Source organism: Paenibacillus sp. UNC499MF, from assembly GCF_900107975.1.
Taxonomy (GTDB): Bacteria; Bacillota; Bacilli; order Paenibacillales; family NBRC-103111; genus Paenibacillus_F.
On the sequence record NZ_FNVF01000001.1, the window covers coordinates 129756 to 187426 of the forward strand.

General features: G+C 55.3%; 56 protein-coding genes (1 of these 56 only partly in view). 53 read left to right on the forward strand and 3 right to left on the reverse strand.

Annotated features, from left to right (window positions below; all coding sequences use genetic code 11):
- Positions 1 to 89 precede the first annotated feature (89 nt).
- Together C4S74_RS00545 and C4S74_RS00550 are read left to right on the forward strand one after the other, a co-directional pair.
- Positions 90 to 1721, forward strand: a complete 1632-nt coding sequence (locus tag C4S74_RS00545) for a hypothetical protein (RefSeq protein WP_103993430.1) — start codon at positions 90 to 92, stop codon at positions 1719 to 1721.
- A gap of 391 nt (positions 1722 to 2112) precedes the next feature.
- A complete protein-coding gene (locus C4S74_RS00550; RefSeq protein ID WP_103993431.1) occupies positions 2113 to 4203 on the forward strand; it encodes a methyl-accepting chemotaxis protein in 2091 nt (696 codons plus the stop codon).
- A gap of 186 nt (positions 4204 to 4389) precedes the next feature.
- Here the strand turns inward: C4S74_RS00550 and C4S74_RS00555 are convergent, their stop codons facing one another.
- Both C4S74_RS00555 and C4S74_RS00560 read right to left on the reverse strand, forming a co-directional pair.
- Entirely contained in the window at positions 4390 to 6156 is a 1767-nt protein-coding gene (locus C4S74_RS00555) for a sensor histidine kinase (RefSeq protein ID WP_219819042.1), read from the reverse strand.
- A 50-nt stretch (positions 6157 to 6206) separates the two neighbouring features.
- Positions 6207 to 7853 carry a response regulator gene (locus C4S74_RS00560; protein WP_181024277.1) on the reverse strand — a complete coding sequence of 549 codons (1647 nt, stop codon included), beginning with the start codon at positions 7851 to 7853 and terminating at the stop codon, positions 6207 to 6209.
- Between the two features lie 207 nt (positions 7854 to 8060).
- Between C4S74_RS00560 and C4S74_RS00565 the strand changes: the two genes are divergently transcribed.
- The 33 genes from C4S74_RS00565 (at position 8061) to C4S74_RS00725 (ending at position 40636) form a co-directional block, all read left to right on the forward strand.
- On the forward strand, positions 8061 to 9434 hold the full coding sequence (locus tag C4S74_RS00565) for an ABC transporter substrate-binding protein (RefSeq protein WP_258042339.1): 1374 nt from the start codon (positions 8061 to 8063) through the stop codon (positions 9432 to 9434).
- A gap of 75 nt (positions 9435 to 9509) precedes the next feature.
- Entirely contained in the window at positions 9510 to 10406 is an 897-nt protein-coding gene (locus C4S74_RS00570) for a carbohydrate ABC transporter permease (RefSeq protein ID WP_103993434.1), read from the forward strand.
- Between the two features lie 10 nt (positions 10407 to 10416).
- Positions 10417 to 11301, forward strand: coding sequence for a carbohydrate ABC transporter permease (locus tag C4S74_RS00575; protein ID WP_103993435.1), 885 nt, complete (start codon positions 10417 to 10419; stop codon positions 11299 to 11301).
- Between the two features lie 134 nt (positions 11302 to 11435).
- Positions 11436 to 12362 (forward strand): dihydrodipicolinate synthase family protein, encoded by a 927-nt coding sequence (locus C4S74_RS00580; protein ID WP_103993436.1) that lies wholly within the window; start codon positions 11436 to 11438, stop codon positions 12360 to 12362.
- Positions 12363 to 12432: 70 nt separating this feature from the next.
- Entirely contained in the window at positions 12433 to 13110 is a 678-nt protein-coding gene (locus tag C4S74_RS00585; RefSeq protein ID WP_374755387.1) for an N-acetylmannosamine-6-phosphate 2-epimerase, read from the forward strand.
- A 13-nt stretch (positions 13111 to 13123) separates the two neighbouring features.
- Positions 13124 to 14107, forward strand: coding sequence for an ROK family protein (locus C4S74_RS00590; RefSeq protein ID WP_103993438.1), 984 nt, complete (start codon positions 13124 to 13126; stop codon positions 14105 to 14107).
- Between the two features lie 386 nt (positions 14108 to 14493).
- Complete coding sequence (locus C4S74_RS00595) at positions 14494 to 17142, forward strand: exo-alpha-sialidase (protein ID WP_103993439.1); 2649 nt, start codon at positions 14494 to 14496, stop codon at positions 17140 to 17142.
- A 184-nt stretch (positions 17143 to 17326) separates the two neighbouring features.
- Complete coding sequence (locus C4S74_RS00600; protein WP_103993440.1) at positions 17327 to 19108, forward strand: sensor histidine kinase; 1782 nt, start codon at positions 17327 to 17329, stop codon at positions 19106 to 19108.
- Positions 19105 to 20964 carry a response regulator gene (locus C4S74_RS00605; protein WP_103993441.1) on the forward strand — a complete coding sequence of 620 codons (1860 nt, stop codon included), beginning with the start codon at positions 19105 to 19107 and terminating at the stop codon, positions 20962 to 20964. The genes C4S74_RS00600 and C4S74_RS00605 overlap by 4 nt, the downstream gene beginning before the upstream one ends.
- Before the next feature lie 200 nt (positions 20965 to 21164).
- Entirely contained in the window at positions 21165 to 22058 is an 894-nt protein-coding gene (locus C4S74_RS00610; RefSeq protein ID WP_181024278.1) for a carbohydrate ABC transporter permease, read from the forward strand.
- 16 nt (positions 22059 to 22074) lie between these two features.
- On the forward strand, positions 22075 to 22905 hold the full coding sequence (locus C4S74_RS00615) for a carbohydrate ABC transporter permease (protein ID WP_103993443.1): 831 nt from the start codon (positions 22075 to 22077) through the stop codon (positions 22903 to 22905).
- A 104-nt stretch (positions 22906 to 23009) separates the two neighbouring features.
- Positions 23010 to 24341, forward strand: a complete 1332-nt coding sequence (locus C4S74_RS00620) for a sugar ABC transporter substrate-binding protein (protein WP_181024279.1) — start codon at positions 23010 to 23012, stop codon at positions 24339 to 24341.
- 95 nt (positions 24342 to 24436) lie between these two features.
- The gene (locus C4S74_RS00625; protein ID WP_181024280.1) at positions 24437 to 24922 is read left to right on the forward strand and encodes a YhcH/YjgK/YiaL family protein; all 486 of its coding nucleotides are present in this window, start codon (positions 24437 to 24439) and stop codon (positions 24920 to 24922) included.
- Between the two features lie 171 nt (positions 24923 to 25093).
- A complete protein-coding gene (locus tag C4S74_RS00630; RefSeq protein WP_103993446.1) occupies positions 25094 to 25825 on the forward strand; it encodes a metallophosphoesterase in 732 nt (243 codons plus the stop codon).
- 109 nt (positions 25826 to 25934) lie between these two features.
- The gene (locus tag C4S74_RS00635) at positions 25935 to 26465 is read left to right on the forward strand and encodes an HXXEE domain-containing protein (protein ID WP_103993447.1); all 531 of its coding nucleotides are present in this window, start codon (positions 25935 to 25937) and stop codon (positions 26463 to 26465) included.
- A gap of 131 nt (positions 26466 to 26596) precedes the next feature.
- Entirely contained in the window at positions 26597 to 27337 is a 741-nt protein-coding gene (locus C4S74_RS00640; RefSeq protein WP_103993448.1) for a YdcF family protein, read from the forward strand.
- Between the two features lie 93 nt (positions 27338 to 27430).
- Positions 27431 to 27787 (forward strand): glyoxalase superfamily protein, encoded by a 357-nt coding sequence (locus C4S74_RS00645; protein ID WP_103993449.1) that lies wholly within the window; start codon positions 27431 to 27433, stop codon positions 27785 to 27787.
- Positions 27788 to 27894: 107 nt separating this feature from the next.
- On the forward strand, positions 27895 to 28974 hold the full coding sequence (locus tag C4S74_RS00650) for a DUF418 domain-containing protein (protein ID WP_103993450.1): 1080 nt from the start codon (positions 27895 to 27897) through the stop codon (positions 28972 to 28974).
- Between the two features lie 177 nt (positions 28975 to 29151).
- On the forward strand, positions 29152 to 29826 hold the full coding sequence (locus C4S74_RS00655; RefSeq protein WP_258042340.1) for a cysteine hydrolase family protein: 675 nt from the start codon (positions 29152 to 29154) through the stop codon (positions 29824 to 29826).
- A 320-nt stretch (positions 29827 to 30146) separates the two neighbouring features.
- Positions 30147 to 30728, forward strand: coding sequence for a DJ-1/PfpI family protein (locus C4S74_RS00660; RefSeq protein ID WP_103993451.1), 582 nt, complete (start codon positions 30147 to 30149; stop codon positions 30726 to 30728).
- 146 nt (positions 30729 to 30874) lie between these two features.
- Positions 30875 to 31594, forward strand: coding sequence for a copper amine oxidase N-terminal domain-containing protein (locus tag C4S74_RS00665; RefSeq protein ID WP_258042341.1), 720 nt, complete (start codon positions 30875 to 30877; stop codon positions 31592 to 31594).
- Between the two features lie 440 nt (positions 31595 to 32034).
- A complete protein-coding gene (locus tag C4S74_RS00670) occupies positions 32035 to 34251 on the forward strand; it encodes an NPCBM/NEW2 domain-containing protein (protein ID WP_103993453.1) in 2217 nt (738 codons plus the stop codon).
- A 199-nt stretch (positions 34252 to 34450) separates the two neighbouring features.
- Positions 34451 to 34627 carry a YHYH domain-containing protein gene (locus tag C4S74_RS00675; protein WP_231392012.1) on the forward strand — a complete coding sequence of 59 codons (177 nt, stop codon included), beginning with the start codon at positions 34451 to 34453 and terminating at the stop codon, positions 34625 to 34627.
- A gap of 113 nt (positions 34628 to 34740) precedes the next feature.
- Positions 34741 to 34992, forward strand: coding sequence for a hypothetical protein (locus tag C4S74_RS00680; protein WP_258042342.1), 252 nt, complete (start codon positions 34741 to 34743; stop codon positions 34990 to 34992).
- Positions 34993 to 35074: 82 nt separating this feature from the next.
- A complete protein-coding gene (locus C4S74_RS00685; RefSeq protein ID WP_103993455.1) occupies positions 35075 to 35500 on the forward strand; it encodes a transporter in 426 nt (141 codons plus the stop codon).
- A 166-nt stretch (positions 35501 to 35666) separates the two neighbouring features.
- On the forward strand, positions 35667 to 36668 hold the full coding sequence (locus C4S74_RS00690; protein WP_103993456.1) for a phosphotransferase enzyme family protein: 1002 nt from the start codon (positions 35667 to 35669) through the stop codon (positions 36666 to 36668).
- 68 nt (positions 36669 to 36736) lie between these two features.
- Entirely contained in the window at positions 36737 to 37246 is a 510-nt protein-coding gene (locus C4S74_RS00695) for a GNAT family N-acetyltransferase (RefSeq protein ID WP_103993457.1), read from the forward strand.
- Between the two features lie 11 nt (positions 37247 to 37257).
- Entirely contained in the window at positions 37258 to 37737 is a 480-nt protein-coding gene (locus tag C4S74_RS00700) for a GNAT family N-acetyltransferase (RefSeq protein ID WP_103993458.1), read from the forward strand.
- Between the two features lie 36 nt (positions 37738 to 37773).
- Positions 37774 to 38256 (forward strand): tetratricopeptide repeat protein, encoded by a 483-nt coding sequence (locus C4S74_RS00705; RefSeq protein WP_103993459.1) that lies wholly within the window; start codon positions 37774 to 37776, stop codon positions 38254 to 38256.
- Positions 38257 to 38306: 50 nt separating this feature from the next.
- The gene (locus C4S74_RS00710; protein ID WP_103993460.1) at positions 38307 to 38510 is read left to right on the forward strand and encodes a hypothetical protein; all 204 of its coding nucleotides are present in this window, start codon (positions 38307 to 38309) and stop codon (positions 38508 to 38510) included.
- Between the two features lie 156 nt (positions 38511 to 38666).
- Positions 38667 to 39188: a DinB family protein gene (locus C4S74_RS00715; protein ID WP_103993461.1), complete on the forward strand. Its 522-nt coding sequence runs from the start codon at positions 38667 to 38669 to the stop codon at positions 39186 to 39188.
- A gap of 266 nt (positions 39189 to 39454) precedes the next feature.
- Complete coding sequence (locus C4S74_RS00720; RefSeq protein ID WP_103993462.1) at positions 39455 to 40027, forward strand: histidine phosphatase family protein; 573 nt, start codon at positions 39455 to 39457, stop codon at positions 40025 to 40027.
- A 39-nt stretch (positions 40028 to 40066) separates the two neighbouring features.
- Positions 40067 to 40636: a GNAT family N-acetyltransferase gene (locus C4S74_RS00725; protein WP_103993463.1), complete on the forward strand. Its 570-nt coding sequence runs from the start codon at positions 40067 to 40069 to the stop codon at positions 40634 to 40636.
- Between the two features lie 256 nt (positions 40637 to 40892).
- Here the strand turns inward: C4S74_RS00725 and C4S74_RS00730 are convergent, their stop codons facing one another.
- The gene (locus tag C4S74_RS00730; protein ID WP_103993464.1) at positions 40893 to 41732 is read right to left on the reverse strand and encodes an AraC family transcriptional regulator; all 840 of its coding nucleotides are present in this window, start codon (positions 41730 to 41732) and stop codon (positions 40893 to 40895) included.
- Between the two features lie 228 nt (positions 41733 to 41960).
- Between C4S74_RS00730 and C4S74_RS00735 the strand changes: the two genes are divergently transcribed.
- From C4S74_RS00735 to C4S74_RS00820, 18 genes are all read left to right on the forward strand, one after another.
- Entirely contained in the window at positions 41961 to 43592 is a 1632-nt protein-coding gene (locus C4S74_RS00735) for an alkaline phosphatase (RefSeq protein WP_103993465.1), read from the forward strand.
- Positions 43593 to 43823: 231 nt separating this feature from the next.
- Complete coding sequence (locus tag C4S74_RS00740; RefSeq protein WP_103993466.1) at positions 43824 to 44153, forward strand: DUF962 domain-containing protein; 330 nt, start codon at positions 43824 to 43826, stop codon at positions 44151 to 44153.
- 78 nt (positions 44154 to 44231) lie between these two features.
- The gene (locus C4S74_RS00745; protein ID WP_103993467.1) at positions 44232 to 44648 is read left to right on the forward strand and encodes a GNAT family N-acetyltransferase; all 417 of its coding nucleotides are present in this window, start codon (positions 44232 to 44234) and stop codon (positions 44646 to 44648) included.
- Positions 44638 to 45162, forward strand: a complete 525-nt coding sequence (locus C4S74_RS00750) for a GrpB family protein (protein ID WP_103993468.1) — start codon at positions 44638 to 44640, stop codon at positions 45160 to 45162. Before C4S74_RS00745 ends, C4S74_RS00750 begins: the two co-directional genes overlap by 11 nt.
- 238 nt (positions 45163 to 45400) lie before the next feature.
- Complete coding sequence (locus C4S74_RS00755; RefSeq protein WP_103993469.1) at positions 45401 to 45997, forward strand: DUF1572 family protein; 597 nt, start codon at positions 45401 to 45403, stop codon at positions 45995 to 45997.
- 57 nt (positions 45998 to 46054) lie between these two features.
- On the forward strand, positions 46055 to 46831 hold the full coding sequence (locus tag C4S74_RS00760; protein WP_103993470.1) for a GNAT family N-acetyltransferase: 777 nt from the start codon (positions 46055 to 46057) through the stop codon (positions 46829 to 46831).
- Between the two features lie 45 nt (positions 46832 to 46876).
- Positions 46877 to 47563 carry a DUF1361 domain-containing protein gene (locus tag C4S74_RS00765; protein WP_103993471.1) on the forward strand — a complete coding sequence of 229 codons (687 nt, stop codon included), beginning with the start codon at positions 46877 to 46879 and terminating at the stop codon, positions 47561 to 47563.
- A gap of 48 nt (positions 47564 to 47611) precedes the next feature.
- A complete protein-coding gene (locus C4S74_RS00770; RefSeq protein WP_103993472.1) occupies positions 47612 to 48184 on the forward strand; it encodes a hypothetical protein in 573 nt (190 codons plus the stop codon).
- Between the two features lie 143 nt (positions 48185 to 48327).
- On the forward strand, positions 48328 to 48738 hold the full coding sequence (locus tag C4S74_RS00775) for a RidA family protein (protein ID WP_103993473.1): 411 nt from the start codon (positions 48328 to 48330) through the stop codon (positions 48736 to 48738).
- A 107-nt stretch (positions 48739 to 48845) separates the two neighbouring features.
- On the forward strand, positions 48846 to 49295 hold the full coding sequence (locus C4S74_RS00780; RefSeq protein WP_103993474.1) for a hypothetical protein: 450 nt from the start codon (positions 48846 to 48848) through the stop codon (positions 49293 to 49295).
- A gap of 194 nt (positions 49296 to 49489) precedes the next feature.
- Positions 49490 to 49984 (forward strand): GNAT family N-acetyltransferase, encoded by a 495-nt coding sequence (locus C4S74_RS00785; RefSeq protein WP_103993475.1) that lies wholly within the window; start codon positions 49490 to 49492, stop codon positions 49982 to 49984.
- A 72-nt stretch (positions 49985 to 50056) separates the two neighbouring features.
- Positions 50057 to 50746 carry a VOC family protein gene (locus tag C4S74_RS00790; RefSeq protein WP_103993476.1) on the forward strand — a complete coding sequence of 230 codons (690 nt, stop codon included), beginning with the start codon at positions 50057 to 50059 and terminating at the stop codon, positions 50744 to 50746.
- Between the two features lie 156 nt (positions 50747 to 50902).
- On the forward strand, positions 50903 to 51907 hold the full coding sequence (locus C4S74_RS00795; protein WP_103993477.1) for a zinc-dependent alcohol dehydrogenase family protein: 1005 nt from the start codon (positions 50903 to 50905) through the stop codon (positions 51905 to 51907).
- Positions 51908 to 52073: 166 nt separating this feature from the next.
- Positions 52074 to 53429 (forward strand): TrkH family potassium uptake protein, encoded by a 1356-nt coding sequence (locus tag C4S74_RS00800; protein ID WP_103993478.1) that lies wholly within the window; start codon positions 52074 to 52076, stop codon positions 53427 to 53429.
- Between the two features lie 248 nt (positions 53430 to 53677).
- Positions 53678 to 54628 carry an amidohydrolase family protein gene (locus C4S74_RS00805; protein ID WP_103993479.1) on the forward strand — a complete coding sequence of 317 codons (951 nt, stop codon included), beginning with the start codon at positions 53678 to 53680 and terminating at the stop codon, positions 54626 to 54628.
- A complete protein-coding gene (locus C4S74_RS00810) occupies positions 54625 to 55998 on the forward strand; it encodes an extracellular solute-binding protein (protein ID WP_258042344.1) in 1374 nt (457 codons plus the stop codon). Before C4S74_RS00805 ends, C4S74_RS00810 begins: the two co-directional genes overlap by 4 nt.
- Positions 55995 to 56864: a carbohydrate ABC transporter permease gene (locus C4S74_RS00815; RefSeq protein ID WP_103993480.1), complete on the forward strand. Its 870-nt coding sequence runs from the start codon at positions 55995 to 55997 to the stop codon at positions 56862 to 56864. Before C4S74_RS00810 ends, C4S74_RS00815 begins: the two co-directional genes overlap by 4 nt.
- Before the next feature lie 12 nt (positions 56865 to 56876).
- On the forward strand, positions 56877 to 57671 hold the 5' portion of the coding sequence (locus C4S74_RS00820) for a carbohydrate ABC transporter permease (RefSeq protein ID WP_103993481.1). It continues 111 nt past the right edge of the window; 795 of the gene's 906 nt are visible here — the first part of the coding sequence; it begins with the start codon at positions 56877 to 56879; the stop codon falls past the right edge of the window.

Sequence of the window (57671 nt, forward strand, 5' to 3'; positions counted from 1 at the left end):
GCCAAACCAAAAGCCAAACCAAAAGCCAAACCAAAAGCCAAACCAAAAGCCAAACCATAAAAGCACTTAAACCCATGGAGGTTCAAACGATGAGCAAAGCTGATCTTCCCGCCCTTTTAAATTACAGCGTATTGACGTCACCGAGTCCCCTGCAGGCGAGTACGCAGACGTTTTCCGCTTCCGGCAACATAACACTGGTTGTAACCCCTCCCCCCGGGAAGGAAGTTTATTGTCCGGAAATCGATTTATATATCCCCTCTGGGGCGTTAAGCCGAAAAGATATCTTTGATCCGGGAGTCAATACGGATAAGTGGCAGTACGCGGTCGGAAAGATCGTCGAAGGCAGTGAGGTGGGGCTGGCCGTCGACATATCCTACATCCCGCTCAAATTCACGGCCAAGTCGTCGCAGGATTACCTGATTAACTACCCGCTGATCCTGACGGTCGGCGTCGGCTCCGTCTCCGCCGCTCTGGGCGACATCCGCAACCTGCACATCCTGGAGACGTCCTCCTCGTTCTCCGGTGACTACCAGCAGCGCGATCTGCCTTTCGGCTTGACGATCGGGCTTCCGGAATTTTTCGTACGCAATTTTGTGGCGGGCGCTTACGACAGCTCCAAACCGGACATCGTGCCGGGCGGCAGCTTCGCAAACGGCCAGGCGTTCAAGCTGAGCTGGGAGGGCAACGCCAGCCAGTATCAGATTGTTACGACGGCAGGCACCGCTCCCCTCTACAGCGGAACCGATAATTCTTTCGCTGTGACGAAGGGCCTCAGCCAGACGACCACCTTCATTCTCATCGCAAGCCGGACCGATGGGGTTCGCGGCGAAACGCTGTATGTGTACGAAGCGGTGACCGTACATATTACGAACCCGGACGAAACTCCGAATACCGTGTCCGCAGCGGGGAACATTGCGACAGCCGCCGGATTGAACGGCAAGACACTGCAGGTGTCGGGCTCCGCTTCTTTGAACGGCGGCGCGGACGTAACCGGCCCGCTGAACGCGAAGGGTGAGCTGAACGTAACCGGCACCGCAACGATGTCCGGCGGGACGGTTACGGGCCCGCTTACGGTTCAGGGCTCCGCATCGCTGGGAAGTTCTTCCGTGCAAGGCGCACTTTCCGTCGGCGGTGCGTCAACCTTGTCCGACACTGCGATTAAAGGAGCTTTAAGCGCTGCGGGCAGCGTCGGAATGCTCGGGTACAACCAGCAGATCAGCACCGGTACGCATATGGCGGGAACGGACGGTTTTGTGATCGGCTATGTTTACCTCCCCTGGAAGCAGGCTTTATCCGTGGGCTGGATTTACGGGGGGACCGACGGATATATGGTACAGACCACCGGAGGGAATACGGGTGGTTTTACCGGCAACTGGACGAAGTACAATTATTCGAACCCGAACACGTTCATGTTTCCCGTACGGAGGGGAGCAAGCTACTGGATCGGCGAAAGCTTTTTCAAAGATAATGAGGTGAACCCGAATACGGCTTATTATTTTGTCCCTCTAGGAAGCGGGTCGAGCGGGGAAGAAGCGACGGTAAAAATCTCCGATGAAGTTCCCGAAGATATCGTGCTGCCGCACGACGGCCTGGAGAAAGCGAACGGAGCGGAACAGGCTGAACGGGCGAAACTCCTGACCCGGCTGCTGGAGGAAATTTTAGAGAAACCTATTGGGGAAGATAAGAAGAAAGCCTTGATCGATGTGCTGGGAACCCTGTAGCCGAACGGATCGTTAGCCCTCCTCCACTCTCGTAGAAGAAAAGAATTCCAATAAGCGGAGAAATCTAACGTAAGAAGAGAAGTCGAAGTGAAGATGGTTTTCCGAAAAGCACCCTGCATTTTCATAGCAGCTGACAAGCAAGAAACGACCGAATCTGCCCAGGAAGAAACAACAGAACCTCCCAGCAAGAAACAACAAAACCTACCTAAATAAAGAAACAGCCTCTTTGTGGAGAGGCTGTTTCTTTTGTCCTATATAAAATAGTTCCAGAGAAACAATTTTCTTTAAATATATGTCGAATTCAATAAAATTACTATCAACATTTTGTCTGTTTTTGTCGATAAAGTAGATATCTATTTTTGGCGTAGGCCGCTATACGAGGGGGAGCATGATGTTAAAAAGCAAGGCAGAACGGGCACGCGGTGTCCTCGGCAAAATCAACCTGAACGGGTTGTTCGCCAAAATCATGCTGATATCGGTTGCTTGCATGACCATTCCGATGTTAATCGCGCTATGGTTTGCGAGCAGCTCGTCAGCCGGTTCGCTCCAAGCTGAAGCAAGACAGTCCATGACGAACATCGTTTCGGAGAAGGTGAACCAGATGGATTTGGCTTTCACGAACTTATCGTTAAGTTCTTCGACGATCGCGAACAATCCTTTTCTGATCAACACATTCAAGGAAATTAAAAAAAACGGCAATCCGAAATCGGAAAACGCCGCCGCCGCATCCGCTTATTTGGGCAAGCTCATCACGGACGCGAACGGCTTGTATGAAAATATTTACGCCGCGTACAATAGTGCGATCGTGTCCGACGGTATCGGCGGGCAATCCGTGGGCATCGACATCGGGGTGGCCGAACTGGACAAGTCTCTGCTCGAAGGAATGAAGAAAGGCCCCGTCCTGTTCGGACCGGTCCAGTCTCCCGTAACCGGCGGTCCGATTATGGCGCTGCTGGCGCATATTCCCGACGGAAGTACGGATGCAATGCCTTCCATCGTAGGGACGGCGGTTGACTTGACGAAGCTCTCGGCGAATATCGTCCGATCTACGCAGGAAGGCAACGTCAAGACATTTATGATCAATGCGGCTGGAGTTCTCGTCGCTGCGGAAGACGGCAAAGAAGTGCTGAAATACGACATGACTAAGGCCGAAGGAGACGTTCCCGCCTTTTTCAAGGAAGTAAGCACGAATAAGAAGGGGATCGGGTACTTCACACTGAACGGCCAGCAGCAAATCGCTTCTTACGCCAAATCGGGCCTGCAGGATATGTATATCATTTCCTTCAAACCGGTCGAAGAGTATATGCACGATGTTACGTCTCTGCAAAAAGGTCTGGTCGTTGTCATTATCGGCAGTATTCTCGTATTTGCGGCCATTCTCGTACTGCTTTCGTACCGGATCACAACGCCGATTAAAGTCGCGACGGAGCATTTGAAAGTCATCGCGGGCGGCGACTTCTCCCATCCGGTTCCGCAGAAATTTATGAAAGCCAAGGATGAGACGGGCGTATTGATGCAGTCGATGCACACGATGCAGTCTTCAATCAGTGACACGATCCGTACGGTTGTGGAAGAGTCGGACAAGCTTGGCGGCTCCGTAACGGCGGTGAGCAGTCATTTGACGGATCTCAACAGCCAAATTCAGAACGTGTCCGGCACGACGCAGCAAATGGCCGCCGCCATGGAAGAAACGGCCGCTTCGACGGAAGAAATGAATCATTCGTCCGCCAGCATCCGCCAGTCCGTCGACCGGATTGCGGATCAGGCGAAGCAGGGTGAAGAGGCTTCGAAGGAAGTCAGCAAGCGGGCCGAAGATCTGCGCGAGACGGCGGTCGCCTCGTCGGAGCGGGCCGTTGTAATCGGCCGGCAGATGCGGGAGAAGCTGGAGAGCGCCATCGAGCAGTCCAGAGCCGTGGAGCAGATTCAGGTCCTGGCGAGCTCCATTCTGGAGATTACGGCCCAGACCAATCTCCTCGCCCTGAACGCCAACATCGAGGCGGCCAGAGCAGGGGAAGCGGGCCGGGGATTTGCCGTCGTAGCCGGTGAAATCCGCAAGCTGGCCGAGGTGTCCGGACATTCCGCGAACAAAATCCGCGAAGTGGTCCAAATCGTCACTTCCTCGGTGCAGAACTTGAAGGCGAATTCCGAAAGCATGCTTGCTTTTATCGATACGACGGTGATTAACGACTACAACGCGATGGTAGAAACGGGCCAGCAGTATTACCGGGACGCGGAGTTTTACGAAAATCTGCTGGGCAGCTTCAACGCGACCGCGCATGAACTGAGCCGGGCCATTCAGGACATGGCGCTCATGATCAACGAAATTTCGATCGCCAACAACGAATCCGCCGCCGGAACCGGGAATATCTCGGATCAAGCGAGTGTCGCGATGGACAGTTCGGATAAAGTGCTGGATATTGTGGAAGGCACGAGAGAGAGCGCCGAGCAGCTCAAGCAAACGATCGCCAATTTCAAAATATAACGGAGCCCCGAAAGCGGGCTTCCGATATACGCGCAAAAAAGCTTGCCGGTTCCGGCAGGCTTTTTTGTGCATGTTTACGTCGTGCGGAAGGAGTGCCGAGGGCCGCAGCGGCAACCGCCCGCAGCCCGGTAACCGCGCGCTTCCTTCCGGACATGTGCATACGCCCCGAAACGGGGCACCGCCCGCTCACTTCCCGGACGGAAGCCGGATGCTGACGACCGTGCCTTCGCCGGGGGCGCTGTCTACGGAGAGGCCGTACATTTCGCCGAAGTAGAACTGGATGCGGTCGTGCACGTTTTTGATCCCGATGTGCCGCTGGTCCAGCGTGTCTGAAGGCTGCTTCAGCCGTTCGCGCAGCTTCGCCAGCTCTCCGGCTTCCATGCCCGCACCGTCATCCCGCACGGTGATAATCATCTCGTGCCCGACGAACGAGGAGCCGATCTCCAGCAGCCCCGGGCCGGATGTGCGTTCCAGTCCGTGGACGACGGCATTTTCGATCAGCGGCTGGAGCGAGAAGTGCATCACTTCCACGGACTCGCTTCCCGGCGCGAGATTTTCCGTGTACCGGATTTTATCGCCGAACCGCATCTGCTGCACCCGGACGTAGAGCCGGATATGATCCAGCTCTTCCCGCAGGGAGACGGTCTCTTTACCCGTCTGGATATGAATGCGGAACAGCTTGCCGAGAAGGCCGACCATTTCTGAAATGTCCCGCTGGCCGTTAATAATGGCTTTCATCTGGACCGTTTCCAGGGCATTGGCGAGAAAATGGGGGTTGATCTGGCTTTTGAGCGCCCCGTACTGGGCGATTTTCTGCTGGGCTTTCGCCATGGAAGAGCGTTCGATATAATTTTGCAGTTCTTCCACCATTCTGTGAATTCCCTGGTACAGCACCCCGAATTCGTCCTGGCGGCTGCTGCTCAGATTCACATCGAAGCGGCCCATTCCGACAAGCTTGACCTGGCGGGTGAGCCGGATGATCGGCTTCGTGACCCGGTTGTACAGAAGAACCATGAACAGCAGGGCGGTTCCGAGCGAGGCGAAAGCCAGCCCGAGAATAAGATTGCCGAGGAAGCCGGCCGGCTTCGTCATTTCTTTTTCCCCGATGGATTGAATGACCTTCCACCCCGAATAAGGCGACGTCACGAAATTAATGTACGATTCCTTGCCCGCAATAGGCGCATAGAAGCTCCCCGTGCTTTCCTTCATCACCGTCCCGATCGTGCCCGCATCAAGCCTGGTGGAGCTTTCCGGGTCCATCCCGCTGTTGGCGGAGTAATAAACGATGCCTCCGTCGCTGTCGATGATGACGAAGTTGCGCATGCTCGTCTCCGAAAGCTTCAAAATCTCACGCAGGGAATCCAGGCGGATATCCACCAGCATGACGCCAAGCTGCTGCTTACTCCCGACTTTGTTGATGACCCGGGCGATCGAGATGACGGGCTCGTGCACATTCGTCCGGTGAAAAGGGGGATGCGTCCCGAACAGAACGACCCCGCCGTTATGCCGGACGGTCTCGATATACCACGGTTCCTTCGTGAAATCGTTGAGGGCATAATCGGCCCGGTTGAAATCGGCGGAGTAGAAAACACGGTTCCCCGCATAAATGCGGATGCTGTCCACGTTCTTGATCGTCATTTCGATCGAGCTGATAAACGTTTCGATCACGTTCCGGTATTGGATCTTCAAGTCCTCACCGTTGTTTTCCGTATGATAGGTGTAATTCTCCAAAGCGTTCTGAAGCTGGTTGTCGAGCTGGGCGTTGAGCGTCCCTTTCTCGATGCTCTGCAAATACTGGTCGATGTTAAAAGACAGATTGTTCAGGATCAGGCTGGAGCTGGCCTGGTACTCTGTTTTCACCGCTTTGAAAGAGAACCAGTAAATAAGGCCCGACATAATCAGAAGCGGCAGGGTGACGGTCAATATCACGAGCAGAAAAATCTGGTGATTCACGTGCCTCATCCGGGTAAATCTCACGTTTGGCTTCCATATCTTCACAGCACTCACAACCCTATTTTTTTTCGGTAATCCGTCGGTGTAAGCCCGGTGATCTTCTTGAAGGTTTTCACGAAGTGCTTGTAGCTTTTGTACCCGCACATCTGACAGACGTCCGTCACGAGATATTCGGGTTTGTGCAGGCAGTCCATCGCATGGGAAATGCGGATTTCGGACACGAACGTCATATAGTTTTTGTTTAATTTAAGCTTGAACAGCCGGCTGAGATAGGAAGGGTTGTAGAAAAAACGGTCCGCCACCATCTGCAGAGTCACGTCCTGGTCGAGATGCTGCCGGAGATAGGCTTCAATCCCTTTGAAAATAAGGCCGTCCCCAGGGCCGCTCGGCTGGGACGACTCCTTGTAGACGCCGCTCAGATGCAGCATCCAGCCGCCGAGCCAGTCGAGCAGGGCCGCCAGCGTCCGGAAATCGTCCACGCAGCTTAGCGTGAGCAGCTTGTCGCTGTAGACGCCCTCGACGGGAATGCCGTGCTTGTGGGCGAACCGCAGCGTGACCGAGACGAGGTCCTGCAGGAATCCGAGCAGGCTGCCGTATGCGGCTCCCGGCGTGCCCGCCAGCTTCTCTTCGGCCAGCCTTGCGAGAAGCGGCTTGATCTCCCCGGCGTCTCCCGTCTCCAGACAGCGCTCGATGTCCGCCTTGTCGGGGTCGCCGAGCCGGATCAGCGGATCTGCGGCGGTTTCAGCCGGAAGAGAGCCGGGAGAACCGGCCTCGAACAGCTGCCGCTCCGGCTGAAAGAAGCGCCCGTACAGCGCTCTCTCCGCCTGCCGGAGCGTAGCGCCCGCGCCGGAGAGGCCGGACGAGGCCGGGCCGGCGGCCGCGCAGAAGGCGGCCTGCTCACGGCCCGCCTGCCGGACGAGGGCGTGACGCGGGGCGAAATCCCGGTCCCGGCCGGCATCTCCCCGGGGAAGTGCCGGATCGTCCAGAATTGCAAGCGCATACATTTTGGCGTGATCAAAATACGTGAGCAGCCGGACATGATCCGACCCTGCATAGGAACGGGCAAGCTCTTCCGCCAATTGTTCCGCCCGGTTTCTTAAACGGCGCCGGGTCTGGTAGCTGTGGGGCTGGTCCGTAAACCATGTGATAACAATCGGCACGTACGTATGGGCGGTGCCCTCAAGCCCGCAGGAGGAAAGCTCCGCCTCACCGGGATCGCTTTCTTCCAGGAGAAGCTTTACCAGCTGGCTGCGCTTCAGCTTCATCGTTTCTCCGGCTTCCCGTTCAAGCAGGTTGTGCCGGCTCTGCGCCAGCTTCTGCTGTTTCAGCGTGTCCAGGCACTGCATCAGGGTAGACAGGCTTTCGTCGTACTCCAGAGGCTTAAGCAGGAACGCGTGCACGCCGCCGAGCCTTATGGCCCGCTGGGCGTAGGCGAAATCGTTGTACCCCGTTAAAATGATAAAAACGGTATCGGGCAGCATAGGGCGCAGCTCTTCGATCATCTGGAGCCCGTCCATTTCGGGCATGCGGATGTCCGTGATGACCATGTCGGGCTTCTCGCCGAGCGCCATCCGGAAGCCTTCCTTGCCGTTCTCCGCTTCCAGAATGGTTTCGAATCCGAGCTCCTGCCATGCAAAATAATGCTTCAGCCCCGTGCGGATCAAAGGCTCGTCTTCGACAATCATCAATTTGTACATGGATGTCCTCCGGAAGTTAATCATGCTGATAGTTAGATGTAAAACTAGTATACTAAACACCGGACATAGAGGACAGTTCCAAATCCGAACAGGTCAAAATACGCCCATGAAGGTAAAATCTAAGGGATTCTTTAGCCGCCGGATATGTTCTATGCTTAACGCAGGAAATGAAAGCGATTCATTTTTAACTACAGAGGGGGATAAGAAATGAGATCTTGGAAAAAAGGACTCATGACCGCAGCAAGCATTGCCCTTATAGGAACACAGCTGGCCGGTTGCGGCAGCGATCAGACACAGGGCGGCCAAAATGCAAGCGCTTCATCCGGCCAGGGGTCATCCAAGCCGGTGGAAATTACCTGGTGGAACTTTCCTAACTTCCAGCCGCTGGACGGCGAAGTGGGCAAATACGAGAAGCAAATCATCGCCGCATTTAACAAGAAGTATCCGGATATAAAAGTAAACCTGGAGATGATTACGTACGAAGGCGGCCCCCAGAAGCTTAACGTGGCGATTGCCTCCAATACCGCTCCCGACGTGATTTATGACGCTCCGGGGCGCATCATCGACTGGGGCAAGAAGAACCTGCTCGCTCCGCTCAACGATATGGTGTCCGAAGAAGTGAAGAAAGACATTTCTCCGGCGCTCTGGAAGCAGTCGAGTGTCGGAGACCAGATTTACATGTACCCGATCAATACCGCTCCTTTCATGATGGCGGTTAACAAAAGCGTGTTCGATAAAATCGGCGCGACGAATCTGCTTCCGCTGGACCGGCCGGACCGGACGTGGACGGTGGCCGAGTACGAGAAGGCGCTGCAGGCGGTTAAAGAGAAAGCGCCCGAAATCATCCCGTCCGGATTTTACGCGAAAAGCACGGCGGGCGATCAGGGAACGCGCGCCTATATCGCTAACATGGGCGTTTCCAGATTCCTCAGCGAGGACAACGGCAAAGCGGCCATCAACACCGACAATGCGGCTAAGGCGCTGGACTGGATCGTAAAAGGAAGCAAAGAGAAGCTTGTCGTTCCGGGTGCGGTTTCCCTTGCGGCGGCGGACGTGAACGATCTGTTCCTGCAGGGCAAGCTTGCGTTCACGATCAACTACTCCGCGGTGCTGAAAGCTCAGAACGAGCCGAACAAAAAGGTGGAGTTCGACGACGTGCTGCTTCCGTTCCCGACGCTGGACGGCTCCAAGCCTAAGCTTGAACCGTATCTCGGGGGAATGGCGATTTTCAACAACGGAGACAAAGACAAGATCGCGGCTTCGAAGAAGCTCATCGACTTTATCGCCAACGATCCGGAAATGGCCAAGAAGAATCTGATCCAGACCGGCGGTTTGTCCGCACGTACTTCGGTCACGGGATTGTATGACAATTCGGAATACAAATACGCCGAGCTGGCGCGCGAATTTATTACCGATCCGCCGACGATTGCCGACGGATTCGCCGAAATCCGCACGTTCTGGTTCCCTGAGCTGCAGCGTGCCCTGACGGGCCAGGCAACGGCCAAGGAAGCCCTAGACGCTTTTGCCGCCAAAGCGAACGAAGCCATTACGAAAGCGAAATCGCAAAGTCAAACCAAGTAAGCAGGCGAAGCGTGGGAGCGGGGTGCGCGTGTACTCCGCTCTTTTCACAACCAATAGAGAAAGCGGGGATAGGGGATGGAAGCAGCGGTTCGCAAGTCCAGAAGAACAGTGCGGCGCGATTGGCTGATGAGTTACCTGTTTTTACTGCCGGCGCTCGGATTTTTCCTGCTGTTTGTGGCATATCCGATGATTAAGGGCATCTATATCAGTTTCTTCGATTATTCACTGAGGCATTTCGAATTTACGGGGCTCGACAACTATATTTCTTTGCTCAAAAACGACACGTTCCTCAAGTCCATGAGAAATACACTGCTGCTGGTCGTCATTGCCGTGCCGATCGTAATCGTGTTTTCGATTTTTGTAGCGGTTAATATTTACAAAATGAAGGAATTTTCCCGGTCCTTCTTCCGGGGAGTCTTTTACCTGCCGGCCGTATCTTCGGTCGTCAGTATTACCGTCGTATGGGGCTGGATTTATCACCCGAACTACGGGATTTTGAACTATTTGACGGGTCTGGCCGGGGCCGAGCCGGTATTCTGGCTGGGAGATACCCGCACCGCCCTGCTTGCGATTATTGCCGTGCTGATCACGACATCGGTCGGACAGCCGATCATTTTATACGTCGCATCCCTGGGCAATATTCCGACTTCCTACATCGAAGCCGCCCAGATCGACCAAGCCACGCCGTGGCAGATTTTCCGCAAAATCATCTGGCCCATGTTGATGCCGACGAATTTGTACATCATCGTCATTACGACGATCAACACGTTCCAGTGCTTCGCCCTCATTCAGCTGCTTACCGCGGGAGGCCCGGTTTACAGCACGTCTACCGTTATGTACGGCGTTTATGAACAGGCGTTCGTGCTCGGCAACTTCGGGATCGCCTCGGCGATGGGAATTTTGCTGGCGATCGTAATCGGCATCATCTCGGTCATCCAGTTCAAATACTTCGGCAGCGATGTAGAGTACTAGGAGGGATACTATGAACGCTTCACTGGAATTGAGTCAAGGGGGGACTGCAAGTGCGGTCCGCAAAAAAAGCCGGTTGAAGGAGATCTCGCCCGTTAAAGTGCTCTCTCTCCTGCTGCTTCTGCTGGCTACCGTATTTTTTATCTTCCCGTTCTACTGGATCATCACCGGCGCCTTTAAAATCCAGACGGTCGCGACCGCGATTCCGCCGGAATGGTTTCCGCTGAAACCGACTTTGCAGAACTGGACGGATTTGTTCAAAAACCCCGTCTGGCGCTGGACGTTCAACAGCTTCCTGATCGCTTTCTGTGAAATGATCGCGGTCTGCATCGTTTCGTCGCTGGCCGGATACGTCCTTGCCAAAAAGGTGTTTCCGGGACGCAGGGCGATCTTCACGCTGTTCGTGGCCGCCATGGCGCTGCCGAAACAGGTCATTCTCGTTCCCTTGTTCACGATGCTGGCGGATTTCGGCTGGGTGAACACGTACTGGGGACTTATTCTTCCGGCAATCGGCTGGCCGTTCGGCGTCTTCCTCATGAAGCAGTTCGCGCAAACGATTCCGGGCGAGCTGATGGAAGCGGCGAAGATGGACGGCTGCTCGGAGATCCGCCTGTTCGCCACGATCATTTTGCCGCTGCTTAAACCGGCGCTCGGCGCTTTGGCTATCTTTACGTTTATCGCTTCGTGGAACGATTATTTCAGCCAGCTGATCATGACGCGCTCCACTTCGATGATGACCCTTCCGCTCGGGGTCGCGACGATGCAGGGCGAATACACGACGAACTACGGGGTCATGATGGCGGGAGCGGCTCTTGCATCCGTGCCGATGATCGCGATTTTCCTCCTGTTCCAAAAATCGTTTACCCAGGGCATTACGATGGGCGCGGTAAAAGGATAGTCCGGGACAACAGTTCTGCGGTGTGGCCGGCACTGCAAAAATCGTAGAGCGATAATAAAAAACGGCACTTGTTTACATGATTTAGGTGAAAACATCCACCATTTTTAGTCCATATAAACGGAGGTTGTTAACAGATGAGAACGGTCGATTTGGAACGTTTTAAAGGTATCACGATTGCGATGTATTCCTGCTATGACGAAAACGGGGAAGTATCCGCCGAAGCGGCCCGCAAGCTGGCCCGCCATTATGCGAACACGGGTGTGAACGGGCTTTACGTCGGAGGCAGCTCCGGCGAAGGCATGCTGCAATCCGTGGAAGAGCGCAAAAAGACGCTGGAAGCGGTTATTGCCGAGGTGGGGAATGAACTCACCATTATCGCTCATGTCGGAGCGCCGTCCACACGTGACAGCGTAGAGCTTGCCAAGCATGCGGAAGAAGCGGGCGCTCATGCCGTATCCGCCGTGCCCGCCATCTATTACCGTCTTTCGGAGGCGAGCGTGGAGCATCACTGGCAGTCGATCGTAGACAGCTCGTCGCTGCCGTTTATCATCTATCATATCCCGCAGACGACAGGCTTCCATCTGTCCAAGCCGCTTTTGAGCAAGCTGATCAAGCAGGACAAAATTATCGGGGTGAAAATTTCCGCCGAAAGCACGTTCGAGCTTCAGCAGTTCAAGGCGGCGGGCGGAGACGACATTCTCGTGCTGAACGGCCCGGACGAGCAGTATTTGGCGGGGCGCAGCATCGGAGCGGACGGCGGAATCGGCGGAACGTACGGCGTGATGCCAGAGCTTTTCCTCGAAATCGAAAGATGCTTTAAGGAAGGGAAGCTGGCCGAAGCGCAGAAATGGCAGTTTACCGTCAACGAGCTGATCTCCGAGCTGCTGACATTCCCGTCTCTGTACGGGGCCTGCAAAGCGATCCTGAAGCTGCGCGGATTCGACACCGGCGAGCCGAGACTGCCGCTGCTGCCCGTTCGTGAAACCGATATGGGGCGCATCCGTGCGCTGAATGATAAAATATTGGACCGCATCGCCCAGGCGGAGGCGTCCCGGCCGTAATAAGCAGGTATTAGAAGCACGGATTCCCACTACACTTGAAGACTGACATAGAGGAGCGAACGCGATGAATATGCACGATATTTTTCCTTCCAGAGGTCTGATCGTATCCTGCCAAGCCTTGGAGGACGAACCGCTGCACGGCGGGGATACGATGGCCAAAATGGCCCGGGCTGCGGTACGTTCGGGTGCGATCGGCATCCGGACCAACGGCGCCTATGATATTGCGGCGATCAAAAAGACCGTGGACGTGCCCGTAATCGGCCTGATTAAGCGGGACATCCCGGGCTCGGACGTATTTATCACGCCGACGATGGAGGAAGTGAAGGCCATCGTGGAGGCGGGGGCCGACATCGTGGCGCTGGACGTGACCGGCCGGGAAGACCGGCTGGAGCGGGTAAAGCCTCTCATTGAGTATATTCATTCGACGGGCAGACTCGTGATGGCGGATATCTCCACGCTGGAGGAAGGGCTCGCGGCCGAAAGCCTGGGCGTTGATTTCATCGGAACGACGCTTTCGGGGTATACCCCTTACAGCCCTCAGCAGGAGGAGCCGGATTTCGGTCTGCTGCGCGGCCTATGCGAGCGTGCGAAGGTGCCCGTCATTGCCGAGGGGCGGATCTGGACCCCGGAAGATGCGGCCAGGGCGCTGGAAACCGGAGCTTCCTACGTAGTGGTAGGCAGCGCGATCACCCGTCCGCAGCTCATTACAGCCCGTTACGTGGACGCGCTGAACAGGCGTCTGGGTTAAGGGGGCTGAAACGGTGACAATCACGAACGCGGCAAGCGCCGCAGGCGGCGACATTGCCATCGGCGTCGATATCGGAGGCACGAAGATCAACGCGGGGCTCGTTACGCGGGAAGGCGATGTGCTTCACACGGTCAGCCTGGGCACGATGGCCGGGACGGCCCGCACGGAAGACCGCGTCTTGCAGGCGGTCGAAACCCTCATGGCCGAGGCCGGCGTAGTGTGTGCCGGCGGGGCCTGCGCCGGGATCGGCGTCGGCAGCGCCGGTCAGATCGACTGGGCGGACGGAAGCGTCCGGTCCGCCTCCGATCTGATCCCCGGCTATGCCGGCACCCCGCTCAGGCGCATCCTGGAGCAGCGCTTCGGCCTCCCTGTTGTCGTCGACAACGATGTGAACGTGCTCGCGCTGACCGAGAGGCTGCTGGGAGCGGGACGCGGCGTTTCCAGCTTCGTCTGCCTGGCGCTCGGCACGGGCGTCGGCGGCGCGGTCGTCGCGGACGGGCGGCTGCTGCACGGCGCCTGGGGCGGAGGCGGGGAGCTGGGCCACCTCTCCGTCGACTTCAACGGCCCCGCCTGCCTGTGCGGCGGCAGGGGGTGCCTGGAGCAGTACGCTTCCGGGACGAGCATCGCCAGCCGGATGCGGGAGAAGCTTGCCGGATACGGCCTGCCGGACGAACGGATCGATACCCGGGAGGTGTTCGCCCGCTGGAAATCCGGGGAGGCGGTCGCCGCCGAAGTCATGCAGGAGACGCTGGCCGCCCTCGGCTCCGCCGTGGCTTCCCTGATCCACGCGCTCAATCCCGAGCTGATCGTCATCGGCGGCGGCGTAGCCGAGGCGGGTGACGATCTCTTCGAGGGCGTGCGCAGAGAAGCGGCGCAGAGGACGATGCCTTCCATGTGGAAGGGCGTCCGGATCGAGCCGGCTTACCGGGGCAACTGGAGCGGCATGATCGGCGCGGCCCTTCAGGTGTGGGAATATCCCCGGATATGCCGGGAGTGAATAAAGCCTGGACCCGCCGAAATTAAGGCGCCCGGCGAAAGGTATATCCATAAAAAACAAGTACGCCGATCATGTCCGGAAAACATGATCGGTGTATTTTTTACGAAACACAGTCACTATTTATCGAACGGTTTCTGTATCCCCAAGATCCGGCGCGGGCCTAAACGATATCTCTTTGTAAACGGCAAGCGGGTCGAAACCACATGAATTTGGAGGAGAATAACGGGGATGGAAAATACATGAAGTAGCCGGCGGTAAACGCGGGGGAAGGACCCGAACAGGTCAAAATACGACCCGTAATGTAAAGAGTAAGGGATTTCAAGCGTGTCCGGCAGGGCCTAAAATGAAGACAGCTTCAAAAACATGTACCTGAGGAGGTCGTTTTATTGAAGAAAAAAAGACTGTTTTCGCCGGTTGTTCAAGTGTTATCGCTCGTTCTTGCCTTATGGCTGCTGAGTTCGGGCCTGACAGCGGGACTCGCTTCGGCTGCCCTGCCGGGTGCACCCGTCCTGGACTATCCGGTGAACAAAACATTTAACGGCACCACGGATTTCACGGATGTAACGGCAGATATTTCAAAAGTATCCGGTCTCGCGCAGGGCTCGATTGCCGCCAAGGTAAGAACGTCCAGCAGCGCGGCCGTGAAAACGATTTTCAGCCTTTCGGATACAAAAGATCCTTCCAGCAACATGTCGCTGACGATGAACGGCGGCACGCTGTATTTCGAAAACCGGGAAAACGGCGTGTACGCCACCCGGCTGAGCGCACCGGCTCCCTCCGTTTCCAATGACGGAAGCTGGCACACGGTCGTGCTGACCGTCGGAACCGGCGGCACCGCCCTGTATATCGACGGCGCACTGAGCGCTTCGGCCTCGTCGTCGGGCTTTTTCCCGAACGTGAAAACGCCGGACGGCATGTGGATCGGCCGCAACGCGGACGACGGGGGAGGCCAGTGGTATTATGCGGGCGATATCGCTTTCGTCCATATCTACGACAAAGCGCTGTCCGCGGACGAAGCGCTGGCCGTCAGCACGGACCGCGCGCTCCCGCAAAGCGCCATGACCGCCTCCGCTTCGAGCTTCCAGACCGGCGACGAACCGGCTAAAGCGCTGGACGGGAATACGGGCACGATGTGGCACACCCTTTGGAACGGCACGGATACGACCCGGGAAATCACGCTTAACCTGGGCGGGGCGTACAGTCTCTCCAAGCTGACTTATCTGCCCAGACAGGACAGCTCGTCGAACGGAATGATCACGAGCTACGAGATTTACACGAGTGCGGACGGGACGGCTTTCACCAAAGCGGTTTTCGGAACCTGGGCCAACGACAAGACGCTGAAGACAGCGGTATTCGCGGCAAACGGCGTCCGTTACGTGAAGTTGAAAGCGCTCGCAGGAGGAGGCGGTTTCGCTTCCGCCGCCGAAATCGGCGTTTACGCGCTAGGCGGAGACGGCACGCCTCCGGTTCCGGCTGGCTTGACTGCCGAAGCGACGAAGTCGTCCGAGGTGTACCTGAGCTGGAACGACTCTCCCGGCGCGACGGGCTACGATCTGGAAGCGGACGGGACCGTCATCGGCGGTGTAAGCCCGCCATACCTGCATACCGGCCTTGCGGCGGGGTCCGCGCACTCTTATAAAATCCGTGCCCGCAACAGCCGCGGCGCGGGCCAGTGGAGCGCTCCGGTTACGGCGGTCACCTTCACGGGCAGCGCGTTCAAAACCGTTCCGACGGCGCTCTTCGGTCCGAATATGTTCGGCTCCGCGGGCTACCGCATTCCGTCCCTGCTCACAACGGGCAAGGGGACACTGATCGCGGGCATAGACCAGCGCATTCCGGGCAATGCGGACAGCCCGAACGACATCAACTTCGCCATCCGCAGGAGCACGGACGGGGGACAGACCTGGAACAGCATCCAGGTGCTGGTCGATTATCCCGGCTCCGGATACAACGGGGCGTCCGTGATCGATTCCGAGCTTCTGCAGGACCCGGCGACGGGCACGCTTTTCGCGCTGGTCGACCACTTTCCCGGCGGGTACGGGTTCGGGCAGGCAAAGGCGGGAACCGGCTTCGACGCGAACGGCTACAAGATTCTTACCGACAATTCCGGCGGCACTTACACGCTGAGAGGAAACGGCGCCGTCTACAACAGCGCGGGAGCCGTTACGGCCTACACCGTCCGCGATAACGGAGACGTGTACAACGGTACGGCTTATGCGGGCAACATTTATCTCAAAACGGGCATCGCTCCGGAAAGTCTGCACGAGTACGGCACCTCCTACCTTCAGCTTATTCAAAGCACCGACGACGGCCTGACATGGTCCGCTCCGGTCGATATCAACGCGCAGGTCAAAGCCGACTGGATGAAGTTTATGGGCACGGGCCCCGGCAACGGCATTGCGATCGGTTCGGGCCCTTATGCGGGACGGCTGGTGTTCCCGATTTATTACACGAACACCGGAGGCTACCAGTCCAGTGCGGTCATCTACAGCGACGATCACGGTAAGACCTGGAAAAGAGGAGAGTCGCCGAACGACGGCCGGGTCGTAAACGGAGCCGTTCTGAATGCGCAGACGCTTAACGTCAGCACGGCTCAACTCACGGAGGACGCGGTCATCGAGCTTCCCGGCGGAGGATTGAAGATGTACATGCGCAATACGTCGGCCCAGAAGCGGGTGGCCGTAGCGACGAGCACCGACGGGGGAGCCACATGGGACGACAATGTGACCTTCGACGCGGCTCTGCCGGAACCGTACTGCCAGCTTACGGCCGTGAACTTCCCCGATCTGGGAGACGGAAAGCGCCGCGTCCTGTTCGCCAATCCGGCCAGCACGGGCAGCCGGACCAACGGCACGGTGCGGCTGAGCGAGGACGGAAGCTCCACCTGGGCCTATTCCAAGGTCATAACCCCCGGCAGCTACGCGTACTCGTCCATGACGGTGCTCCCGGATAAGAGCATCGGCCTCCTGTACGAAGGGGAATCCGGGGAAATCCTGTTCACTCGCTTTAACCTCGATTGGATTAAAAATCCGTAAACCCGCTGCGGGCGGATACTAGGCGCGTTACTTTTCCGCTTCACGGGACTGCGGGATTCTACTTTACACGTTCCCGCAGGGTTGATTCCGGTTCTTTCAAGCCGTTACTTGTGACGGTTTGAAAGAATCTTTTTTTACTCCGTCTACTTATCCGGCCTTCAACGGCCTTACGCAGGGGGTTCCCATGAAAAAAACATCAAGGCTGCTGCAGAAGTGGAATTCCCTTCATAATCAGTTTTTGCTCGTGATCGCGCTCGTTCTGATTTTTCCTCTTCTGCTCAGCTCCTATTGGATCGATAAGCCGCTGGAAACCGTAATCGAAACCAAAATCGGCAATTCCGCCCAGGAAGCGCTCAATCAGGCCAACGGCAATCTGGAGCTGTTTTTTCAGGACGTGCTGAAAGCCGCCGTGGATTTATCGCTGAACCCCGGGATTACCGCCATGCTGAAACAGCCGGAAGCGACGACGTACTACGATAAGCTGCGGATAACCGACAGTGTGCTGGACAAGCTGCATACGCCCTTTTTTACCGAGACTTACGTCACCCTGCTGGACAGGCACGGCGGCTGGATGAGCACGAAGTACGTGGGGCCCGATTTGTATGAAACGTATCTGCAGTCCGACTGGTACCGGCAAACGCTCCAAGAGCCTTATGGAATCAAATGGCTGGTGAACGACCGGGATCATTATCTCTACTATGACAAAAGCAGGCTGCTCACGCTGGTCAAAACGGTTACCGACGCCAACCGGAATATCGGTACCCTGCTGCTCAGCGTCAAGGACAGCGATTTGCAGAAAATGCTGGCCAAGCTGGAAGGCGAGGTCGTACTGCTGGACCAGACCGGCCGTGTTATTTCCAGTTCGGTTCCCCCCGGCATGGAGGAAATTTCGCTGCGTCCCGAATCGCTTCAAACGATTCAGACGTCCTCCAAAGGCCAGCTCATCTTGGAAATCGGGGACAAAAAATGGATCGCGGGTTACGCGACGGTCGGCCTGACGGGATGGAAGCTCGTCCAATATATTCCCCATGAGACGGTATTCAGCGAAATTTATGAGCTTCGGCGGACGAACCGGCTTACGGTCGCCGGCATCGGGCTCGTGTTTATGCTTCTTGCCGTTACCGTTACCCACCGGGTTACCCGGCCGCTAAAGCTGCTCAACAAAAAAATGAGCGAAATCGCGAAAAACGATTTCAACAGCTCTCTGCATGAAGCGGGTCCGGCCGAAATTTCGACCCTGATCGCCACCTATAACGGCATGTCCGCGCAAATCCGCGAGCTGCTCCGGCGGCTCAAGGAGGAATACCGGAAGAAGGAGGAAATGCGCTTCCAGGCTTTGCAGGCGCAGATTAATCCGCATTTTATATTGAACACGCTCAACAATATCAAATGGATGGCCTATATCCGCGATGACCGGGAAGTGGGTGAGATGCTGTCCAGTCTTGGAAGCATGATGGAGGCGAGTATAGGAAGAGGGGAAACCCTGATCCCGCTGAAGGAAGAGCTGGACTATATCGGCCATTACGTGACCCTGATGAAGCTGCGTTTTTCCGAAAAGCTGACGCTGCACATGGAGGTGCCTCCGGAATGCGGGGACCAGGAGATGATCAAGCTGCTGCTTCAGCCCTTGGTCGAGAACAGCATCCGCCACGGCATCGAGCTTCTCGACCGCCCGGGCGTCATTACGATCGGGACGGAGGTTAGGCGGGAGCGGGGCCTTATGATCCTTACCGTGACGGACAACGGCTGCGGTATGAGCGGGCTTAAGCTCGAAGCTCTGCGGGAGGAGCTGGCGGACCCGGACGGCTCCTCCCCGAGCATCGGGCTGCGTAACGTCCAGGAGCGAATCCGTCTGCACTACGGGGGCGATTACGGGCTGGAGATAGACAGCGAAGCGGGGGTGGGGACCACGGTCACTCTTAAGCTTCCGCTCAGACAGGCAGGAGAAAGGAGAGACGGAACATGAGAATTATGCTGGTAGACGACGAATTTCTCGTCCGCCTGGGGATCAAATCGCTGATCGACTGGGAACGGCACGGATTCACATATGCGGGCGACGCCCAGGACGGTCAGGAAGCATTGGCTCTGATAGGAGAAGTCAAGCCGGATATCGTGCTTACCGATATCGTAATGCCCCGGATGAACGGAATCGAGCTGATCGGGCACGTGAAGCGGGACTATCCGCACATTCATATGATCGTGCTCAGCAGCCATACCGATTACGACTACGTGCGGCAGGCGATGAAGCTGGGCGTGGAGGACTATATTCTTAAAGCTTCGCTGAAACCGGAGGAGCTGGTGGACATGCTTGCCGGGATAGCCGCGAAAATAAAGGCTGGTCAGGGCGCCCGGGGTCCGGAGGAAGATTCGGGCGCCGGGGTTCGGCTTCGGCGGGACAATCCGGCCGGAGACGGTACGGGCAGCGGCGCCGGTATCCCGGGCGTGCTCCCGCTGCTGGATTTGGCAGCGGCGGAGATCGCTCCCGGCGCGACTCGCGGGGAGCTGTCCGCGACCGACGCCGGCGATGCGGCGGCAAGCGGCGGCGCGCCGGCAGGAGCTCCGGCGGTGCGGGGCGGCGCGGCCGGTGCAGGCCGGAGCGGGCGGCTTGCGGCCGGCTCTAGCGGTGCAGCGGCACCCGGCAGCCCGGCCGAAGAGGCTCCGCCCGCCGCCAGTGCCGCCGGCGGATCGGCCTCGCCCGGCCCGCGGCCCGCGGCCGCCGCCCCGCAGCAGCCGGACCTGTTCGCCGGCCCGCTGCGGCTGCTTGCCGTCCGCCCGGAGCCGGCGACCGGCGCTTCCGCGGCGCTGCACGACCGGCTGGCTCACTTCGTCCGGCTCCAGTTCGGCGGCCGGGTCCGGACGATGTTCCAGCCGGCCGGCACCGGCGACATCGCGCTGCTGATCCCCGCCTCGGGTCCGGACGACGGCTCCGCGGAAGAGGCGCGGCGCCTGGGTGAGGAACTCGCTGCGGCTTCACGGCGGTTCCTGAACCTGTCCGTCGCCGGCGGCGTCAGCGGAGCGTTCAGCGGCCGGGCGGGGCTTGCAGGCGCTTACCGGGAAGCGGCGGCTTCCCTGGAGCGGAGCTTCTACGATTCCCGGCCCGGCATACATGTGTATACGCCCCGGGGTATTCAGCGGGAGGGAGCGCCCCTTCTTGCGCCGGAAGACGAGCTGCAGCTGCGGACAGCCGTCAGGCAGATGCATGCGGCCGGAGCGAAGGATCTTCTGCATCTGCTGTTCGACCGGATTCAGGAGTGGGCGGGTCCTGTCGAACAGTTCATGCCGTGGTGTCTCCGGCTCCTGCATACGATCCAGCAAGCGCTGGAGCCGCATCATGCCGGAATGCTGGAGCCGCTTGAGCGGGAGCTGCCCCTGTACAAGCAGGTGCTGGGTTTCCGTCATCTATCCGAGGCCAGGGACTGGTTCGGGCAGTTGGTCGACTACGGCTGCGGGCAGGGGAAAATTGTCGTGCCGGGCAGCTTCCGCGACGAAATCCGGCAGTTGATCGGGTACGTGAATGTCCACTATGCGGAAGAATTGTCGCTCCGGCAGGCGGCATCCATGGTCGCGATGAGCGAGAATTATTTAAGCTCCCTGTTCAAGAAAGAGACGCAGGTCGGTTTTACCGACTATGTGAACGGGATCCGCATCGAGAAGGCTGCCGAGCTGCTTACGGGAACGAGACTGCCGGTGTATCAGATCGCGGAGAAAGTCGGCTTCGGGAATTTCAATTACTTCGGGCGGCTTTTCAAAAAAATAAAAGGGGAAAGCCCCCAGCAGTACCGCTCGAAATACTTGTGCGGCGGAATGCCCCGGACTGTCTGATCAGGCTTGCGCCCTCGTGACGGCAACGTAACCGGGGTTCTTTTTTCTTAATAAAATGAACATTTTCCGTAGAAGAGTGAACAGTGCGGCAAAGTCCGTAACAGAGTGAACAATTTAAAGGGAAGCGTTCCTGTCGGCGCAAGCCGGACCCTTCTATAATCAAAGATGTAAACGCAATCATGGGGAATGGAGGGGTGGTCTTGGCAGCTAAAACGATTCGCTCGGCCCGCTCGCTGAAGGGCAATTTCTGGGGTCTCTTTTTTATCGCGCCGTACGCGATCTTGTTCGTCTTATTCGAGATTTATCCCATTATAAAAGCGTTCTATCTCAGCTTTTTCGATTACGGGCTCGGCAAGCAGACATGGATCGGCATGGAGAATTACACGAAGCTTTTTACCGACAGCGTGTTTCTGCGCTCGATCGCCAATACGTTCGGCTTCGTCCTCGGCACGGTGCCGCTGACATTTCTGTTCGCTGTATTCGCCGCGGTCACGATTTACGGCAAGCATAAGCATCTGGCTTCTTTTTTCAGGGGCGCGTTTTATTTGCCCGTTATTACGTCGCAGGTCATCCTTTCGCTCATTTGGGCCTGGATTTACAGCCCGGTGAACGGGATTGCCAACTACACGCTGTCGCTGTTCGGCATGCAGCCGGTCATGTGGCTGTCGGACGAGAGGTTCGCGCTTCTCGCGCTCATTTTCGTCGTCGTTACCTTTAACGTCGGGCAGCCGATCATTCTGATCCTGGCCGCGCTGGGGAACATTTCGCCGGACTATTACGAGGCGGCCGATTTGGACGGCGCTTCCTCGTTCCGGAAGTTCTGGCACATCACGATGCCGCTGCTCAAGCCGACCTCGCTGTATATCATCGTCATGTCGACGATCTGGGCGTTCCAGACGTTCGTTGTGGTCCAGATGCTGACGGGCGGCGGTCCGAATTACGCGACGTCGACGATCATGTACCTGCTGTACGACACGGCTTTCGTATACGGGCAGCTGGGACTGGCTTCCGCGATGGGAATCGTCATTACGGCGCTCATCTCGGTCGTGGCTATCGCACAGTTCAAGCTGATGAAGTCCGACGTGGATTTTTAAGAAAGGGAGGACCGTTATGGCAAAATCCGTTTACTGGGCGTACAAGCTCCTATCGAATATCCTGCTTTATGCACTGGCCGCCGTGTTCCTGTTCCCGCTGTACTGGATGGTCACGGGCGCTTTTAAAAACCAGTCGTCTACGGTAAAAATTCCGCCGGACTGGTTCCCGACCTCTCCGACGCTGGTCAATTTCAAAAGCCTGTTCGAAGACGGCTCCGTGTTCTACTGGCTCTCCAACAGCGTGATCATCTCGGTCGTTTCGACCGTCGGCGTCTGCCTGGTCGCTTCGATGGCGGGCTACGCGCTGACCAAGCGCAAATTCAAGGGCGCCGGGATCGTGTTTACCGTCATTCTTATCGCGATGTTCATTCCGCGGCAGATTACGCTCGTTCCGCTCTTTACGATGATGCGCGATCTGGGCCTCGTCAACAACCTGCTCAGCGTTATCCTGCCGGTGCTGACGATCCCGTTCGCCGTCTTCATGATGAAGCAGTTCAGCGATTCCGTTCCGACGGAGCTGCTAGAGGCGGGGCGGATCGACGGCTGCTCGGAGCTCGGCATCTTCTTCCGGCTGTTTCTGCCGATTGTGAAGCCGGCCATCGGGGCCTTGGCGATTTTCGCCTTCACCTACGCCTGGAACGACTATTTGTGGCAGCTCATCATGCTCAGCGACAACACCAAAATGACCATGAACGTCGGCATCGCCACACTCGTTTCGGAATATGTCGCGAACTATGGCATGCAGATGGCGGCCGCCACGATCGGGTTCGTACCGGTGCTCGCGGTGTTCGTCCTCTTCCAAGGCTATTTCGTTAAAGGAATTACGCTGGGCGGGGTGAAAGGCTGACCGCCTTCCTCCGCCTGGCGCAAGGCTTTTAAGCTCCTGCGCGTGACCGTCACGCGGATGAATGAATTCTGCATCAATCATTATGAACATATGGGGGAATAATTTTGAAAAAGTTAGCGCTTACTCTGCTCACGTCCGCGCTTGTCGTCACTGCAGCCGCCGGCTGCGCCAAGTCCGGGGACAGCTCCGGCGCCCAAGGCTCGTCAGGCGGTGGCGCCGGCGGGTCCAAAGAAAAAGTCGAGCTGACCTGGTGGGTGGACACCCGCGGTGACGTGCAGGCCGCCTACGAGGAGATCAAGAAAGGTTTCGAAGAAGCGAACCCGAACGTCAAGATCAATATGGTCCGCACGCCGGACGACAAAATCAACGAACGGATTTCGATTGCGGCCAACACGAACGAAATTCCGGACATCCAGCAGGGCTCCTTTTTCTGGCCGCTCTCCTATGCGAAAAAAGGGCTGCTCGTGCCGCTCGACGATATTATCGACAAGGCGGATTTTGAAGAAAAGACGCTGCAAAGCGTCTCCGTCGACGGAAAAGCGTATATCTATCCGAACAGCACGGTAGCGATCGGGCTCCTGGTGAACAAGGATCTGTTCAAGGAAAAGGGCGCGCTCGACCTGCTGCCGCAAAACATGCAGCCGTGGACGTACGATCAGTTTATGAAAGCGGCCAAAGCGGTGACCGACCCCGCCAAGCAGGTATACGGCTACGGCCTTTATGCCGGGGATACGGGCGGAGACCAGGGCAACCATTCCTTCCTGTGGGGATTCGGCGCGAAATCGTGGAACGAAGACAACAGCAAGGCGGTTCTCAACTCGCCGGAGGGCGCCAAAGGCGTCGAATTCATGACGAAGATGATCGACGAAGGCGTTGTGCCTCCCGGAGCGGCCGGCCTCAAGGCAAGCACCGAATTCAGCGATATGTTCGTTCAGGGCAAGCTCGGCATGATGTTCGGCAACATCGGCAATCTGCCCGTGCTGAATAAAGCGTTTACCGAAGGCAACGCCAAGAAGTTCGAGGTCGATCTCGTGCCTTATCCGTCTCTCGACGGCCAAAGCTCCAACACCGTTCTGTTCGGGTATGGAACCTGGGCATGGAACACGAAGAACGAAACGAAGATGAAGTGGGCGAAAGAATTCGTCAAGTATATGAACACGCCGGAGAATATGGCCAAGATGGCCAAGGCGGAGTCGGTCATCGGCGCCCGCAAATCCATGGCTTCGAACTATGCCGAAGGCACGCTGCAGAACAAAACCATCAGCCTGTTCAAATACGCAGGCAACATCGGGCTGTCCGTGCCGGGCTACCCGGAAACCCGGAGCGCTTTCTATCCGGAGCTGCAGGCGGCTTTTACGAAGAAGAAAACAGCGCAGCAGGCGCTGGACGATTGGGCCCGCAAAGCGAACGAAATTATCGCCCACACGTCCAAGTAAACCGGACCGCGGTCGGCGGTGTACCCGCCATGCGGAGCCAGACTGTGCGCGGGGAGCCGTGCACGGAATTTGATAAGCGAAGGTGCGAGAACAAAATGATACTGGGAAGCCTCAACAACTGGAAGCAGGACCGCAAGTTTGCGCATCCCGCGCTGGCGGATGTCCTGGACCGCCTGGAAAAAATTCCGTTCCGTGAACTGGAGAACGGCAAGCATCCGGTCAGGGGAGAGGATATTTTCTTTACGATTATGGAGCTGGAAGCCAAAGATCCCGCGGAAGCAAAAGCGGAGAAGCACGAACGCTATATCGACGTTCATTTCCTTCTGGAAGGGGCGGAGACTGTCGGATGGTCGGTGGATAACGGAAAGAGCGCCGTAACGGAGCACAGTCCGGAGGGGGATTACACCTTGTTCGAGCCCGCCGCGGAAGAAGAACGTCTCCGGCTGACTCCCGGGATGTATGCGGTTTTCTTCCCGGAGGATATCCACCGGCCCGGCTTAAGAAGCGAAGGCGGGGAAGCCGCTTCCCCGATTCGCAAAGCGGTGTTCAAAATCAGTACGGCCTTGTTTGAAAAAGCTTAAAGGAAGAGACTGCGATGAGCGATCATTGCAGTCTTTTTTTCGTATAGTTCGTCTAAGGAGTGGAAGATTGTTTGGGAGGGAAAAGAAGGAAGCCGCCTCGGGCGGATCGAAAGTAGATACAACCCAATACAGAGAGCAGGTTAACCTGCCGGACTTACGGAGGACAAACGTGTGGACAAAATAGCGATCCTGTCAGACATTCATGGAAATATACCGGCTCTGGAAGCCGTGCTGGAGGACATCCGGCGCAAAGACGTCACGAGAATTTTTTGCCTGGGCGATCTCATAGGCAAAGGACCGGATTCCGACCGGGCGGTCGATCTGATCCGCGAGCATTGCGAGGAGGTCGTCAGCGGCAACTGGGACGATTTCATCTCCCGGGAAACGGAGATCGAGGACCTGAAGTGGCATCAGAACGTGCTCGGGAGAGAACGGCTGGAGTATTTGGCGGGGCTGCCTTTTTCGCTCGAATTTTATATGAGCGGCAAATACGTCCGGCTGTTCCATGCTTCGCCCCGCAGCCTGTACGAACGCGTGCAGCCGTGGGACGAACTGGAGAAGCGGCTTTCCCTTTTCGAATCCTCCGATAAATGCCGGGAGCCGATTCCGGCCGATATCGCCGGCTACGGCGATATTCACAACGCGTACCTTCAGCATTTGTACGGCAAAGTGCTGTTCAATGCCGGAAGCGTAGGAAATCCGCTCGATCTGACCCAGGCTTCTTATGTCATTCTGGAGGGAAGCTTCGGGTCCCGGACGCCTGCCCCGCTCGAAATCCGGTTCGTCCGGGTTCCTTACGACATCGAACGCTCCGTCAGTCTGGCCGTGAAGTCAGGGATGCCTGCGCTGGAAGCTTATATCAAGGAACTTCGTACCGCGAAATACCGGGGCATCAAAGATTAGGGCGCACAGACTCGAACGGAAACCGCAGCCTCCATATGGAGCCGGAAAAAGGTGACTGCACTTCCGGCTGACGCGGGGACCGGTTTAAAAATTAGGGAGACGGCATTATATGCTCATCGACGATTATGTATCGCTTAACGCGGTCGTCTGGCTGTTCCTGGCGGCGTTTATGATTCACGATTTCGAAGAAATCATTTTTGTGGAGTCGTGGATGAAGAGGAACTATGCGAGACTGCGGCGGAAAGTTCCGGAACCGGGACAAAAATTGTTCCGAGACATGTCCAACGTGAAATCTTCGCAGTTTGCCGTGGCCGTGTTTGTTGAATTTATCCTTTTTATCCCCGTTACGTATTTGGCTGCCGAGAGGGGAATCTGGGCCTTGTTTATCGGGTTCAATGCGCTTCTGTTCGTGCACGTGTTTACCCATCTGGGACAGACGGTTCTGCTGCGATCCTACACACCCGGCGTAGTCACCGCTGTTGCGGTCACCCTGCCTTATTCGGTTTATTTGTTTTACAGGCTGCTTCGGGACGGAGTCGCAACCTGGCATGATTTGCTGACCTGCGCCCCGCTGGGGCTGCTTTTGCTGCCTGTCGTGCTGGCCGGGCATAAGCTCGGAAAAAAGGCAATGCCCGATTAAAAGTGCGTCTGCGGCTGCAAGCTGCCATCACAGCCAGGGCCATTTTTACCTGCTTATCGTATTCAGAAGAATGAAGATGACCAGTCCCATTCCGTTTTTTATCGGCGGGGAAGATTGAGGAGAATCGAGACATGAAAAGGTGGTCTGGAATCAGAAAAGCGAAAGCCGCGGACGTGCTGCTGGTGCTCACATTGTTGAGCTCTCCTTTTTTGTTTAGAGGACGGTTCGGGATGCTGCTTTTTTGCGCCGCAGTCGTCCTTCTCCTGATCGTCAGGAGAATTGATTTTAAAAAGCATGTCAGGCTCCGGAAAACGCTGTGGGCGGGTTCGCTGCTGATCGGCCTTTCTTTCGTCGCCGTGGAATCGTTCGTGCTCTCGCAAATGGGCGCCGACGAAGCCGAATCATCGGGAGTGGACACCGTCGTTATTTTGGGGTCGGGGCTGAAAGGATACGAGCTGTCGCTCACGCTTCAGCAGAGGCTGGATGCGGCGCTTCCTTACGTCTCCGGGAAGAAGGACGTCAGCGTGGTCGTATCGGGCGGTCAAGGCCCGGGCGAGAATGTGCCGGAAGCGGTGGCTATGAGGGACTACCTCGTGAAGAAAGGGATTGCGGAGAACCGGATTTTTCTCGAAAGCAGATCGACAAGCACCAGCGAGAATTTGCGGTTTACCAAAGCCGTTTTGAAAGAAAAAGGCGTCACGGACCGGAAAATCCTCATTGTCACAAGCGACTATCACATGTACCGGGCCAAGCTGCTGGCGAAACGGGAAGGCTACGAAGCGTACGGACTTTCGAGCCCGTCACCGGCGCATCTCAAACCGGTCAATATGATCCGGGAGTACTTCGCCATGATCAAGACATGGGTAAGCTGATCCGGGGGAAGAAGGGGAAGAAACCGTTGTTTGAAATTAGAAAGAAGAAGCTCCATTAGCAAACCCTGATTAACATCTCCGGAGGTGCCGAAAGTGACTTTAACGGGTATCACCCCTATTTTGCGCATATTCGATGAACACAAGGCCAAACAATTTTATGTGGAGTTTTTGGAGTTCACGCTGGATTGGGAGCATCGTTTCGAGCCCGGCATGCCCTTGTACATGCAGATTTCCCGGGATGAAATCGTTCTTCATCTCAGTGAGCATCACGGGGATTGCAGTCCCGGAGCGGCGCTGCGCATCGGAGTTTCCGGCGTCGAAGACTTGCAGAGGACGCTGGCCGGCAAAAATTATCCCTACGCCAGGCCGGGGATTGAACGAACGCCTTGGGAAACAGCAGAATGCACGGTGACCGACCCGTTCGGGAACAGACTGATTTTTTTCGAGTAAGAAAAGGGCCGCCGTGCCCCCAAAAAAACGTCCGGTTGCAGACCGGTCTTTTTTTGGATATTATTTTACTTACCGGTAGGTAAAATAAAATTGCGGGAGGATTTTTTATGACGGTCGTTAAAAAAGAGGCGCGAGTTGCCGGACTGGATTTAGCCCGGGCTTTATCCATCTTCGGAATGATCGTGGTGAACTACAAGATCGCTATGATGGCGGACGGAAGCGGACCCTCGTGGCTGGCCGCATTTGCGGGCTTGTTCGAAGGAAGAGCCTCCGCAGTTTTTGTCGTGCTGGCGGGGATCGGCATTTCCCTTATGACCCGCAAAGCCCGGCGAGGTGATGAGTCCGAGCTGGCGAAGCAAAAGCTCGTCATCCGCAAAAGGTCGGTTTATTTGCTTGCACTCGGCCTGTTTCTGCTTGCAGCGGGATGGACGGCGGATATTTTGCACTACTATGCCTTGTTTTTGTTTGCGGCATCGTTCTTAATCCGTTCATCCGGCCGTTTTCTTGCGGGCACGGCCGCTGCCGCCGTATTGGCGGGGCAATGCGCGCAGCTCTTGTTTGATTACGGAGCGGGATGGGACGCCTCTTTTCATGCTTACACGGATTTTTGGAGTGCCGGCGGTTTTTTCCGGAATCTGTTCTTTAACGGGTTCCACCCCGCGCTTCCCTGGTTTGCTTTTTTTGTGACGGGCATGCTGATCGGACGCCTGGATCTTACCGATTCGTCTAAGCGTTTCAAGCGGATGACCGCCTCCCTGATCCTTTTAGCCGGAAGCGAACTGATCTCGGGACTCGCGATGAAGCTGAGCGCTGCTTCCATCGGGGACGAGGGGGCACGCTATCTTTTTGAGACGAAGCCGATGCCGCCCAATCTGCTGTATATGGTTTCCGCAGCCAGTTCGGCCATGCTGGTTATTCTTTTTTGTAACTGTGTGATGGAGAAGATGCCAGGGCAGCGGACGCTGACGGCGCTTGTCCATACCGGACAAATGGCGCTGAGCCACTATGTGCTGCACGTCATTGCGGGCCTGGGTCTTCTGGAGGCGCTGGGGGTGCTGGAGAACGGCTCCCTGCCGTTTTCGGTCGCGTATTCTGTCGGCTATTTTGCCGCTGCGGTCGGGATGAGTCTTCTGTGGAAACGAAAATTTTCGAGAGGGCCGCTGGAAGCCTTGATGCGAAAGCTGTAAGCGAAGGGAGCTTTTATTAGACGAAGGGTGGAAGCGGATGTATAATTGTGGAAAATGAGGGCGGATGGAGCAGTTCCGGCGTATTTATACAGAAGAGCGCTCAAGACCTTGAAAGGGCTGCCGTCCTTTCCGGCAAGCTGCCAAACATTACAGAGGAAATTAGGGAGATGAGCAGGAATGAGCAGGTATGTCCAGCCGAATTTAGCGGCATGTGCGTTATTGACGATCGACACGCAGAACGATTTCAGCCTGCCCGGGGCTCCGGCCGAGATTCCAGGTACGAATGAGGTGCTGCCCGTGATGAGCCGGATCCTCGAGCAGTGCCGGACCAGCGGCATTCCGGTTATTCACGTAATCCGGATTTACGAACGCGACGGCTCGAATGCGGATCTGTGCCGCAAAGAAATGATCGAAGCCGGAGCGGCTGTCGCTGCGCCGGGGTCAAGGGGCGCGGATCTCGCGGATGCGATAAAACCGGCCCAGGCAGAGGAACTGCGGTTCGAGGCGCTGCTCGGCGGAGAGATCCAGGCGATCGGTGAGCGGGAGTGGGTTCTATACAAGCCGCGCTGGGGAGCTTTTTACAACACAAAATTGGAAGACTTTCTGAAAGAGCGGGGCATCGATACTCTTATTTTTACGGGCTGCAATTTCCCGAACTGTCCCAGGACGAGCATGTACGAGGCGAGCGAGCGTGATTTCAAGGCGATCATGGTGGAGGACGCCATTTCGGGCGTGTACGAGAAGGGGAAGGAAGAAATCCGGCATATCGGAATTTCGATCTACGATTCGGCTTCCTTAATCCGGGACCTCGGCCAAGCTTTGGCGCAAAAATGCGGACCGTCCGGCATCTGATCCGACACGTTCTTCCTCATCCTGAAACGGCACAGCTTTCGATGAGACGGGCGTTCTTCCGTGCCCGGCAGGCCAATTTCCTTACCTGCGTAACGCTAAAAGATGGCGGGATTTATAGCCATCCGCACAATTTTTTGGAAGAAATAATTCTGCCTATAATAAATGGATTCGGATTTCTTTCGTACTAAATCGGCATCACGTGAGTACATGGATTGTATCTGCTAACGACGCTGCGCTTCTGTATATCAAGGATAAATAATAAATACGGCGAGTCAGTTGACTGTTCTCATACAGCTTTCAAGCCGCAAGGAGGTAAAGGGATGAAAATCGCTTTTATCGTGTTTGACGGGATCACCTTTCTGGATTTTATCGGCTTCTACGATGTCGTCAACCGGCTCCACTTGTTTGACAAGACGAAAGGAGCGACATGGGATATTTGCGCGCTTGCGCCGGAGGTAAAAGATGAGCAGGGCTTGACGATCCGTGCCGGCAAAATAAAACCGGACCTGTCGCAATATGATCTGCTGTTTGTTCCGGGCGGTCTCGGGACGAGAAAGCTGAGGTTCCGGAACGAATTCGTGGACTGGCTTAGGCAGGCGATTGAAGTCGAACATGTGATTTCGGTGTGCACGGGTTCGCTTTTGCTCGGGGCGGCGGGTTTTCTGGAGAACAGGAAAGCAACCACGCATCCGAAAGCTTATGAGCTGCTGGAACCGTACTGCAAGGAAGTGGTCCGGGCCAGAATCGTCAAGGACGGACATATCGTCACGGGCGGAGGGGTATCGGCATCCATCGATCTGGGGCTCTATGTGGTCGAAATGCTCGCCGGTCGGGAAGCTTCGGACCAAGTGAAGGAACAGATCGATTATCCGTATGAGCCAAGCGGGATGGTAGAGGCTTAAGCAGCGCTGTTTAAGGACTGATTTTGGACAGTTAAATTAACAAATTTGTTAAAAATAAACATCTCTAATGTGCTACACTTATTTCCGTACTGTTCCTGAGGAAGTGGTTATTCATTTCAGAAAACCAAGGAGAAGGAGAGAAGATGATGAAAAAGAAGTACATGACCCTATTGGGTGCATGCGGTTTAGCCGCAGTCTTGGGGGCGACGAGTTACGCCGCCGGCGGAGTGGAGAAAATCGAAGCTTATCTCAACCACGATATCAAAATCACACTCGACAATAAAGCCTGGACCGCGAAAAACGGGGAAGGAAAAACGCTGGCCCCGGTCATTATCGACGGGACTTCCTATGTTCCGGCCAAAGCGGTCGTGGAAGCGATGGGTGGACAAGTCCAATGGAATAATGATACGAAAACGATCGCCATCACATCCGTTCCCGGAAAAGACGCGCCTGTTTCTCCTCCGCAATCCGGCGAGACAGACAGAGACAAGCAGATCGCGCAAAAAATTGCCGAGATCAAAGAGAAATTGAAGCGGGGTCTGACCCGGGAAGAAGTGGCCGAGCGGCTCCAAGTCAAACTTGAAGATGCCGATGACTACGGCGACAGTGAAAACGGCAGCGATTCTTTCTCCAAAGTGTATTATTTCAAAGAGGCCGGATACGAGCGTCCGGAAGGGACTCCGGACCACGTAATCGATTACGAAGGCTTGAACAACAAAAAAATCGGAGCGAGTTTATTTATCGGCTGGAAAAACGATAAACTGCACTTTTACTCCATCTCCTACGTGAACCCGGCAGACAAGAAGGTACATTTGTTTGTAGTGGGTCTCAATGGGACATCGGATGACAGTCCTGCGACCGACTGAAAGAGTCCGGCAGGCTGCGTAGGCTGTAGAGGACTACCGTTATGCGTAATTACATCCCGCACTTGAAGGCGCAGTCGTTATAAATAGATAAAAAGGAAGTTTTTACTCTGTAACATGTAGACGCTATAAGAAAGGATGAGTCATGTACAAGGGATCTCCCCTTATGCGTGGTGCTCATCCTCTTTTGTTTTATAATGATTCCAACAGTTGTATCTCTGAAAGAAGCCCACAGCTTATGCTGTGAGGTTTTTTATTTTTGAAAGAAGAATAAAGATGGTATTGAAAAAATAGAGATAAATGGTGTTATTTTACAAATGGTAAAAAGTGGAATGGAGTGGTGTCATAATTAGTCTGAAATTTTTTTAATACATATCAAGATGGATATGCCGGCATTTAAATGCTGGCTATGCATAAATCTAATTTATTTTGGGAGGGATTTGATGAGAAAACTTAAGAAGTCGCTTCAGGTTTTATCTTTAATGGCGGTAACAGCAGTTGCAGTAGCTGTCTCGCCATCTTGGGCACTGGCCCAAACTTCGGAGGCAGCCATTACACAGCAAAGTAATCTTGTTGTTCAGCGAAATTTTGAAGTAAAAGCTCTTGGAGATATATGGGCGGAAGGCGAGCGAGAGCGTAGAGCGAAGGGGTATGCGGATGCTCGAAAAATATTTCAGCCAACAGGTTTATATGCAAAAGCCAATGAACAAATTGAGATTGAAGTCTCAGGTGACAAACCAATTACAGCGATTATTGGGACACATCGTCATGATAAAGAGTGGGCGATCAGCTATCCGTTAAAAGCAGGTAAAAACACAATTTCCTCACCAAACGGCGGTTTGTTGTCTTTTGATAACAGCAACAATGAAGGCAGTATTAATGTAAAAGTAGTCAGTGGGGGGAGTCCTGTTCCATTCTTTGTATTAGGCAAGCATACAAAAGCGGATTGGCAAGAAATGATGGGGGCTTATCCTAATGCACCTTCTGTTGTTCTTCAATCGGAAAAAGCTCTCTTAGTCTTCACATATGCTTCTGCTAAAGACCATATCTTGAATCAAGATCCAGTTCCTGTTTTACAGACTTATGATAAGTTTATTGCAGCGCAGGATAAAATCTCTGGATTATCGAATTCTGATTCTGATCCTAGACATCATTTAGATAAACATTTGATTGGCTTTATTGAATCACCAACAGACACAGGATCGTATTATGCGATAGCAACTTGGGATGGGGCAATTATGCCTACAAGGAATGGAGCAAATGCGGATGCTTTAAACCTTACAAGAATGGGATGGGGGCAGTATCATGAGGCGGGTCATTTGAGACAACAAGGACCTTGGACTTGGGATGAGTTGTCTGAGGTGACAGTAAATCTATATTCTCTAGCTGCTAAGAAGGTTCTTAAGCCTAATGAGCCTGCAAGGTCACAAGGCGAGTACTTAGCCGCATTCTCATTTGTAGATCGGCCAACCAAGAATTTTAAAGATTCAGACTCAAAACTAGAAATGTTATGGCAGCTTAATCTTGCTTTTGGTGATAACTTTTATCCTAATTTACATCGTTTGTACCGTGAGACGCCAAAGGCTGATCTTCCAACTACAGATGATCAGAAAAAACAGGCATTTATTCTAAACACTTCAAAAATAGCTAACTACGACTTAACCCCTTTCTTTGATAAATGGGGATTGTCTGCCACAAATGAAACACGAAACAAGATTAATTCATTGAATTTACCTCTTCTAACAGCACCGATTTGGTTCGGGTCAGAGTACAACATCATTAAACCGACTGATGGAATGGATAAGGTAAAAGGCATTGGGGGTATCATTGCGGCAACAACAAATAGCCAAGAGACTTCAAGTAGCAGTAACGCCGCAGCATATGCATTTGACGGAAATACAAATAGTATCTGGCACAGTGAATGGAATAAACCCAATCAGTTTCCTTACCATATTACAGCAAAGTATATAAATTCACTAACTTTCAACAAGTTGACTTATTTACCACGGCAAAGCGAAGAAAATGGTATTATTACAAAATATAAAATTCTCACAAGTCTTGATGGGGTATCCTTCACTGAGGTTGCAGCAGGCACTTGGGCAAAGGACAAAACAGAAAAGACAGTAACTTTCACACCTACGCTTGCTAAATATGTTCGACTTGAAGTACCTCAAGGCGGCGGAACAAACGGTTTCGCATCTGCAAGTGAGATTAAAATCTTTGAAACCGATCCAATACCACCTGTTACAACGTATCTCAGCGATATTAATTGGTTGTCAGCCACAACAGGCTGGGGAACAATTCACAAAGATCGTAGTGTAGAAGGAAATACACTTAAGTTAAATGACAAGACCTATACAAAAGGCTTAGGCACACATGCTAACAGTGAAATTGTCTACAAACTGGATGGGAAGTACACATCCTTTGCCGCGCTAGTCGGGGTAGATAGTGAGGTAGGTTCTGTAGGTACGGTGGAGTTCCAAGTTGTTGTAGACAATCAAGTTGTATTCTCTAGTGGGGTAATGAATAGGGATATAGCGGCAAAAGAGGTAAACATAAATCTTTCCGGCAAGAATGAGCTAAAACTTAAAGTAACCGATGGTGGAGATGGTATAAATAGTGACCATGCCGATTGGGTAAATGCTCGTCTTATTAAATAGTCTTGGAAAGTTAAAGCACGTCAAAAAGAGAGGGACATTCCCTCTCTTTAGTTTTAGGGTTGATTGAAAATTTGACCGCTGGGACAGTAAAATTTCTAAAGAATTGATAAATTGTAGGGTCAAATCGTATCCCGATTTTTGAAACTGGTTTAGAATGGGATAGAATTCCATTAAGCCCTTCGATTAGGGTATGCCCAAGGTGAGAACATTGAAAAAAACCGTTATTTTTATTGTCGCTATCGTGGTCGTTATGGCTACATCCGCTTCGGCTTACGCACATCCGGGAAGATTAGACAAAAACGGGGGCCACAACTGCTCCGCGAAATCCAAACAAAAAGGGTTATGCAGCGGGTATCACTACCACAAAAAGAAATAACAGGCTCATTGCGGAGACAAGATATTTTCCGTTAAGGCCAACCCTTCGTGAAGTAAACGACGAAAAATCAAACCAAACAAGCTGGTCCCTTATGGGGTCGGCTTGTTTGGCTTATGCCGCAGGACCGTCCGCGCTCTTTCACGGAATTGGGGCCCGAGCTTCCCGCGGGTTCTTATCAATCTCTCGGAAGCACGGGCTGCGCCTGCCTCGTTATTCCCGAGAAGGAAGCCGTCGCGGTCCGGATGTATAACCAAACAGGGCCGAATCCCGGCGGCTATAGCTATCTGGACGACATTCGAACGTTCGGCAGCACTGTGTACGGCTGCTTGAATGTTATCGACCTGGGGGCAGACCGGTCTCCGTAAATTTATCCGCATCCGCCCAGTCCCCGGCATCCGTCCCGGCATACAGTATAGGAGCCTACTTAAGGAAGAGGAGTGAAGCAGCATGGGATTTTTCTTCCCTCAAGGATCGTTTACACAGCCGCAAGGAAGTCAGGGGTTTCAAGGCGGCCAGGGGCCGTTCTTTCCGCCCGGAGGAGGACCGGGCCAAGGTTCGTTCTTCCCGTTTCCCGGTCAGGGACCGGGAACGCCTTCCCCTCCGGGATTTCCCGGAGGCAGCCCCGGCCAGCAGGCGCCGACGGCGCCTCCTCCGCAGTTCGAGCCGCAGGTGACTCCCTTTGCGGTTGATCCGGGTGCCATCTCCGGCTGCCTGTTCCGCAATACGTTCATCTGGCTGAACAACGGCAGCCGGTTCTGGTACTTCCCGACCTTTGTCGGCCGCACTTCGGTGTCCGGTTTCCGCTGGACGGGGTTCAGCTGGGTCTTCTTCGGAATCGATCTCCGGCGGATCAGCTCGTTCACCTGTTTCTAAAAACAGGCGTCCGGCTCTGACAGGCAAGTATAAATACGAAGGATATCCGAACTTTGCCTTTCGGATATCCTCTTTTTTATGATAAGGAAAGAGGAAGGCGCATGTGCATATCGAAGGTATATATGGAAGGGACATACAGAAGAACCGAGAGAAAGGGAGAACAGCCATGAATGAAAAGGGCCTCCTGTCCGGCATTCTGGCCGCTTATCCGGTCCGCGAGCCGTCCGTACAGTTTATCCGGCACAACGAAAACATGACTTACCGGGTAACCGACGGAACCACGGCGCAATCGTACCTGCTCCGGATACATAAACCGGTTACCGACAAGCTGTACGGGCTGCAGCATACCCGGGAAGGGCTGCATGCGGAAATGCAGTGGCTGGCCGATCTTGGCGCCGGTACGGGAATGCGCGTGCAGAAACCGGTCGCAAGCCATACGGGCGAATGGGTAACGTCCGTAAACCTTAGCGGGGAATCGGGGTCGCAATCCGGTGTTTTTTGTACTCTCCTCGAATGGATCGAAGGCCGGGATGTCGGCCATGGCGAATCTTTTTCGCGGGAGAGGGTGAGAGAGCTTGGCCGGCAGCTCGGTATCATGCACATGTTCTCGCAAACCTACGCCGGGGCTGCCGAATTGAATAGACCCCGCTACGCGGATGTGGAACAGAACGAGGAGATGCTCGCACGAATCCGTTCGGGGCTGTCCATGGGTCTTTTCAGCGAAAAGGACCTGGAGATCGTCGGCCTGACTTTTACGCGCATAGCGGACAAGCTCGAACGGCACAGCCGCTCGGGCAGTACTTGGGGGCTGATCCATGCCGATATCAATAAAGGCAATCTGATCGCGACGGAGCATGGCTTTTCGTTCATCGATTTCTGCCTGTTCGGGCACGGGTATTACGGATATGATCTGGCAGGCTGCGCGCTCACCGTGAAAGCGGAATCGAGGGATTCCGTGCTGGAGGGGTACTCGCTTATCCGTCCAGGTGCCGCCGGGGAGCGGCTGGATCTGCTGGAGGGATTTATGCTCCTGTCGATTTTCGGTTTTTATTCGTTCCACATACATAATCCCGATAAGCATCCGTGGATGAAAGAAAGGATGCCTGCTTTCTGCAAAAATTACTGCGTGCCTTTTCTTGAGGACCGTAGCCTTTTTTATACCTTGTAGAGAAAACGGAAATACGCATGCATCATGCCAAAAATATAAGGCCGGAGGCCACAAGGAGGTTAACGACTATGACCCATGGAGTGACGATTCATGAACTGGAATCGATGGACACGGGTATGCTGAACGATTTGACGGAGCTGCTGATCCGGGTAGTGGAGGATGGGGCTTCGATCGGATTTTTGCCGCCGGTAAGCTGGGAGGATGCGAACACTTACTGGAAAAAGGTGATAGAGCCGGGCGTATTGGCCTGGAACGCCGTATGCGACGGCAAAATTGTCGGCACCGTCCAGCTTCACCTGGCGATGAAAAGAAACGCCACACACCGGGCGGAAGTCGTCAAGCTGATGGTTCATCCCGAATACCGGAGAAAGGGCATCGCTCATATGCTGATGCAGGCTTTGGAGGAAACGGCAGCGGAGGAGGGAAGGTCGCTTCTGGTGCTGGATACCCGTGAAGGAGACGCATCCAACAAGCTGTACAAGTCATTCGGGTATGTGGAGGCGGGCCGCATCCCGCATTTCGCCAAATCGTCCGACGGGAGTCTGCATACGACGATCTTTTATTACAAGCTGATCTAGGAGAGAGGTATATGACCGAACCTGATGCTTTTGTAACCAACAACGGGGACGTTATCTACCGAAAAGCGGTGGTCCGGGATGCTCCGGGAATGGCCCGGCTGTCCGTTCAGCTTGGCTATCCCGCCAGTGAGGACCGGCTTGCGGAGAGGCTGGGATATATCCTGACCCTGCACGATCACGTCATACTTACTGCGGAATATGAAGGAGAGGTCATCGGCTGGATTCACGCCCATGCCCGCTGCTTGCTGGAATCCGAGCCTTTCGCCGAAATCGCCGGACTAGTCGTGGAGCGGAAATTCAGGGGGCAGGGAATCGGGCGGACCCTCGTAAAACGATGCGGGGAATGGACAAGCTCCGCCGCACTCGGCAAGCTGCGCGTCAGGATGAACGTAAACCGGCAGAACGCGGTTTCGTTCTATGAGCAGATGGGATTCGAGCCGGTCAAAACCCAGCGCGTTTTCGATAAAAGCATCCGGCCCCGGCTGAGATAACGGGTTGATGCAAACCGTAACCGGAGGAAGAGGATCATGACAAAGCTGGAAGAAGCCATTCGGCTGAGAGAATCGGGACGGCATGAGGAAGCACGGGCTTTACTGCTGGAACTTGTCAGGGAGGAGCCGCATGTTCCTTCCAACTGGTACCAGTGCGCCTGGATTCATGACGCCATGGAGCTGGAAAAGGAGGCCGCGCCTTTCTACGAGAAAGCGCTGGAGCTGGGCCTGGCGGATGAAGAGAGACGGGGCGCCTGGCTCGGTCTGGGCAGCACGTACCGGACGTTGGGCGAGTATGAGTCGGCCCGGACATGTTTTCTTCAGGCGATCCGGGAATATCCGGAAGCCCGGGAATTTCAGGTTTTTTATGCGATGACGCTGTACAACCTGGGCGAACATGCGAAAGCTATGGAGCTGGTGCTCCGGCAGTTGGGCGAAACGAGCGGAGACGAAGGAATCGCTTCTTACAAAAAAGCCATTCTTTTTTATGCCGACAAATTAGATGGGATCTGGAAGTGAAACGCGGATTGCCAAATGGAAGGCTCAAATAGCGGAAAGGAGATGGCAGCTTGACGAACAACGTTATCAATACCGTTCTTGTTGTCGTGCTGGCTATCGTTTCTTTTTTTACCGGGGAAGTCGTAACGTTCATTATGCTCGGGTTTATTCTGATGAGTCTGATCACGATTACGGCCTATCTGCGTAAAATCTACGAGCCGCTGAATCGTATGGCTTCGGAGAAAGACCGGCCGCCCGGTCCTCCCGAGCAATAAAAGGGCGAGCAGTTAGACCGAACCGTTTTGCGGAATTACAGGCCACAGCGAAACAAATGCCGCAGATTTGCGTACGATCCTAGTACGGGGATGAGGGAACCGGCTTCCGATTTGTCAACCATTTGACCGGGCCGGAGTACATAAAGGAGTGAGTCCATGCTTACAAAACCGCTGCAACAAGAATATCCCGCTTATTACGAAGCGTACGTTAAGCTGGTTCAGGAAGGGAATCTCGCCGAGATTCTGGTCGAACAGCTTCAAGCCACGACTGAACTGGTGCAGTCCCTTACGGAAGAAACGGGTGATTACAAATACGCTCCGGGCAAGTGGAGCATCAAAGAAGTATTGGGCCATGTGGCCGATACGGAACGGATCATGGCCTACCGCATGCTCTGCATCGCGAGAGGAGACCGGACGCCGCTCCCGGGTTATGACGAGAATGAGTATGTGGCGGGGGCGTCTTTTGGGGAAAGCGGCCTGTCCGACATTCTGAAGGATTATTCCGCCGTTCGCTGTTCCACGCTCACCTTGCTGCGGGGCATTACGGAAGAAGCCTGGCTCCGGACCGGAACGGCCAATAACGGCCTCATATCCGCGAGAGCGCTCGCCGCGATCATAGCCGGGCACGAGCGGCATCATATCCGGATTATTCACGAGAGATACCTGCGGGCCGAGTAAGACGATTTACGGCGGATTATTTTATCCGGATCGCACGACCGGAAACACTTCCAGACGCAAAGACCGGACGACAAAACCTAAGACACGGCAGGTTTTTCGTCTTTTTTACTCCCGGCTGTCCGAAGAGCGGAGGAGCTTAACGGATATACGCGGAAGCCTGCGCCGGGAAGCGGCAAGGCAAGCCTTCTTCAGCGACCCCGAGGTGGCGAAGACATGGCTGGTCCGGGAAGGATAGTTTTTTTGAACCATGAAAGGAAGCGGTACACATGACGACAATCGGATTTATAAGGCACGGCAGTACGCATTGGAACAAAGAAGGAAGAGCGCAGGGAAGCTCGGATATTCCGCTCGATGAAGACGGACTGACTGACGCGGAAAAGCTGGCACAGCGGATCGGGTCGGAGAAGTGGGACTACATATATTCGAGTCATTTACTCCGCGCCAAACAGACGGCGGACAAGATCGGCGGCTGTGCCGGGATTCCGGTGTGGAGCGACGAAAGAATCCGTGAAGCCGGCGGCGGGGAAATCGAGGGCACAACCGAGCAGGAACGTATCACAAAGTGGGGTGCGGGCTGGAGAGAGCTTGATTTGGGCATAGAAAAGCCGGAAAGCGTCATAGCCCGGGGAAGCTCTTTTCTGGATGAGGTTTTGAGCAGGCACAAGGGGAAAAGGATACTGATCGTCAGCCACGGCTCCTTTATCCGGACGATGCTGAAACATTTGCTGCCCGATTCCGAATACGACGGACATTTATCGAACACATCGGTCACGACTCTGGTTCTGGATGACCGGGACTGGACCTGCGGATTGTACAACTGCACCAAGCATCTGGAATAGAAGAGGGCAAGAAGCGATGGAAACGGAAAGGGTGGAGGCATGAATATTTTAGTTAAGCCGCTCGACAGCGAGGAGCTTAAAGCGATCTGGATGCAGGCTTTCGGCAAGCACGGGCTGCACCGGGAGGCCGCCTACTACGATCAATGTCTTCATGAGAATGTGCTGGGTACCCGTGTCACCCTTCTCGCTTTCGTGGAAGAGACGCTGGTCGGCTGCGGCCACTTGAAGGTGGAATCGGAGTATGCGTATTTCCGGGAGGGGCGGATTCCGGAAATCAATGATTTGAATGTTTTTCCCGACTATCGCCGCAACGGAATCGGTAACAAGCTGCTGGAACAGTTCGAGGCGCTGGCAAGCGAAGATTTCCACCGGATCGGGCTGGGAGTCGGACTTTACAAAGACTACGGGGCGGCGCAGAGGATTTACTGCCGGAGAGGCTACGTTCCGGACGGCAACGGCCTCATGTCGGGCAACCGGGAGGCAGCCGCCGGAGAGACGGTGCGCGTGGACGATGATCTCCTCCTGTATCTGATCAAAGACCTGCGGCTGGATTCGTTTTATAATTTGCACGCGGGGAAGGCGGAAAGCCAGCCTTTCTTGAATCACTGATCCGTTCTGTAAAAACGGTCCGCCCGTCGCCGCATGACGCCGACTTCCGGCCCGCCATCAGCCAATAGTTGGTGCCTCGGCCTCCAGTGTGTAACAGTCCCTACCGGGGTTTTCGGCGGACTATTGGCCGTGACCGGCCGTACCCGCCGTGATCGCCCGTACCCGCCGTGACCGCCCGGAAGCGGCGCACTGTGTCCGCGCGGGCCACCCCCCATCCGCCGTTATCCCGGCGGATTATTTGCGTTCCGCTCGCTCCTCACGGCTGCCTGCGGCGGTAACGGACGGGGGAGCAGCCGGTTATCTGCTTGAAGGTCCGCCCGAAATGGGTCAGGCTGTCGAACCCGACGCGCTCGCAGATTTCGAGCACCTTCCAGCTGGTCTCCCTGAGCAGGACACATGCTTTTTTGATCCGGACGTTATTGATGTATTCGATTGCGGTATAGCCGGTCACTTCCTTAAAAGTGCGGCTGAGATGGGAAGGGCTGATTGCGAACGTGTGCGAGAGATCTTCCAGCGTAAGCCGCTCATAAAAGCGGTTGTTTATGTACTCCACAAGGGCGTAAATTTTTTTGTGGGTGGGCGATGCACCGTTCCCGGCCTGCTCCCCCTCCGCTGCGCGCACCTTGCGGTTCATAAACAGCAGCAGCTCCATCAGCAGCACCTTCTGATACTGCTCGAACCCGATCTGCTTGCGGACGCCTTCGTGGAGCATTTTATGAAAAAGCTCCTCCGTAAACGTCTGCTCATATCCGGAAAGGTTGACGGCATGAAAGTCCGCAGAGAAAAAGGACAGAAGCTCCCCGCCGTCTTGCAGACGGAAAAAATCGTGAAGAAACTCCTCTTTGAAAAGCAGCGTAACGCGCTCGAAGACGGCGTCGCCCGCGTTGACCAGCTGATGCGGCACGTTGGCGTTGATGAACAGAAGTACGCCGCCTACGACCTGGTATGTTTTGTCCCCGATAAAGTAATACAATTGACCGGATACGAGATACATCATTTCGAAAGCGTCGTGGGTATGGCGCGACGGCATACTCGTGTAAGCGAGCTCCTTGCGGCTGATATGCAGAGAATCGCAGTCATAGCAGACGTTTTTCAATTGAACTCCTCCTCGCCTCGTGGGTGTCCTATCCAGTGTAGCGCGTCCTCCGGCATCTTTTTAACCCCTTCGGCCCAAATCACATAAAAAAACAAAAAAGGCAGCAAAAAAAGAACAGCAAAATAAGGTGGCTTTTTCTCTCTACTGGAGGATATGTGCAGAAAACGAAAAGTTATTCGCTTATAATGAAGGGGTGATATTTCTACATAACGGTTTAGGAGGTAAAAAATGGTTAAAAAAATGTTCAGTATGCTGTTATCTTCTGCTCTGGTGTGCGGCAGTCTGGGAGCCGGTACGGGACACGCCCAGTCAGACCTCGCTTTGCCGGCGGAGAAGAAGGAAGTCAAAAACGTGATTTTGTTTATTACGGACGGAATGAGCTTGTCGGACGTAAATTTGACGAGGTGGGTGCAGGGCGGCAAACCGTTGGAAATGGACGCTTATTTCAAAGGACTCGTCCGGACGTACGCGTCGGATTCGCTGACGACGGATTCGGCCGCGGGCGCGTCCGCTTACGCAACCGGCCATAAAGTGAAGAGCGAGACGGTATCGATCACGCCGGACAAGGTCACGATGCCGTTCATCGACAAGCGGAGCGAACAGGAAGCGGCCAAGCCTCTGCCGACTCTCCTGGAAGCGGCCCGCCTGAAGGGCAAGGGAACGGGGCTTGTCTTCACATGCGAGCTCACGGACGCTACGCCGGCGGTCTTCGCCAGCCATGCCGAAAGCCGGGACAACGCCCATTCCATCGCGGAGCAGATGGTGTACAGCGGCGTGGATCTTGTGCTGGGAGGCGGATCGGGCTATCTCGTGCCGGGCGATGATGAAATCAACCGCAAGGACGGGGAAGATCTCACGAAAGTGCTGAAAGCAAACGGCTACGAATATGCAACGAGCCGGATCGATCTGCTCAGTTCGCAGACGAACAAGATCTGGGGCCTTTTTAACGAGGGGGCGCTGGACGCCGATCTGGACCTGGACCCGCAGAAGCAGCCTACCTTGGCGGAAATGACGACAATCGCGGCGAACAAGCTTTCTTCCAACGAGAACGGGTTCTTCCTGATGGTAGAAGCGAGCCAGATCGACTGGTTCGGACACGACAACGATCCGGTAGGCATCGTCACCGAGACGCAGGCCTTCGATCGTGCGCTGAAAGCGGCGATCGATTTTGCCAAAAAAGACGGGAACACCGCGGTTATCTCCGTGTCCGACCATGCCACGGGCGGAGTTAATATGACGAACTATGACACGATGAAGGATCTTCAGCCTGTCTTTACGAAAGCCAAGCGCACGAGCTACGGGCTGGAGGGCCGAATTAACGAATCCAACTACAAGAAGATGCTGGAGGAGGAATACGGACTCTCCGATCTGACGAAGGAAGAAGAGGAAGCCGTCAAAAAAGGGCTGAAAGATAATCTTTCCCCGGTGATCGGAAGCATACTGGGAGAGCGGGCGGGCGTTTCGTTCTCCACGGGGGACCATACCTCGGAAGAGGTCGGCCTGTTCGCTTATCATCCGAACAACTTCCTTCCGACGGATTACGCCAAGAGCGGCGTCGTCGAGAACACGGACGTCGGCAAATACCTTCAGCTGATCCTGGGGCTGGACCTGCCCGCGCTGGAAAACACCCTTTTCCTTCCGGCCAGTGACCTGGAGGCCAAAGGCGCCAAAGTCAGCCTGGACAAATCGGATAAGGAAAACCCGGTCGTCGTGGTGACGAAAGGAACGAAGACGATCAAACTCCCGGTAGACAAAAACACCGCCCTGTCGGACGGCAAGACGATCAAGCTGAGCACGCCGACCCTGCTGATCAAAAATAAAATTTGGGTGTCCAAGGACGCGGCGGCTTTGCTTCAATAACGGTTTGCCGAACTTTCTGGGTCAAATCTTATCCGCCAATCTTTTGTTGAAAATGAAATCCGCACCCGCTGCGGATTTTTCTTTTTGCCTCTCCAATTTATGCGGGGGAAGGCCGAAAGCGGATAGGCTGCAAAGGAAAATATACCTAACGGGACCGTTCAATGGTAAAGTAGAAACACAGGGAGAGGGAGCGGCAGCGGAGGAACCTAGTGTAGCGGGGATGATCACGGGATGAGCATTGAGCGCATTAAACGGGATTTGAAAGTATATTTGGAGGAGCACCGGAATCCGGTAAACCGGACGCTGCATTATTTCGCGTTCCTGGCGGCATTTCTGGCCTGGATTTTTGTGTGGTTCGACATCCGGCTCACTTTGGCGTTTGCCGTTCTCCATTATGTGTTAGCCTGGACGGGACACTTTTACTTCGAAGGCAACAAGCCGGCGTCTTTCCGTTATCCGCTGGTCGGTTTTTACGCGGGGTTTCTCTGGTTTTTTCTGAGGACGGCGGAAGTGCTGACACGAACCGATCTTGTCGGCGCGTGGGTGAGGGATCGCGAATGAGCATGGGACATCGGAATAGAGCTTCTTCAAGAACACGGCGAATGACAGCAGCCGGGCGGCCGGTATAGGAGTGAAAATATGAACATTGTGTATTCGGACGAACTTCCTTCGGGTGAAGCGGTATATGACCTGTATAATCAATTCGGCTGGAACGAATTTCTTAAGCTGTCCGCACGGCAGCTTCACGATACGATGCGGGGCAGCTGGTATGTGGCGAACGCTTATGATGGGGGCCGCCTGATCGGCACGGGCAGAGTCGTATCGGACGGCGTGATGAACGCGTTTATATGCGGCCTCGTCGTTCATCCGGACTATCAGAAGCAGGGAATCGGAAGCGAGCTGATGAAGCGTCTTATGAACCGGTGCGGCAACCGTCAATTACATATGGAGCTATTTTGCGCGGCCCCGGAAATCGGTTATTATGAAAAGTTCGGTTTCGAGGTGTTTGCCAGCGGCATGAAATACAGAAAGGAGGATGGTGCCGGTGACGAATAAAACGAAAGAAGTCCGCATCGTTCCTTATGATCCGGGGTGGAAAATCGCTTTTGAGAGCATAAGAGCTGAACTCGAAAAGCATATCGGCGATCTCGTTCTCGCCATCGAACATGTCGGCAGTACGTCGATAAAAGGCTTGGGAGCCAAACCGGTCATAGACATTGATGTCGTGATGGACAGCTACGAAGTGTTTCCCGCCATTGTGGAGCGTCTGGGAAAAGCGGGCTTCCGCCATGAAGGCAACCTCGGCGTGGAAGGCAGGGAGGCGTTCAAACGGGCGTACGAGGACGGCTTTATGGCGTATCATCTCTACGTATGTCCCAAGGACGGGCGCGGATATCTGGAGCATATCGCTTTTCGCGATTATTTGCGTGCCCATCCGGATACCCGTAAGGCTTATCAGCGTCTTAAGGAAGATTTGGCGGCCGAATTCCGGTATGATAGAGATACTTACTGTGAGAGAAAAACCGGGTTTGTGGGGGACATTTTAAGCAAGACCCTCTATAAGGTTTGAACCGGAGGGGCATCGGCGGCATCCAGGGAACCGGCGGAGGAAGACCGGGAAGCGGAAGGCTGACGAGACGACGGAAACATCGGAAGAGGTTGCCCGTCTCTTATTTGGGGTATAGCTGTTCTTAGGTTTACGCTTCGTTTGCCGGGGATGGTTACGACTCCGGGGATCTTCGCGATCCTTCCGGTCGTTCCGGCTTTCCGGGCAGCGTCGAAAAAAATAAATAACCGGGGTGACCGAAATGAGTGCGAATCTGACTTATCTGGAAAGTGTCCGCAAACAGTTTCTCTATTACAAAACACTCGGAGAGAAAGCGATGGACCAGTTAGAGCCGGAGCAGTTGTTTACGGCTTACGACGAAGATACGAACAGCATTGCAACGATAGTGGCTCATCTGGGCGGGAATATGCTGTCCCGCTGGACCGATTTTCTTACGACGGACGGCGAAAAAGACTGGCGCGACCGCGACGCCGAATTCGGGCACAGTCTCTCGGACAAAGCGCAGCTTCTGGCGAAGTGGAACGAAGGGTGGAACTGCTTATTCCATGCGCTGGATTCCTTGAATCCCGACCAGCTGGAGCAGATTATCTACATCCGCAACGAAGGGCATACCGTTATCGAAGCCATTAACCGGCAGCTGGCCCACTATCCTTACCATGTCGGGCAAATCGTTTATGCGGCCAAGCTGCTCAAAAAAGAAGAATGGAACAGCCTGTCCATTCCGAGAAACAAATCCGCTCAATTCAACAGCGAAAAATTCGCCAAAGAGAAATCCGTCCGCAATTTTACCGACGAAGAAATGAAAAAGTTGTCTGACGGCACGGACAGCATGCAGTAAGACGGCTCCGGCAGCCGGAGCGGCATCAAGACGGACACAGACGGGAGAATGCAAGGCATGTACACGATGACACAAGTAAACGCCGCCATCAGGCCGCATCTGACGAAGCTGTTTGAAGAGGTCCGGCGGGTGGACGTCTGTATAGACAGCGTGCTGGAGGGCCAGTCCGGCGGAGAGATTCAAATCTTCGTCGATTCCTTGACGGAGCCTTCGAGCGTACAGATCAATCAGGGGAGCTTCGCCTATTTCGCCGGCGATTCTGCCGGTACTTCCGCCAAAGAGTGGCTGGAGGAGCTTCCCGCCCACTGTTACATAATGCCTTCGTCCCCCGGATGGGTGGAGAGGGCCAAGAGCATCCACGGCGGCAGGCTGATCCGCGGCGAGCGGTACATGTTTTCCCCGGAGGCGCTGCAGCCCGGCCTTTTGAAGGAGCTGACGGAGCATCCGGATTACAAAGTGGAGAAGATAACGCTGGAGCTGGCCCGGGATATGATCCGCGACCCTCTCCAGCATTATCACTTCGTAAATTACGACACGGCGGAGCAATTTATGGAAACCGGGTTCGGCTACTGCATACGTGCGGAAGATGAAATCGCGGCCGCCTGCACGACCGCGATGGTATGCCGTACCGGGGTGGAAATCGGCATTATGACACACCCCGGCTACCGGAAATTCGGTCTGGCGACCCGCGTTGCCGCGGCTTTCCTGCTTCACTGCCTGGAGCATGATCTGTATCCTAGCTGGGATGCGGCAAATTTGAAATCCAAGGGGCTTGCGGAGAAGTTGGGTCTAGTCTACGCCGGGCCTTACGAGGTTTTCTCCCTGGAGGATTAGAGGCCGCTGGCGCCGCCGCCTGCCCCCGCGGAAGAAGGAGCATGAATGATAAACCTGTCTGCGTGGAGATCGGCCGCGTTTCTGGCGGCTTTGTCGGCACTTACGCTGCTGGTCTATTCCGTTTTCCGGAACAAGACGTATTACGATTTTTTGACGTGGAATTTATTTCTCGCCTGGGTCCCGTTTGTTTTTTCCTTTATCGCTTACGAGACCGGACGCCGGGTACGGAGCCGGATGGGAGCCGTCATCATCGTCGTTCTGGGGGCATGCTGGCTGCTGTTTTATCCGAATTCCCCTTATATCGTAACGGACCTGGTTCATTTAACGGCGATGAAGGGGCTCTATGCCTCCGATCAAGGAACGTTTGCGTTCCGGTATTGGTACGATCTGCTCGTGGTCGTCTTATTCGCGTGGAACGGGCTGCTGCTCTGCGTGTTTTCCCTGTATCAGGTCCATTCGCTTATGAGGCTTGCGGCGGGACCCCTGCTTGGCTGGGTCTTTGCGGCTGGGGCGGCGCTGCTGGGCGGATACGGCGTACTGCTGGGCAGGGTGTACCGGCTTAACAGCTGGGACGTCTTGACGGACATTCACCTCATAAGACAGATCGCTCAGGAGAGCCTGCATGCGCGGGGACTGCTTTTCAGCCTGTTGTTCGGTTTTATGATCGGGATTGTTTATGTTTCGTTTTATTTTGCGATTCATCAAGCGGGCCGGGCGGGACAACGCGCCTAAGAGATTTTGCAGGCGGTTAATTCCGATCGGAGAGGAGGAGAACGATTCATGCTATTTTCCAAAAAAGATCCGGCCGATCCCAGGACGGACTTCGAGCGGGATCTGCTTGTTCAGGCCAGGAAGCTGATTCCCGGAGACCCGCCTGCGCCCTGGCGGCTGCAGACGGTTATCGACGCTGCGGGCGTGACGGCGGGCGGCTGGGACGGAGGCGGCCGGATCGTCCTGATCAGCGGGAGCGGCTGCAGCGTCACGGATGCTTTAACCGGGCAGCGGCTTGTCAGAGAACGCGACGCGGAGAAAACCGAGCGGCGTCTCACGGCCGGCGGGTTAAGATTTACCGTGCCGGATACCGGCGAAGAGATAGGCGTCTTCGGGCTGGACGGGGGAGACGGTATCGGGATGAACGCGGACGGCTGGCGGCTGGAGGTCATTTATCCGTGGTGGCCGAGGGCTTCCGTGATTATGGAGAACGTTTTCTCCAGGGAGTACCGGTATTTGGCCGGGGCCGTTATGCTTGAAATTCCGCGGCTCGACGGCTGGCTGAAGGCGGGTTTTTCTCCGTCCGGCGAGGCGTTTATGGTGCTCGGATCGGGCGGAGCGGCCGTTTTTGCCAAGCGTTGAACGCCGGTCTTTCGTAAGGATGAGAAACCGTGAACGCCGCGATTTTTGTAACGCAAAAAGGGCAGGCCTGAAGATCAGCGGCCGCAGCGCCCGGTAGAATAAAGGACGGCAATCAGATATATCGGAGAGGAAGAGAGAAATTCATGACCAAAAGAAAAAATATCTCATCCGGTTCGCCGTGGGAGCCTGTTGTCGGATACAGCAGGGCGGTACGGGTCGGCAATATCGTGGAAGTGGCGGGAACGACCGCCATGCAGGACGGGAAAGTCGTAGGCGCGGGAGACGCTTACGCCCAGACGAAATGCGCACTGGGCATTATCGAAGACGCGCTTAACCGGGCGGGGGCCCAACTTGCCGACGTCGTAAGGACGCGCATGTTCGTGACCGATATCGGCCGTTGGGAAGAAATCGGCAAAGCCCACGGGGAATTTTTCAAGGACATTCGTCCGGCATCCACGATGGTGGAAGTCCGGGCGTTGATCGATCCCGGGCTGCTGGTGGAGATTGAAGTTCAGGCCATCGTGAAGGAAACTTCTTCCGGGTTCGGCGATTGACCGCCTCCGGGCCTCCTCTCAGGGGGCCTTTTTTAGTTGCAGAGCGGATAGAGGCGTATGGTATAATCAGGAAAATAACGGCTGTGCGGCAAAAGGAATGAACCTGAGTGAACCTTTTTCTCAAATTGAACGGAATCAGTGCGGGATATGCGTTCATCTGTCTCGTATTCGGACAATGTCTGCTTTACGGAATGAGCGTCGTCAAGCCTCTGGGTTTGTCCCACTCCGCTTCGTCGAAGATTGTAGTCGGAGGTGCGTTCTTTTTAGCCGGTCTGCTCACCTTGCTGTGTATGCGGATGACCAAGAATTGGATGCAAGGGCGCATGCTTGCCTTCTGGGCGGTGGTTCTGTGGTTTCCTTACTGGATTTTGTTCAGCGCTGTTATGGAAGCTTTGTTTCCGGGAGAGGATCATGCTTACGTGGTTTACGTGATGACTCTAATATTAACGCCTTTTTACCCGATTTTCACGGCTACAGCGATCGGAATCAGCGCCCTGTGGCATGAATCGGCTGAAAAAAAAGCGACCCGGCGTGAAGCCGAAAACGACGTTTCGTAAAGCTGAAGCTGTCACCACGGATGACTGCGTTCCCGGCGGTTGTCGGAACGGACCGGTCGACCGGTCGTCTATGAACCTTGAAATACGGCCGAACAGAGCTCTTGCACCTGTATTGCTCAAGACATTTTCTTTGTATAATACCGGGTCTTCACTTGCCGAGGGCGTAAATTTACGATTAACGGGGGTATTTATTAATGATCCGACTTTGTACCGAACATGACATCCGTGATATTTACGACATTATTAACGATGCGGCCGCCGCTTACAAAGGCATTATACCGGCCGACCGGTTTCACGAGCCTTACATGACGATGGAGGAGCTGCAAAACGAAATCCGGAACGGTGTGGTGTTCTGGGGGTACGAGGACGATGGGCGTCTTATCGGGGTGATGGGCATCCAGGACAAAGGCGACGTTTCCCTCATCCGGCATGCCTATGTGAGGACTGACCAGCGCAAAGGCGGCATCGGCAGCCGGCTGCTGGCTCATTTGACGGACCTGACGGAGAAACCGTTCCTGATCGGTACGTGGGCGGACGCTTCGTGGGCCATCGCTTTTTATCTCAAAAACGGCTTCGTTCTCGTTCCCGAGGAAGAGAAGGAGCACCTGCTGCGCACGTACTGGACCATACCGGACCGTCAGATCGAAACGTCCGTCGTACTGGGAGACCGCAGGCGCAAAGCGGTTTAGACCGCCTGTGAAACACTCGTGACCGACGAATCTTGCCGACCTCTCAATTTTTCATTTTAAGGAGCTGACATCATGGAAATTTTGGAGCTTACTCTCTACGCTTCGAATATAACGGAATTAAAACAATTTTACGGAGAGCGGCTGGGACTTCCCGTCACCGAAGACAACGGCGCCTCCTTTTTCTTCCGGGCGGGGATCACGAACGTGACGTTTATCCATGCGGCTGAGGCCGGCGATAACTTCTATCACTTCGCTTTCAACATTCCGGAGAACAAAATCGAAGAAGCGGCCGGCTGGCTCGGGGAAAGGGTTGAACTGCTCAGCCAGGAGGGAACGCCAATCGTTCATTTCGAGAGCTGGAACGCCCACGCCGTCTATTTCAAAGACCCCGCCGGCAATATCGTCGAGCTGATCGCGCGGCATAATTTGAGGAATGCGTCGCAGAAACCGTTCAGCGAGGAAGATATTATGAGCGTCAGCGAAATCGGAATGCCGGTAGACGATGTATCCGCCGCTTTGCGGGCTTTGAAACGGGAGGCGGGCCTGGAGCCCTGGATGACACCCGGTGACACGTTCGCGCCGGTCGGCGACGAGCACGGGCTTTTTATCGTGGTGAAAAAAGGCCGGGTCTGGTTTGCGGGCGAAAGAAACTCTTATCCCTACCCGCTGGCCGTCCGGACGGACAGAGGTCAGGTACGCCTGGACGCGCAGGAAGGGATCTCGTTCGGAGAGCCCGGGGGGAACACGCAGGAAAGGCCATAACAAGGCGCGGAAGCCGCGGGATGACCGGTACCGGCATGCGGCGGACCAAACGTGCGCACGGGGCAGAAGCCCTGTGCGCACGTTTGCCGCAGGTCCGCTCACCGTACGCCGCCCTTAGCCGCGCTGCGGAAAATTGACATCACAGGAGAGAACAGCGTGCTGAACAAAAGCGTCTATTACAGCCGGTTCGGCCCGCCGGCAGAAGTGCTGGAGATCCGCAGCGCCCCTGCCGTGCCGCCGGGGCCCGGCGAGATCCGGGTGCGGATGCTGGCCCGGCCCATCAACCCCTCGGATCTGATTCCCGTGCGTGGAGCCTATGCTCACCGGATCGCGCTCCCCGCCGTACCCGGCTATGAAGGCGTGGGCATCGTCGAGGAGACGGGCCCTTCCGTTCCGGCGGGGCTTCTCGGCGGACGCGTGCTCCCGCTGCGGGGCGAGGGGACTTGGCAGGAATCCGTCCTCGCGCCCGCCGGGCTGGCCATCCCGGTTCCGGCGGACATTCCCGACGAGACGGCCGTCCAGCTCTATATCAACCCCGTCACCGCCTGGGCGGTATGCGAGACGCTTCGCCTGGGATACGGCGATACGCTCGTCGTCAACGCCTGCGGCTCGGCGATCGGCCGGGTATTCGCGCAGCTGGCGGGGGTTTTCAACTATGAGCTGATTGCGGTTACCCGCAGCGGGGCTCATACGGAGGAGCTGCTGCGTCTCGGCGCGTCTCATGTCATCAGCACGGGCGCTACGCCGCTTCGCGAAGAGGTGCTGTCCCGGACCGGCGGCCTGGGTGCGACCGCGGCCGTGGACAGCATAGGCGGCCCGGACGGGGCCGCTCTCGCCGGCTGCGTGAGACCCGGCGGCACCGTGTTCAGCCTCGGGCTGCTGTCCGGGGTGCCGGTGGACTGGGCGCAGATGTCCCGGCTGTACCGGGTGGACGCGCGGCCGTTCTGGCTCCGGCACTGGATCCGCCATGCTTCCGCCGAGAAGTGGCGGGGGACGTTCGAGGAGATCATGGAGCTTGTCGGCGACGGCAGATTGAGCCTGATGCAGATCGCCGCCCGCTGCGGGCTGGACGACGTTCATGCCGCCGTGGCGGCTTTCGAGTCCGGTCTGCCCGGGAAGATCTTGCTGACCGGGGTCGGGGATGAAGGCTTGCGCGGATAGAGTGATAGAATCGGTCCGCAACTACATAGGAGTCAGGAGAAAAAGGCCGATGAGCCCGTAGAGGGCCCCCCTTCATCTCGGGAAAGTTCACCTGTTCATGGTGGCTTTCCTTTTCTTTTTTGGGTAGGATAGAAGGGAATGTGTCAGTGAGAAGGAGATTAGAAACATGGGTAAAAAACGAAGGATTCTGATCCGTTTTACGCCGCCGCAAACTTTGGCGCTCGGAATCCTGGCTATTATTTTAATAGGATCGGTGCTGCTTTCGCTGCCTGCCGCCTCCGCCTCCGGGGAGCCGATCTCTTATTTGGACGCTTTTTTTATGGCGACTTCGGCGGCTTGTGTGACGGGGCTGTCCGTGCTGAACGCGGGCGTGCATTTCTCTTTGTTCGGCCAGATCGTCATCCTTATGCTGGTGCAGACAGGCGGGCTGGGGTTTATGACGATGGCCACTTTAATCGCGCTTGTGCTGCGCAAGCGGATCACCCTCAAGGAGCGGCTGCTTCTGCAGGAAGCGATGAATCAAGGGTCCGTGGAGGGCATTGTGCGGCTGATCCGCAAGGTGCTGACTTACGCGCTTGCCATCGAGCTGGCGGGGGCATTCCTTCTGACCGTGCGCTGGGCGTTCGACATGCCGCTCGGACAAGCTGTTTACTTTGGCGTTTTTCATAGTATATCCATCTTCAATAACGCGGGGTTCGATTTGTTCAGCAGCCTGCCCGGCGCCCAGGGAAGCTTGATGGCGTATGTCAACGATCCTTACGTGAATATTGTGGTTATCGGACTTATGATTCTCGGAGGCATCGGCTTTATCGTCATAGCGGACGTGCTCGAATTCAAGCGGACCCGGCAGCTCACGCTCCATTCCAAGGTAGTGCTTTCGGCAACGGGACTGCTCATTCTGCTCGGTTCCCTCGTGATCTTCATCTTCGAGTATACGAACCCGCTTACCATGCAGCCGCTCAGCCTGCCGGGCAAAGTCTTCGCCGCCTTCTTCCAGTCGGCGACGACCCGGTCGACGGGCATGAACACGATCGATATCGAATCGTTTCGCCAGGCAACCCAGTTCTTTGTAATTATTCTCATGTTTATCGGAGCGGCGCCGGGTTCGGCGGGCGGAGGGATCAAAATTACGACGTTCGCGATTCTCATCGGTGCGGTCGTTACGATGGTCCGGGGCAAGGAGGATATCGTATTTTTCCGCAAAAGACTCCCGGAGGAACGCATTTATAAGGCGACGACGCTGACGCTGATGTCTCTTATTCTGGTCGTAACGGGAACGATGATTCTTTCGGTCCTGCAGGACGGGCCTTTTATCAAAATCCTGTTCGAGGTCACGTCGGCTTTCGGTACGGCCGGCATCTCTCTGGGGCTGACGCCTGACCTTACCCCGCCCAGCAAAATTCTGATGTCGCTCCTGATGTTTGTCGGCCGGCTGGGCCCGCTGACGCTTGCCTATGCGCTGACGCCGAAAGGGACGAAAGAGCTGTACCGGTACCCGGAAGGAAAAATTACAATCGGGTAAGAGGCCGCGTCTCCGCCTGAAACTGAAAAAAGGGTTTGACAGTTTTTCGGCGGCGTTTTATAATTCCTAGTATTCCAATTGGATAAAAGAATACCTTGTTGACCAGACCACTGGAGACACTATTTCGTTTAACGCGGATAGTGTCTTTTTTATTTGCCGGGCACCTGTCCTGACGGGTTAATGCGAGTTCCGGGCGGGACGCATGAGGGCCTGGCGATGGAAGCGGAGCAGCAGGAGGAGGAACGGACATGTTCAAAGACGGGTTCAAAGTCTTCGATATTCACGGGCACCTGCCTTACGCGCAGCAGTTTGTCAAACACGATGAAGTGATCGACGGCGCGCAGGCCAGACGGGCAGAGCGCATGCGGCTCACTTGGGATTTTCCGTCCGGACCGGACACCGGGCCGGGTGCGGAGCGGCCGGTTATCGACCGCTGGGCCGACGAGCTTGACAAGCACGGAATCGGGGGATTGAATTTTCTTACGGCGCGGGGAAACGACGATTTAAGAGAGCAAATTTCCAAGTATCCCGGCAAATTTACGGGCTTCGCCCATCATTCCATCGAAGCGCCGGACGCGGTGGAAGAGCTGCAGAGAGCCGTAGACGAGCTTGGGCTCAGAGGGTACAAATTGTTCGGCCCGCTTATTCAGACATCGCTCGACGATCCGTCGCTGAGGCCCGTCTGGAGTTTTCTGGCGGAGCGCAAGCTGCCCGTACTGATCCATTTCGGATTATTGGGACATACGGGCGGCATCGTGCAGCACCGGAACATCAATCCCTTGGCCATTTTTAACGTGGCCCGGGAATTTACGGATATTCCGATCCTTATTCCGCACTTCGGAGCGGGGTACTACCAGGAGCTGCTGCACCTGTGCTGGGGATGCCCGAATGTGCTCGTCGACACGTCCGGTTCCAACCAGTGGATGCGGTGGACGCCCTACGACCTGACGCTGGAAACCTTGTTCCGCAAAACCGTAGAGCTGATCGGTCCCGAACGCGTCGTATACGGATCGGATTCCAGCGGTTTTCCCCGCGGGTACGTGTACCGCTATTTGCAGGACCAGGTCCGTGTATGCAGGGAACTTCGTTTCAGCGAAACGGACATCCGGAGCATTTTCGGCAATAACGCGAGAAGGCTGCTCCGTATAACGGAAACAGCCGCAGGCGTTCAAGAATCTAAAGGAGTGGAAATCCTATGAGCCAAAGGATCACAGGCCAGAGAAGAAACGACAAGCCGCGAAACGGAATTTTTCGTCTTGCGGCATTAACGCTGGCCGCCGCGCTGAGCGCGGGATTGGCAGCCGGCTGCTCGGGAAGCGGCTCGAAGGACGCTTCGGGGCGGCAATCCGGTGGCGCGGAGCAGGAAGGGAAAGTGACGATCGAGTATTGGCAGTACCAGTATCCGGTCAAGGTGGAACTCATTAATTCGCTTATTCAAGAATTCGAGAAGACTCATCCGAACATTACCGTCAAACAAACCAATTTTCCTTACGACCAGTATAACGAAAAAGTGGCCACGCTGATTCCGGCCGGCAAAGGACCGGATGTAATCAACCTGTACTACGGCTGGCTTCCGAAGTATACGGCCTCCGGCTATTTGCAGCCTTTGCCGAAGGAATCGTTCCCTGATTCGAAGATCAAAGAAGAATTTTTCCCATTCGTTGAAGCGGCCAAAATCGGCGGCAGCTACTACGCCATTCCGACGGCCGTCCGGACGCTGGGTTTGTATTACAACAAGGATCTGTTTGCCCAAGGAGGCCTGGACCCGGCCAAACCTCCCGCGACTTGGGAAGAGCTCGTGGATTATTCGAAAAAACTGACCCGGAAAGACGCCAAAGGCGAATTTATCGTCGAAGGCATGGCCTGGCAGCCGAATTCCCAGCTGCACCACTGGTACCGGGATGCGCTTGTCTATCAGGCCGGAGGCAAGGATATCAGCGAAGACCGCAAGCGCGTCCTGTGGAACGAAACTCCCGCGGGGCTTGAAGCGTTCCGGTATCTGCTCGATTTTGCCACCTTACATAAAGTCGGAACGAAGGATTTTTACAACGATGATATCACGGCATTCAAAGGAGGCCACGCGGCGATGAATATCGACGGCTCGTTTCAGCTCGGGGGAATCAAGAAAGACGCGCCGAATCTGAATTTCGCCGTGGCTCCGCTGCCCGCTTACAAAGGCAAAGCCACCCAGGCTTCTTTCTGGGCCAACGGAATCACCAAAAACGCCAAAGGCAAGAAGCTGGAGGCGGCAACCGAGTTTCTCAAGTTTTTGACGAGCAAGGAAGTGCAGGAGCAGTGGGTGGAAAAAGTCGGCGAGCTGCCGGCATCGAAGGCCGTCGCCCTTCAGGATAAATACGCCAAGGACGAGAAGCTCGGTCCGTTCATCCGCCAGCTCGGCGACGCTAACGCCCATTTCTTCGTGGACGAAAAGCTGGAGCGGGACTATTTCGTCCAGGCCGCGGACAGCGTCGTGCTGAACAAGGTTCCCGTCGAGAAAGCTTTCGAGGAGCTTGTGGCGAAAACCCAGAAGCTCTACGACGACTATTGGGCGAAGCAGGCTAAAAAATGAAGCGGCAGCGGCTCTTATTCGTCTATGCCTGCTTACTCGTTCCGCTGCTGTTTTTCATCGGTGTCCGGATCATTCCCATCGTGTATTCCTTTCTGGTCGGTTTCCGCGAATGGGATCTGCTGTCGGAGGAGAAGCCGTTCGTCGGTTTCTCCAATTATCTGGCTTTGTACCACGACCCAGTGTTCCTGATTTCGCTTAAAAACACCGCTCTTTACGTCCTGATCGGGGTACCCGGACAGCTTGCGGCAGGACTTGCCGTTGCTCTGCTTCTTCAGCGGATTATCCGGTTCAAAGGTTTTTTCCGGACGGTTTACTTCCTGCCCTACGTCACCAGCGTCGTTGCGGTAAGCTGGGTGTTCCGCTGGATTTTTATGAAGAACGGCGTCGTCAACGGCCTTTTGCTCAAAATGGGTCTGCCGTCCCAGCTGTTTCTGGGCTCGCCGGACCAGGCTATTTTTATCGTCACCGCCGCTATGATCTGGCAGAACCTCGGCTTTCAAATGCTGATTTTCCTGACAGGTCTGGAAAGTATCCCGAAACAATACGAGGAAGCGGCCGCCATTGATGGAGCGGGCGCATGGCAGCGATTCGTTCATATCACGCTTCCCCTGTTGAATCCGGTCCTGCTGTTTTCCGTCATTATCGCGAGTATTTCGTATTTGCAGTCTTTCACCCAGATTTTGAACATGACGTCGGGGGGCGGGCCGCTTAACTCCACGAAATCAGTGGCGGTTTATATTTACGAGCTGGCCTTCAAGCAGTTCAATATGGGCCAGGCGGGCGCGGCGACCGTCGTCCTGTTCCTCCTTATTCTTCTCTTATCGCTGCTGCAGCTCAAAACGCTAAACCGCGAAGTCGAATCTTAAAGGAGGACGGCCATGAATAAATATGATTGGGCTGCGGAGCATGCGGGAATCCGGAGGCGGGACGGCGGCAAGACCGTCAGGAGCACTGCCCGGAACGGCATCCGTATCCGCCCGTCCGCCTTTCCGGCCTATTTCCTGCTGGGCTCAGGTGCGGCCGTCATGGTGTTCCCCTTTCTGTGGATGATCGCCACCACGCTGAAAACGCCGCAGGATGTGTTTTCGCTGAGCCTGATTCCCCCGGAGGCGACCTTGGACAATATCCGGACGCTTTTCACGGAGACGCTGTATACGACCTGGATCGTCAACAGTCTGATCGTGGCCGTCATTACGACGGTCTCCGTCTGCTTTTTCGATACCGTGGTCGGATACATTCTGGCGAAATTCACGTTTCCGGGTAAAACCGTCATTTTCGTCGGAATTCTGAGCACGCTGATGGTTCCGACGGAAATGTTGATCATCCCGTGGTATCTGCTTGCGGCCAAGCTGGAGCTGGTCGATACGTACCTGGGTATTCTTTTTCCGGGCCTCATTTCCGCGTTCGGCATTTTTCTCATGAAGCAGTTCATGGAATCCGTCCCGCGCGATCTGCTCGACGCGGCCCGCATCGACGGCATGGGCGAGTGGGGCATCCTGCTCCGGGTGGTCGTTCCGCTGGTCAAGCCGGCGCTGGCAACGCTGTGCATTTTAACGTTTCTGGGCAGCTGGAACGCGTTTATCTGGCCCCTGATCGTTACGCAAACGCCGGAACAGCTGACGATTCCCGTCGGGCTCGCGTTCTTTTCCAGCGAATCGGGCGACAGCGGGAAC

What these genes read in the sequence shown, in the direction of transcription:
- C4S74_RS00545 (WP_103993430.1), top strand. Translation starts at nt 90, where the DNA reads ATGAGCAAAGCTGATCTTCCCGCCCTTTTAAATTACAGCGTATTGACG.
- C4S74_RS00550 (WP_103993431.1), top strand. Translation starts at nt 2,113, where the DNA reads ATGTTAAAAAGCAAGGCAGAACGGGCACGCGGTGTCCTCGGCAAAATC.
- C4S74_RS00560 (WP_181024277.1), bottom strand. Translation starts at nt 7,853, where the DNA reads ATGTACAAATTGATGATTGTCGAAGACGAGCCTTTGATCCGCACGGGG.
- C4S74_RS00565 (WP_258042339.1), top strand. Translation starts at nt 8,061, where the DNA reads ATGAGATCTTGGAAAAAAGGACTCATGACCGCAGCAAGCATTGCCCTT.
- C4S74_RS00570 (WP_103993434.1), top strand. Translation starts at nt 9,510, where the DNA reads ATGGAAGCAGCGGTTCGCAAGTCCAGAAGAACAGTGCGGCGCGATTGG.
- C4S74_RS00575 (WP_103993435.1), top strand. Translation starts at nt 10,417, where the DNA reads ATGAACGCTTCACTGGAATTGAGTCAAGGGGGGACTGCAAGTGCGGTC.
- C4S74_RS00580 (WP_103993436.1), top strand. Translation starts at nt 11,436, where the DNA reads ATGAGAACGGTCGATTTGGAACGTTTTAAAGGTATCACGATTGCGATG.
- C4S74_RS00585 (WP_374755387.1), top strand. Translation starts at nt 12,433, where the DNA reads ATGCACGATATTTTTCCTTCCAGAGGTCTGATCGTATCCTGCCAAGCC.
- C4S74_RS00600 (WP_103993440.1), top strand. Translation starts at nt 17,327, where the DNA reads ATGAAAAAAACATCAAGGCTGCTGCAGAAGTGGAATTCCCTTCATAAT.
- C4S74_RS00605 (WP_103993441.1), top strand. Translation starts at nt 19,105, where the DNA reads ATGAGAATTATGCTGGTAGACGACGAATTTCTCGTCCGCCTGGGGATC.
- C4S74_RS00615 (WP_103993443.1), top strand. Translation starts at nt 22,075, where the DNA reads ATGGCAAAATCCGTTTACTGGGCGTACAAGCTCCTATCGAATATCCTG.
- C4S74_RS00625 (WP_181024280.1), top strand. Translation starts at nt 24,437, where the DNA reads ATGATACTGGGAAGCCTCAACAACTGGAAGCAGGACCGCAAGTTTGCG.
- C4S74_RS00635 (WP_103993447.1), top strand. Translation starts at nt 25,935, where the DNA reads ATGCTCATCGACGATTATGTATCGCTTAACGCGGTCGTCTGGCTGTTC.
- C4S74_RS00640 (WP_103993448.1), top strand. Translation starts at nt 26,597, where the DNA reads ATGAAAAGGTGGTCTGGAATCAGAAAAGCGAAAGCCGCGGACGTGCTG.
- C4S74_RS00650 (WP_103993450.1), top strand. Translation starts at nt 27,895, where the DNA reads ATGACGGTCGTTAAAAAAGAGGCGCGAGTTGCCGGACTGGATTTAGCC.
- C4S74_RS00655 (WP_258042340.1), top strand. Translation starts at nt 29,152, where the DNA reads ATGAGCAGGTATGTCCAGCCGAATTTAGCGGCATGTGCGTTATTGACG.
- C4S74_RS00660 (WP_103993451.1), top strand. Translation starts at nt 30,147, where the DNA reads ATGAAAATCGCTTTTATCGTGTTTGACGGGATCACCTTTCTGGATTTT.
- C4S74_RS00665 (WP_258042341.1), top strand. Translation starts at nt 30,875, where the DNA reads ATGAAAAAGAAGTACATGACCCTATTGGGTGCATGCGGTTTAGCCGCA.
- C4S74_RS00670 (WP_103993453.1), top strand. Translation starts at nt 32,035, where the DNA reads ATGAGAAAACTTAAGAAGTCGCTTCAGGTTTTATCTTTAATGGCGGTA.
- C4S74_RS00680 (WP_258042342.1), top strand. Translation starts at nt 34,741, where the DNA reads ATGCCGCAGGACCGTCCGCGCTCTTTCACGGAATTGGGGCCCGAGCTT.
- C4S74_RS00685 (WP_103993455.1), top strand. Translation starts at nt 35,075, where the DNA reads ATGGGATTTTTCTTCCCTCAAGGATCGTTTACACAGCCGCAAGGAAGT.
- C4S74_RS00690 (WP_103993456.1), top strand. Translation starts at nt 35,667, where the DNA reads ATGAATGAAAAGGGCCTCCTGTCCGGCATTCTGGCCGCTTATCCGGTC.
- C4S74_RS00695 (WP_103993457.1), top strand. Translation starts at nt 36,737, where the DNA reads ATGACCCATGGAGTGACGATTCATGAACTGGAATCGATGGACACGGGT.
- C4S74_RS00700 (WP_103993458.1), top strand. Translation starts at nt 37,258, where the DNA reads ATGACCGAACCTGATGCTTTTGTAACCAACAACGGGGACGTTATCTAC.
- C4S74_RS00705 (WP_103993459.1), top strand. Translation starts at nt 37,774, where the DNA reads ATGACAAAGCTGGAAGAAGCCATTCGGCTGAGAGAATCGGGACGGCAT.
- C4S74_RS00715 (WP_103993461.1), top strand. Translation starts at nt 38,667, where the DNA reads ATGCTTACAAAACCGCTGCAACAAGAATATCCCGCTTATTACGAAGCG.
- C4S74_RS00720 (WP_103993462.1), top strand. Translation starts at nt 39,455, where the DNA reads ATGACGACAATCGGATTTATAAGGCACGGCAGTACGCATTGGAACAAA.
- C4S74_RS00725 (WP_103993463.1), top strand. Translation starts at nt 40,067, where the DNA reads ATGAATATTTTAGTTAAGCCGCTCGACAGCGAGGAGCTTAAAGCGATC.
- C4S74_RS00735 (WP_103993465.1), top strand. Translation starts at nt 41,961, where the DNA reads ATGGTTAAAAAAATGTTCAGTATGCTGTTATCTTCTGCTCTGGTGTGC.
- C4S74_RS00740 (WP_103993466.1), top strand. Translation starts at nt 43,824, where the DNA reads ATGAGCATTGAGCGCATTAAACGGGATTTGAAAGTATATTTGGAGGAG.
- C4S74_RS00745 (WP_103993467.1), top strand. Translation starts at nt 44,232, where the DNA reads ATGAACATTGTGTATTCGGACGAACTTCCTTCGGGTGAAGCGGTATAT.
- C4S74_RS00755 (WP_103993469.1), top strand. Translation starts at nt 45,401, where the DNA reads ATGAGTGCGAATCTGACTTATCTGGAAAGTGTCCGCAAACAGTTTCTC.
- C4S74_RS00760 (WP_103993470.1), top strand. Translation starts at nt 46,055, where the DNA reads ATGTACACGATGACACAAGTAAACGCCGCCATCAGGCCGCATCTGACG.
- C4S74_RS00765 (WP_103993471.1), top strand. Translation starts at nt 46,877, where the DNA reads ATGATAAACCTGTCTGCGTGGAGATCGGCCGCGTTTCTGGCGGCTTTG.
- C4S74_RS00770 (WP_103993472.1), top strand. Translation starts at nt 47,612, where the DNA reads ATGCTATTTTCCAAAAAAGATCCGGCCGATCCCAGGACGGACTTCGAG.
- C4S74_RS00775 (WP_103993473.1), top strand. Translation starts at nt 48,328, where the DNA reads ATGACCAAAAGAAAAAATATCTCATCCGGTTCGCCGTGGGAGCCTGTT.
- C4S74_RS00785 (WP_103993475.1), top strand. Translation starts at nt 49,490, where the DNA reads ATGATCCGACTTTGTACCGAACATGACATCCGTGATATTTACGACATT.
- C4S74_RS00790 (WP_103993476.1), top strand. Translation starts at nt 50,057, where the DNA reads ATGGAAATTTTGGAGCTTACTCTCTACGCTTCGAATATAACGGAATTA.
- C4S74_RS00800 (WP_103993478.1), top strand. Translation starts at nt 52,074, where the DNA reads ATGGGTAAAAAACGAAGGATTCTGATCCGTTTTACGCCGCCGCAAACT.
- C4S74_RS00805 (WP_103993479.1), top strand. Translation starts at nt 53,678, where the DNA reads ATGTTCAAAGACGGGTTCAAAGTCTTCGATATTCACGGGCACCTGCCT.
- C4S74_RS00810 (WP_258042344.1), top strand. Translation starts at nt 54,625, where the DNA reads ATGAGCCAAAGGATCACAGGCCAGAGAAGAAACGACAAGCCGCGAAAC.
- C4S74_RS00815 (WP_103993480.1), top strand. Translation starts at nt 55,995, where the DNA reads ATGAAGCGGCAGCGGCTCTTATTCGTCTATGCCTGCTTACTCGTTCCG.